This window comes from Parabacteroides sp. AM58-2XD (genome assembly GCF_003463685.1).
In the GTDB taxonomy this organism is placed as follows: domain Bacteria; phylum Bacteroidota; class Bacteroidia; order Bacteroidales; family Tannerellaceae; genus Parabacteroides; species Parabacteroides segnis.
This window is the reverse complement of sequence record NZ_QSDP01000045.1, coordinates 1-50385: the sequence shown is the minus strand read 5'-3', so window position 1 is coordinate 50385 and position 50385 is coordinate 1. Positions and strand designations below refer to the sequence as shown.

41 protein-coding genes and 6 pseudogenes are annotated in these 50385 nt (G+C 43.2%); 18 read left to right on the top strand and 29 right to left on the bottom strand.

The features are described 5' to 3' along the window. The first annotated feature begins 130 nt into the window (after positions 1–130). The 4 genes from DXA15_RS12415 to DXA15_RS12400 all read left to right on the top strand — a co-directional run bounded on the left by DXA15_RS12415 (position 131) and on the right by DXA15_RS12400 (position 2045). Positions 131–664 carry a hypothetical protein gene (locus DXA15_RS12415; RefSeq protein ID WP_128134232.1) on the top strand — a complete coding sequence of 178 codons (534 nt, stop codon included), beginning with the start codon at positions 131–133 and terminating at the stop codon, positions 662–664. 67 nt (positions 665–731) lie between these two features. Next, positions 732–1070, top strand: a complete 339-nt coding sequence (locus DXA15_RS12410; protein ID WP_128134231.1) for a hypothetical protein — start codon at positions 732–734, stop codon at positions 1068–1070. A 38-nt stretch (positions 1071–1108) separates the two neighbouring features. Continuing rightward, entirely contained in the window at positions 1109–1621 is a 513-nt protein-coding gene (locus tag DXA15_RS12405; protein ID WP_128134230.1) for a BACON domain-containing carbohydrate-binding protein, read from the top strand. A gap of 112 nt (positions 1622–1733) precedes the next feature. Further along, a complete protein-coding gene (locus DXA15_RS12400) occupies positions 1734–2045 on the top strand; it encodes a HigA family addiction module antitoxin (RefSeq protein ID WP_128134229.1) in 312 nt (103 codons plus the stop codon). 91 nt (positions 2046–2136) lie between these two features. On the opposite strand, the gene DXA15_RS12395 is transcribed toward DXA15_RS12400, so the two are convergent. Beyond that, on the bottom strand, positions 2137–3630 hold the full coding sequence (locus DXA15_RS12395; RefSeq protein ID WP_128134228.1) for an IMP dehydrogenase: 1494 nt from the start codon (positions 3628–3630) through the stop codon (positions 2137–2139). A 178-nt stretch (positions 3631–3808) separates the two neighbouring features. Here DXA15_RS12395 and DXA15_RS12390 point away from each other — a divergent pair. Then, positions 3809–4515: pseudogene (locus tag DXA15_RS12390) on the top strand (pirin family protein). Between the two features lie 82 nt (positions 4516–4597). Here DXA15_RS12390 and DXA15_RS12385 read toward each other — a convergent pair. Beyond that, the gene (locus DXA15_RS12385; protein ID WP_128134227.1) at positions 4598–5884 is read right to left on the bottom strand and encodes a M64 family metallopeptidase; all 1287 of its coding nucleotides are present in this window, start codon (positions 5882–5884) and stop codon (positions 4598–4600) included. A gap of 80 nt (positions 5885–5964) precedes the next feature. On the opposite strand from DXA15_RS12385, the gene DXA15_RS12380 reads away from it, so the two are divergent. Continuing rightward, on the top strand, positions 5965–6441 hold the full coding sequence (locus DXA15_RS12380; RefSeq protein ID WP_122327294.1) for a pyridoxamine 5'-phosphate oxidase family protein: 477 nt from the start codon (positions 5965–5967) through the stop codon (positions 6439–6441). Positions 6442–6782: 341 nt separating this feature from the next. Beyond that, positions 6783–8636: a PAS domain-containing sensor histidine kinase gene (locus tag DXA15_RS12375; RefSeq protein WP_128134226.1), complete on the top strand. Its 1854-nt coding sequence runs from the start codon at positions 6783–6785 to the stop codon at positions 8634–8636. Here the strand turns inward: DXA15_RS12375 and DXA15_RS26445 are convergent. After that, the gene (locus DXA15_RS26445) at positions 8620–8937 is read right to left on the bottom strand and encodes an AraC family transcriptional regulator (RefSeq protein ID WP_233567237.1); all 318 of its coding nucleotides are present in this window, start codon (positions 8935–8937) and stop codon (positions 8620–8622) included. The genes DXA15_RS12375 and DXA15_RS26445 overlap by 17 nt on opposite strands. Beyond that, positions 8888–12562, bottom strand: a complete 3675-nt coding sequence (locus tag DXA15_RS12370; RefSeq protein ID WP_233567236.1) for a two-component regulator propeller domain-containing protein — start codon at positions 12560–12562, stop codon at positions 8888–8890. Before DXA15_RS12370 ends, DXA15_RS26445 begins: the two co-directional genes overlap by 50 nt. Before the next feature lie 178 nt (positions 12563–12740). On the opposite strand from DXA15_RS12370, the pseudogene DXA15_RS12365 reads away from it, so the two are divergent. The 8 genes and pseudogenes from DXA15_RS12365 to rseP all read left to right on the top strand — a co-directional run bounded on the left by DXA15_RS12365 (position 12741) and on the right by rseP (position 21151). After that, positions 12741–14550, top strand: a pseudogene (locus tag DXA15_RS12365) (glycoside hydrolase family 2 protein). A gap of 80 nt (positions 14551–14630) precedes the next feature. Further along, the gene (locus DXA15_RS25205) at positions 14631–14825 is read left to right on the top strand and encodes a hypothetical protein (protein WP_147349096.1); all 195 of its coding nucleotides are present in this window, start codon (positions 14631–14633) and stop codon (positions 14823–14825) included. A gap of 390 nt (positions 14826–15215) precedes the next feature. Beyond that, positions 15216–15815 (top strand): DUF4290 domain-containing protein, encoded by a 600-nt coding sequence (locus DXA15_RS12355; RefSeq protein ID WP_007658975.1) that lies wholly within the window; start codon positions 15216–15218, stop codon positions 15813–15815. After that, the gene (gene murA / locus DXA15_RS12350; protein WP_128134224.1) at positions 15812–17116 is read left to right on the top strand and encodes a UDP-N-acetylglucosamine 1-carboxyvinyltransferase; all 1305 of its coding nucleotides are present in this window, start codon (positions 15812–15814) and stop codon (positions 17114–17116) included. The genes DXA15_RS12355 and murA overlap by 4 nt, the downstream gene beginning before the upstream one ends. Before the next feature lie 11 nt (positions 17117–17127). Beyond that, complete coding sequence (rimM, locus tag DXA15_RS12345) at positions 17128–17649, top strand: ribosome maturation factor RimM (protein WP_128134223.1); 522 nt, start codon at positions 17128–17130, stop codon at positions 17647–17649. A 71-nt stretch (positions 17650–17720) separates the two neighbouring features. Next, positions 17721–18593: a M23 family metallopeptidase gene (locus DXA15_RS12340; protein ID WP_128134222.1), complete on the top strand. Its 873-nt coding sequence runs from the start codon at positions 17721–17723 to the stop codon at positions 18591–18593. A gap of 4 nt (positions 18594–18597) precedes the next feature. After that, positions 18598–19764 (top strand): 1-deoxy-D-xylulose-5-phosphate reductoisomerase, encoded by a 1167-nt coding sequence (locus DXA15_RS12335; RefSeq protein WP_128134221.1) that lies wholly within the window; start codon positions 18598–18600, stop codon positions 19762–19764. A 55-nt stretch (positions 19765–19819) separates the two neighbouring features. Continuing rightward, complete coding sequence (gene rseP, locus DXA15_RS12330; RefSeq protein ID WP_128134220.1) at positions 19820–21151, top strand: RIP metalloprotease RseP; 1332 nt, start codon at positions 19820–19822, stop codon at positions 21149–21151. Positions 21152–21504: 353 nt separating this feature from the next. Here the strand turns inward: rseP and DXA15_RS12325 are convergent, their stop codons facing one another. The 5 genes and pseudogenes from DXA15_RS12325 to DXA15_RS12305 all read right to left on the bottom strand — a co-directional run bounded on the left by DXA15_RS12325 (position 21505) and on the right by DXA15_RS12305 (position 27612). After that, a complete protein-coding gene (locus DXA15_RS12325) occupies positions 21505–22224 on the bottom strand; it encodes a hypothetical protein (protein ID WP_128134219.1) in 720 nt (239 codons plus the stop codon). A gap of 159 nt (positions 22225–22383) precedes the next feature. Continuing rightward, positions 22384–23488 (bottom strand): annotated as a pseudogene (gene ald / locus DXA15_RS12320) (alanine dehydrogenase). Positions 23489–24640: 1152 nt separating this feature from the next. Next, entirely contained in the window at positions 24641–25498 is an 858-nt protein-coding gene (locus DXA15_RS12315; protein ID WP_128134218.1) for a TIGR01777 family oxidoreductase, read from the bottom strand. A 320-nt stretch (positions 25499–25818) separates the two neighbouring features. After that, positions 25819–26802 (bottom strand): TlpA disulfide reductase family protein, encoded by a 984-nt coding sequence (locus tag DXA15_RS12310; protein WP_128134217.1) that lies wholly within the window; start codon positions 26800–26802, stop codon positions 25819–25821. A 36-nt stretch (positions 26803–26838) separates the two neighbouring features. Beyond that, positions 26839–27612, bottom strand: coding sequence for an EFR1 family ferrodoxin (locus DXA15_RS12305; RefSeq protein ID WP_128134216.1), 774 nt, complete (start codon positions 27610–27612; stop codon positions 26839–26841). 99 nt (positions 27613–27711) lie between these two features. Here DXA15_RS12305 and DXA15_RS12300 point away from each other — a divergent pair, with 99 nt between their 5' ends. The 3 genes from DXA15_RS12300 to DXA15_RS12290 are packed head-to-tail and all read left to right on the top strand — an operon-like array spanning position 27712 to position 29797. Beyond that, the gene (locus DXA15_RS12300) at positions 27712–27963 is read left to right on the top strand and encodes a hypothetical protein (protein ID WP_233567234.1); all 252 of its coding nucleotides are present in this window, start codon (positions 27712–27714) and stop codon (positions 27961–27963) included. Beyond that, positions 27960–28217: a type II toxin-antitoxin system RelE/ParE family toxin gene (locus DXA15_RS27975; protein ID WP_128134214.1), complete on the top strand. Its 258-nt coding sequence runs from the start codon at positions 27960–27962 to the stop codon at positions 28215–28217. Before DXA15_RS12300 ends, DXA15_RS27975 begins: the two co-directional genes overlap by 4 nt. A gap of 26 nt (positions 28218–28243) precedes the next feature. Then, on the top strand, positions 28244–29797 hold the full coding sequence (locus DXA15_RS12290; RefSeq protein WP_128134213.1) for a M28 family metallopeptidase: 1554 nt from the start codon (positions 28244–28246) through the stop codon (positions 29795–29797). Between the two features lie 239 nt (positions 29798–30036). On the opposite strand, the gene DXA15_RS12280 is transcribed toward DXA15_RS12290, so the two are convergent. The 20 genes and pseudogenes from DXA15_RS12280 to DXA15_RS12185 form a co-directional block, all read right to left on the bottom strand. Further along, positions 30037–30342, bottom strand: coding sequence for a DUF4491 family protein (locus DXA15_RS12280; protein ID WP_010802445.1), 306 nt, complete (start codon positions 30340–30342; stop codon positions 30037–30039). Between the two features lie 802 nt (positions 30343–31144). Then, complete coding sequence (secG, locus tag DXA15_RS12275) at positions 31145–31525, bottom strand: preprotein translocase subunit SecG (RefSeq protein ID WP_128134212.1); 381 nt, start codon at positions 31523–31525, stop codon at positions 31145–31147. Between the two features lie 7 nt (positions 31526–31532). Then, a complete protein-coding gene (locus DXA15_RS12270) occupies positions 31533–32300 on the bottom strand; it encodes a hypothetical protein (RefSeq protein ID WP_128134211.1) in 768 nt (255 codons plus the stop codon). 3 nt (positions 32301–32303) lie between these two features. After that, positions 32304–32816, bottom strand: a complete 513-nt coding sequence (locus tag DXA15_RS12265; RefSeq protein ID WP_007658893.1) for an LptE family protein — start codon at positions 32814–32816, stop codon at positions 32304–32306. A gap of 1 nt (position 32817) precedes the next feature. Then, positions 32818–34000: pseudogene (locus DXA15_RS12260) on the bottom strand (sigma-54 interaction domain-containing protein). Between the two features lie 103 nt (positions 34001–34103). Beyond that, positions 34104–34931, bottom strand: coding sequence for a lysophospholipid acyltransferase family protein (locus DXA15_RS12255; protein WP_128134210.1), 828 nt, complete (start codon positions 34929–34931; stop codon positions 34104–34106). Between the two features lie 9 nt (positions 34932–34940). Further along, positions 34941–35828, bottom strand: coding sequence for a CDP-alcohol phosphatidyltransferase family protein (locus tag DXA15_RS12250; RefSeq protein ID WP_128134209.1), 888 nt, complete (start codon positions 35826–35828; stop codon positions 34941–34943). A 6-nt stretch (positions 35829–35834) separates the two neighbouring features. Continuing rightward, positions 35835–36563 carry an SDR family NAD(P)-dependent oxidoreductase gene (locus DXA15_RS12245; protein ID WP_128134208.1) on the bottom strand — a complete coding sequence of 243 codons (729 nt, stop codon included), beginning with the start codon at positions 36561–36563 and terminating at the stop codon, positions 35835–35837. Positions 36564–36572: 9 nt separating this feature from the next. Beyond that, the gene (locus DXA15_RS12240) at positions 36573–37040 is read right to left on the bottom strand and encodes an adenylyltransferase/cytidyltransferase family protein (protein ID WP_007658908.1); all 468 of its coding nucleotides are present in this window, start codon (positions 37038–37040) and stop codon (positions 36573–36575) included. Positions 37041–37219: 179 nt separating this feature from the next. Next, the gene (pdxA, locus tag DXA15_RS12235; protein WP_007658914.1) at positions 37220–38335 is read right to left on the bottom strand and encodes a 4-hydroxythreonine-4-phosphate dehydrogenase PdxA; all 1116 of its coding nucleotides are present in this window, start codon (positions 38333–38335) and stop codon (positions 37220–37222) included. Positions 38336–38348: 13 nt separating this feature from the next. After that, a pseudogene (locus tag DXA15_RS12230) lies at positions 38349–39385 on the bottom strand (DUF4837 family protein). A 55-nt stretch (positions 39386–39440) separates the two neighbouring features. Continuing rightward, positions 39441–40472 carry a 23S rRNA (adenine(2503)-C(2))-methyltransferase RlmN gene (rlmN, locus tag DXA15_RS12225; RefSeq protein ID WP_046144999.1) on the bottom strand — a complete coding sequence of 344 codons (1032 nt, stop codon included), beginning with the start codon at positions 40470–40472 and terminating at the stop codon, positions 39441–39443. A 121-nt stretch (positions 40473–40593) separates the two neighbouring features. Beyond that, positions 40594–42729 (bottom strand): SurA N-terminal domain-containing protein, encoded by a 2136-nt coding sequence (locus DXA15_RS12220; RefSeq protein ID WP_128134207.1) that lies wholly within the window; start codon positions 42727–42729, stop codon positions 40594–40596. A 97-nt stretch (positions 42730–42826) separates the two neighbouring features. Then, positions 42827–44083 (bottom strand): hemolysin family protein, encoded by a 1257-nt coding sequence (locus DXA15_RS12215; protein WP_128134206.1) that lies wholly within the window; start codon positions 44081–44083, stop codon positions 42827–42829. A gap of 7 nt (positions 44084–44090) precedes the next feature. Beyond that, positions 44091–44756 (bottom strand): LPS export ABC transporter periplasmic protein LptC, encoded by a 666-nt coding sequence (gene lptC, locus DXA15_RS12210; RefSeq protein ID WP_128134205.1) that lies wholly within the window; start codon positions 44754–44756, stop codon positions 44091–44093. Positions 44757–44758: 2 nt separating this feature from the next. Beyond that, positions 44759–46123 (bottom strand): lipopolysaccharide assembly protein LapB, encoded by a 1365-nt coding sequence (locus tag DXA15_RS12205; RefSeq protein ID WP_128134204.1) that lies wholly within the window; start codon positions 46121–46123, stop codon positions 44759–44761. A 30-nt stretch (positions 46124–46153) separates the two neighbouring features. Continuing rightward, on the bottom strand, positions 46154–47437 hold the full coding sequence (locus DXA15_RS12200; RefSeq protein WP_128134203.1) for a hypothetical protein: 1284 nt from the start codon (positions 47435–47437) through the stop codon (positions 46154–46156). Beyond that, complete coding sequence (locus DXA15_RS12195) at positions 47424–48143, bottom strand: type III pantothenate kinase (protein WP_233567238.1); 720 nt, start codon at positions 48141–48143, stop codon at positions 47424–47426. The genes DXA15_RS12200 and DXA15_RS12195 overlap by 14 nt, the downstream gene beginning before the upstream one ends. A gap of 205 nt (positions 48144–48348) precedes the next feature. Next, positions 48349–48777, bottom strand: a pseudogene (lepB, locus tag DXA15_RS12190) (signal peptidase I); the annotation flags it as partial. A 141-nt stretch (positions 48778–48918) separates the two neighbouring features. Beyond that, complete coding sequence (locus tag DXA15_RS12185; RefSeq protein ID WP_233567232.1) at positions 48919–49998, bottom strand: transglutaminase-like domain-containing protein; 1080 nt, start codon at positions 49996–49998, stop codon at positions 48919–48921. Positions 49999–50385 lie beyond the last annotated feature (387 nt).

The window sequence follows — 50385 nt, the reverse complement described above, 5'->3', positions numbered from 1 at the left end:
GTCCGGTCTGAAACCGAACAGAACTTTTAATACTAAACTTATCAAAGAACTCTTTGGCATAGTGGCAGAAGCCGCTTAGCCGATATGTTGAATTTTTAACGGACTATTAAAGAAAAAGAAGTATTATTTAATGGCACTGGCGAGCTTGCTGATGGCCGTTTGCAGTGAAGATATGGAAACGTCCGGTCCGGACGAGGGAAACGGCGGGAAAGACGGCAGGGAACTGACCTTCCTGTTTTCGGGAACAGCACGGGGTTACGTCCCTTACACAAAAGCTGAGGGAGGCATTGCCTCGAATGCGGAAAACGAATTGAGTACGCTTGATATATATGTGTTCGGTGAGGACTCGCTGAGTAGCGCGGATCCCAAACCGGTTGTATTGGAAGAAATCCTGCGAAGTGGTGCGGACGCTGCTGTTGCAGCCAATACATTTGCGCTGACGACTTCGGGGAAAGATAACCTGGTGACTATTTCCGTCGGGGAGGAAAAGAAAAAGAAATTTTATTTTGTAGCGAATGCACGCGGCCAACTGTCTTTGGCTGATGTGCAACTGCATAAGACAGACACGGCTTCGTTTAAGGAAAAACTCGGTAACTCGCAGAAAGACCTGATAGCCTGCCCGATGTTGATGAGCGGAAGTTGCTCAACAGATCGCATTGAGTAATGCTCCCGGACAGGGCCCATTGTTTGCCGGTAGTGAGTGGGACGCTGCCGAGCGGGTATAATTGCCGTTGATCGACTTCTCGACAGTGAGTGGTTCGAATGCCGGGGTTGCTCCGGGTGTGTTCTATCTGTATCCTACGAATAAGACAACGGAAGAGATTAAATTCAATCTGATCGGTCATAGTTCGAGTAGTGAGGATACACAGGTTGTTCCGGTTAAGTTCTTTGATATACAGGGTGCTTCGGTCAGTATTCAGGCCAATCACCGGTATACGGTGCAGGTCGACCCGGCAGGTCGGGGCAGTTTGACTGCCACATTGAAAGTCGAAGACTGGCTTGTGGGCGATACGATGGATGTTCAGACGGATTGGGGAACGATTGGGCTGAGTTGTGAGGATGCCCTTTAAAGATAATAGGCTTACATTCGAGGCGGAAAAGGCGGCGGATGCGGACATTCCAATTACATTGTCTGTCGCTTGTGATGGTGTGGGAATTGGAAAAGGACGGAACTCAGGATTGGCTGGAAGCAAAAGTCGTTACAGGTGAGGGCGGAGTCACTAATTCATTTACCGTTCAAATACTTACAACTAATTATTCAGCCGAACAGCGTCAGGGTGTTATAACCGTTGTAAATAAAAACCAACCGTCTGTTCGTCAGTCGTTAATTGTCGTTCAGAAAGGAAATGAACAGGCTGCAATCACATTCTCAGCCGACCTTTCGTCGATTGGGGGAGCCTCGCTGATTGGGAATGTCTTGAAGATGCCGGCAAGCCAAAAGGAAGCTATAACGGTTCAGGTTGCGACCGGTATTTCCGATTGGAAGCTAAAGGGCGGTTCATATACGGGACTGGCTGTAAGTAAAACCGAAGTTGGACTTTCTATTACTCCAACGGAAAACAAAAGTACAAACAGCCGTACAAATACAATTACGCTAACAGACGGGAGGAGTTGTATTTAAAAGGGGAGACTTCCGATAAAAAACATCGCTTTCAACGAAAGTGGTTTCTGAAGTAGTGGTCACCGTATGTAATATCATCGAATTGTCTAATCATTATAAATAAGAAGCAGATATGGCTACAGTAAAATTGGGATATACACCAACCCATTCCGGAGAAGTGCTTAAGGATGAAATAGAATACCGTAAAATTTCACAGCGGCAACTGGCACAACAGATAGGTATACCCTACAAAGCTCTAAATGACCTGTTGAATGGGCGACGTTCGTTGACCACTGCGACAGCTATGATGCTAGAAGTGGCGCTGGACATCCCTGCTGATTCACTGATGCGCTTGCAACTGAAATATAATATGCAGCAAGCTAGTAACGATCAAACGTTTATGGAGCGTCTAAACCAAATACGTAAGTTTGTCGCTTTGTTGTAAGGCGGTATTTGTATGAGAGAAATATAAATAAAACAGCCGCAAATTTCAGGATAAGAGATTTGCGGCTGTTTTATATATTGATCAGAAATGATTAATTCTGTTCTTTCAGGATCACATCGTGTGCACCACCTTCTACGATACTTGTAGAAGAGACCAGTGTGATCTTTGCATTTTTCTGTAAATCAGGAATTGTGATGGCTCCGCAGCTACACATAGTAGCTTTGATTTTACCTAATGTCAGATTGAGGTTGTCTTTCATTTTTCCTGCATAAGGCACGTAGCTGTCTACTCCTTCTTCAAACTTCAGTGAAGCGGTGCCTCCCATATCGTAGCGTTGCCAGTTCTGGGCACGGTTTGAACCTTCACCCCAGTATTCTTTTACGAAGTTATTGCCGATGCGCAGTTTCTTTGTAGGAGACTCGTCGAAACGGGCGAAGTAACGTCCCATCATCAGGAAGTCGGCACCCATTGCCAGGGCAAGTACCATATGGTAGTCATGTACCAGGCCGCCGTCGCTACAGATAGGAACATAAATACCGGTCTGTTCTTTATATTCGTCACGCGCCTGGGCGACATCGATCAGGGCAGTAGCTTGTCCGCGTCCGATACCTTTCTGTTCACGGGTAATACAGATAGAACCGCCACCGATACCTACTTTGATGAAATCGGCTCCGGCTTTTACCAGATATAAGAAACCTTCTCTGTCTACCACGTTTCCGGCACCAACCTTAACTTTATCGCCATATTCTTTTTTGATCCATTGCAATGTTTCGCATTGCCATTCGGAGTAACCGTCGGAAGAGTCGATACATAATACATCTACACCGGCTTCGACCAATGCGGGAACACGCTCCATATAGTCACGGCTATTGATACCGGCACCAACCAGCAACTTCTTATCTGCACCGGAAAGTTCGTTCGGGTTTTCGCGGTGGTTGTCATAATCCTTGCGGAATACGAAATAGGCCAGATTTTGATCCTTGTCTATGATAGGAAGTGTATTCAGTTTATGATCCCAGATGATCTGGTTGGCTTCTTTCAACGAGATGCCGACTTCGCCGACGATCAGTTTGGAGAAAGGAGTCATGAACTCTTTTACTTTGGTGGAAAGATCGTCTTTTTCGGCCCGATAGTCTCGGCTGGTAACCAATCCCAGCAGTTTACCGTTAGGAGTTCCGTCGTCGGTAATACCGATGGTGGAATGTTCTGTCTGATTAACCAGGTCGATAACGTCGGCCAATGTGTTTTCGGGAGTCAGGTTAGAGTCGCTGGTGACAAAACCTGCTTTGAACTTTTTCACTCTTCTGACCATCTCTGCCTGGCTGGCGATTGGCTGTGAACCGAAAATGAATGAAAGACCACCGTTACGGGCCAGTTCGATAGCCAGCTCAGGACCGGATACCGATTGCATGATTGCCGAAACAAACGGGATATTTAATTCAATAGGAGACTTCTCGCCGACATTGTGTTTGACAAGTGATGTTTTCAGTGAAACATTTGTGGGCACACATTGTTTGGTGGTCAAACCGGGAATAAGCAGGTATTCTCCGAAGGTTCTAGATACATCGTTTAAGTAAACTGCCATATGATTAATATTTACAGGATGAATTTTTGTGCAAAAGTACTGAATTCTGTTCAGATATGTTTTCATTTAGGTGCATTTTTCATACTAATTAAAGGACTATTGTCTGAGGAAGGGAGGCATCGGAACTTTTTCAGCGGATGGAATGTTATATATGTGAATTAAGGAGGAGGAATATTTTATGAAAATGGTAGTAGATAAGGCGAACTCTCGTGGATATGCAAATCATGGTTGGCTAAAACATATCATACATTTAGTTTTGCAAATTATTACAATCCCAAAAGGGTACATTTCGGGATGTTGCGTGTGTTGAACGATGACACGGTTGCTCCGAGCGAAGGCTTTGACACACATCCGCATAAGAATATGGAAGTGATATCCATACCGCTGAATGGCTATCTGCGTCATGGCGACAGTATACAGAACAGTGAGACCATTACCCCGGGTGATATCCAAGTGATGAGTGCCGGTACAGGTATTTTCCACAGTGAATTTAATGACAGTGCCGAACAGCAGCTTGAATTTTTGCAGATATGGGTTTTCCCTCGTGAGGAAAATACAAAACCGAAGTATAATAATTATGATGTACGTTCTTTACTGAAGAAGAATGAGTTGTCGTTGATCCTTTCGCCTGACGGTGAAACACCGGCTGCGATCAACCAGGATGCCTGGTTCTCGATAGGTGAACTGGATGCGGGGCAGATTAAGGAGTATAAACTTCATAAGAAGGGTACAGGCATTTATCTTTTCGTTATCGAAGGAGAAGTGGAAGTGAATAACACAGTGCTTTCCAAACGGGATGGTGCCGGTTTTTATGAAACTGACAGTATTACGATAGAAGTGCTGAAAAATTCCCGGATCTTATTGATGGAAGTTCCGATGAATTGATAGTATCTGATCTTTTGGGTGAATATAAATCTGAAAGAGTCTGAAGGAGGTATGTCAGGAATGGCACACCTCCTTCTATTTTTTAGTAGTCCCTGTCAGACAGGAAATCGATCATCCGCAGGATGGCCCGGCTACAGGCCGGACAGAAGGGGGCATAATCACGCATCATACAATGGTCCATCGGGCGATAGATACCTTTGGATATGTAACCGCCTCCTTCAAATACACCGGGGTTGTCTTTATGCGCATCGTCCAGTGGGGTGGGTACCGGAGTTTTGGCAGGCAAAAGGTCTTTCCATTTGCTGTCGAAATCGACCAATGTGGTGATATTGGGCTCCCAGGGTTCGTATTTCAGATTGTAGAAATCCTGATAGGCGACTTCGGAGGAAAAATACTCGTCGGCCAGTCCGGCAAAGCTGTGTCCGAATTCATGAACGAAAACATGCTGTGTCCGCTCATTATCGGCTGTTCCCACGGCGTAGAAGTTGTACATGCCGCCCCCTCCGTAGGTGTCGGTGTTGACCAACAGGAATATAGCATCGCAGGGAACATTCCAGACTGCGTCGCGGATGGATTTCATATCCGGTGTTGTCAGGTAACGGTCTACGCCGAACGTATAATATCCTGAATTTAAGGCGGTGTTCTTATAGATGCCTTTTCCGGAGATGTCTGTTCCCCGGTCTTCCGAAATCAGGTTGACGGCCCATACATTAAAATCTTCCCGTTGTGTTGTGTACGGAGGTGTCTGGAACAACGATTCCGTGAATTTTTTAGCATCGGCAACGAATTTTTCCTGATCGTCAGCCGTATATCCTTCTGCAATAAAAACCAGGTCGACCTTCTCACTGGAGTCTCCCTTGTATTGGATTTGTGTGACTTTGTTGTCCTTGAGTTTTCCGCGATCGATAAAAATGCTGGCCGGATCGATATCCATTTTCAACAGGGGATGGAATTGCATGTCCGCCTTGTCGTGGGCTGTGATCTCAACTGTTACGGTTGCTTTCGGATAGGGAACCGAGATGCTGTTTGTCCATGCCTGTGTTTCGGTCTTGGCTTGTTCTGTGCTGCGCCACTCTTCAAAAAGCGTATTGAATCCGCGTGAATAGATTAGTTCGTTATTTGATTTGTCGTATATGTTGACGTAGTAACCTCCGTAATTGAATTTGTCAATCAGGTTTTTTACCGGGCCTCCCCATACGGGTTCTTCCCGCAACTGTTGGATAGCGGCTGCCTGAAATTGGGAATTGCCGCTTAAAGCAAAGTCGATCCGTAAACTTTTTTTGGTGAAGTGTTTGTCAAAGTCGCTTTGCGCCAGGCAAGCAAGGCTGCAAAGGCATGTTATCAGAAGCAAGGAAATTTTTGTTTTCATCTTTTGGTGCTTTATTCGGTGTGATTTATACGCGCAAATATACTATTTTTGTAGATTTGCCACTCTAAAATGTGAAAGATATGTTTACGGAAATAAGAAGAAAAGACAGAATACTCGAGAACGAACCCGCCGTCCGGTTACTGGAAGGCGGAGAGTATGGATTTCTAGCTATGGCGGGTGTGAATGGGTTCGGTTACGGCATACCGATCAGTTATGTGCTGGATAACGACGGGCATATCTATTTTCATTGTGCGCAGGAAGGATATAAACTGGAATGTTTGAAACTGAATCCGAAAGTGAGCTTTTGCGTGGTGGGGGAAACGCGGGTTATTCCGCAGCAATTCTCTACAGCCTATGAGTCGGCGATAGCTTTCGGTACAATCCGGATGGATCTGCCGGAAGAAGAGAGGTTGTTGGCTTTGCGCCTGCTGACAAAGAAATATTCTCCCGATTTTGAAGAATTAGGAGAGAAATATATTGCAAAGTCTTTTCACCGGACCAACATCCTGCGGTTGGATATTGAACATATTTCCGGAAAATGTAAACGGATTAAATAAGAAACGTATATAAATAATTAATCCCGGGAAAAAATCCCGGGATTAACCCTCTCTTAGTTATGACGGGACTTTCTTGTGCCATTTCTCTTGGCAAATCCCTTATCGCCTTTTTCCTTTTGACTAATTATATCCCTATATTTTATAACATTACCATGATCATGTAACAAAGTTCGTTTATTCGTTTTACCTTGCCAAACTTATCTGATGGATAATATTTATGAGCTGATAGACTTTGTTTATAACAGGTGGTATTTTGTTTTTAATAAATTATTTTGGTTTAATATAGTCTTTGATTTATAAAGTTTGCTTTTCTTTGTAAAATGATTCAAATCTAAATTGTGATGGGAAACTCATTAGTCGAACAGCAGCTGATAACAAATTTCTTTGTTTACTATCCCAAGGGAGGAGCCTTATACGATAGTGATGGTTTGTTGATTGCTTTAAATAAGGCAATGTGTGAAAAGTTTGCTATAACAGATTTATCAGACTTCCTTTTGAGTAATTTGTTTGAAACGACTTTTCTTTCAGATATGCAAAAGACTTATTTGCGGAATGGGAGTGTGGTCAGCCATAACCTGCCGGTCGGGTTTTCTATTATTCCCGGATTCAGTGAGGATGGAAAGATTATAGGTTACACCTTATTGCTGACCGATCCGAGTCCTAAAGAATGGGATGTTACGATGTATGACCAGAAGATGCGGGAGTTGACCGATATTTCAGAGAAGGTCGCAGAAGCTGTTCCCGACACCATCCTGTTGGTGAATGACAAACTCATTGTAGAGCGGATCATTGCCTATGCTGCCGAAACCTGCATTATCCCCGAAGCTGCCAATCGACGGATTGACGATTTACCCGGTTTTATCTATCCGGATGAAACAAAGAGGAATATGGCGATAGTTGTACAGAAATGCCTGGATACATCGGTAGTTATTAATCTGGATATGTCGATACCCGGTCACAATGCTCCTATTGTCTATTTTAAGTTACGGATGGTACCGTTGCATCATAAATATGTGGTGATTTATATCCGTAACGTATCTGAAGAAGTGGAACGGGAAAAGGAGAACAAAACATTGAGCGGTAAATTGTCAGAGAGCCGGACCATGATGGAACTGGCTTTGAAGAATAGCCATATCACGACTTATTCTTTTAACTTCCATCGTTTTCAGACTTGCGACAAGGAGCATTGTAACCATTGTTTCCAGTTTTACGGAGCCAACAATTACCTGTTGGAAAGAAACAAATACATCTGCCGTGCCTTGTCTAATCTGCGTCACCCGGATGACAGGGAAGACTTTTTCTTGTTATTCAATGAGATAAGGAATAAAAAGCTGCCTGAGTTTGCCGTTAATTTCCGTTTGAAAAATGATGAGGGCGAATATCGGAGCTATGAGGTAATAGGGAGGGCCCTGGAGTATAATGATGACGGTCAGGTTAATCTTATTGTGGGATGCATGGTGGATAACCAGAAATATATAGAATATGAGCGTACCCTGATAGATGCAAAGGAGAAGGCAGAGAATGCCGATCAGCTGAAATCTGCCTTTCTGGCAAATATGACACATGAAATCCGCACTCCGCTGAATGCCATAGTCGGTTTTTCGGACCTGTTATCTATAGAGACGGACCCGGAACTGAGAGAAACGTACATAAGCCTTATAAAATCGAACAATGAGTTGTTGCTGCGGCTGATAAATGATGTGCTGGATATTTCAAAGATAGAATCAGGCATGGTGTCTTTCGCTTATACAGACGTATATTTGCCTTCTGCTATGCGAGATATGTACAATGTCATGCAACTCAGAATGCCGGAAAATGTGGAATTGGTCCTGGATCCGTGTCCTGATATTATGATCCGGACGGATAATAACAGAATGGTGCAGATTCTTAGTAATTTACTGACGAATGCTATAAAGCATACCTCTTGCGGCTCTATCCGTTTTGGGTATACCTTGGAAGGGGATCGTGTTCATTTTTATGTATCAGATACCGGTAAAGGTATTCCGGAGAAGGAGCTGGATCATATTTTCGGCCGTTTCGTACAACTAAAAGGGGCTTATAACGGTATAGGACTGGGACTGGCTATCAGTAAAGGACTGGTGAATAAGATGGGGGGCGAAATTTCCGTTTCATCCAAAGTCGGGGAAGGATCTACTTTCCGTTTCACACTGCCTTTGGCTAACATTCTTTCATAAACTCCGTCGGTGTTTTTCCGTACTGTTTCTGGAAGCAGGTGGAGAAATAGGCCGGAGAGGAGAAACCTGTCCGGAATGCAATTTCGTTGATTCGGTTTTCCCCGTTTTTCATTAGCAGGACCGCTTGTTTCAGCCGTGCGATCTTAATGAATTCGACTGGAGATAAACCTGACAGACCTTTTACTTTCCTGTACAGGCTGGAGGTACTCATGCCCATTTCTGTTGCCAGCATTTCAACGTTCAGCGCATCGTTAGTGATATGTTCTTCCAGGTATGCGTTGAGTTCCGGAGGAAAGATCATCGACTGTAGAAACGGCCAGGCTGGTTGCCGGCGTGGAAGGTGTTTCCTTGTATGTTCTGGTCAGTACTTCCCGGCTTTTCAGCAGGTTTGCGACCTGGGCAACAAGCAACTCTATCGAAAACGGCTTTTCCATATAAGCATCGGCTCCGTTGTTCAGTCCTTTTAACCGGGATTGCAGATTATGCTGGGCTGTCAGCAGGATAAAAGGAATATGGCTGTAATTGACATCATTCTTTACTACGTTGCATAGTTCGAAACCATCCATAACAGGCATCATGACATCGCTGAGGATCAGGCTTACCGACTGGTCTTTCAGGATACAGATTGCTTCTTTTCCGTTGGCGGCTTCCCGGATGCGGTATGTTTCTGCCAGTTCTCTGGCGATAAATCGCCGCATATCTTCCTGGTCTTCTACGATCAGGATCATAGGCTTATCATCATTCTGATCGTCGTTGCTTTCCGTAATGGCGTCTTCCGTATTCTTTCCGGTTGTCAGCAGGTAGCAGTCTTCCTGTTCTTTGGGCAGAGTCAGGATAAACCGGTTCATTCTTTCCGGAGTCTGTGTGTAGTTCAGGGAACCTTTATGAAATTCGGCTAACGAACGTGCCAGAGAGAGGCCGATGCCGCTTCCCTGCTGGTGTTCTGTCTCTTTCAGGCGGTAGAAAGGGGTGAAGATGTTTTCTATTTCGCTGTCAGGGATCAGCATACCGTCGTTGGTAACGGATATGATAAATTCATTCCCGTCTTCCTGTCTCTGTAATTGCAGGGAGATATATTTGTCCGAGTATTTTATAGCATTGGTCAGCAAGTTGTTCATGATCTTGGAAAAAGCCTCCCGGTCGATGAAAGCATAGAATGATTCGTCGGGAATATCACAGGTGAATCTTTTATTCTCCTGTTCTATGACTGGCAGGAACGGTTGCAGAATAGTATGGAGCCAGAGCGTTACGTCTGTGTGTACATAATTCAGTCTGAATCCCCGGCTTTCCGTTTTCCGGAAATCGAGCAACTGGTTACTCAGGTTCAATAACTGCTGTGTGTTTTTCTCTATGATTTGCAGGTTCTCCCTGGTAGACGGATTGCCGTCTTTCGATTTGATGATCTTTTCCAAAGGGGCCTTGATTAGGGTTAGCGGGGTACGTATCTCATGGGTGATAAAGGTGAAGAACTGTATTTTTGCATCATATAGTTCTTTTTCTTTTTTGCTTTCAAACAAGTCCTGGTTTATACGGTGTTTTTCCTCCAGTTTGGCCTTTTTATAATTGTAGAAGAGGACTATGCAAATACAAATAATCACGATATAGACAAAAAATGCCCATCCGGTAGCCCAGAAGGGAGGTGTGATAATGATCTGTAACGATTGTTCGTTGTCCTGCCATAAGCCGCTGCTGTTGGTTGATTTCACTTTGAATGTGTATTCCCCCGGGGAAAGATTGGCAAAAGTTACATTTTTATTCTGGTCCATATAGTTCCAGTCTTTATCCACCCCTTCCAGCTTGTACGCATACCGGATGGCATCCGGAGAGGTATAGCTGAGAGCTACATACGACAAGGTAAATGTGGAGGCATTATAGGGCAACTTTAAAACTTTCGTGTCTTCGATGGAGGAAGTAGGAAGGTTATATTTGTTTTCTTCATTGTCCGGGAGATTGATCCCGGTGATATACATGGGAGGCATAAATGTGTCTTCTTTGAATTGGGACGGGTTGAATGACAGCATTCCGTTGATGGTTCCCATATAGATTGTCCCGTCGGGTGCCTGATAGGAAGAGCTGTAGTTGAATTGTGTTTCATGCAGCCCGTCGGTATACGTATAAGTCCGCATCGCATAGGTCTCCGGATTGAATCTGACCAGGCCGTTTGCCGTAGATAACCAGAAATTATGTGAATCGTCTTCAACAATCCTGTAAACGATATTGCTGGGCAGTCCGTTGTCGGTGGTGATCCGGTTAAAAGACTGTGTCTCTTCGTTGAAAAGGGAGAGGCCGCTTACTGTGGTAACCCAAATCCGGCCTTTTGAATCTTCGAATACGGAGGTCGTATTGTTGTTGCCGATGCTTTCGGATTTATTACTGTTGGACCGGTATTGCTCTACTTTGTTTTCTTTGCGGAGGTAATGGTAAATACCGTTGGAGGTTGCCACCCATATATCGCCCCGGCTGTCCTGGTATATTTGCCTGATAAGAGCATAAATATTATTCCAGGGGCTGAAACTTTCCGTTTGTTTATTGTAAATCATTAAGCCGTTGGATGTACCCACCAGAAACTCATTTTCGCGTGTCTTATAGAAACAAAGGATAAAATTACTGTTGAGGTTTGTTTGGCTGTTTTCCCGTGAATAATGTTTGATGATCTTGCCGGAGGGAATGTCCAGCACATCGATCCCTTTGTTGAATGTCCCGACCCATAGCTGGTTATCGACAGCCAGTAACCCGTGAATATTGGTTGCCGATAGCGGATGGCCGGGATTATTATATGAATAATTGGTGATCTCTCCGGTCCGGGGATTGTAGCAGTTGATCCCGTTATCCTCTGTTCCCAGCCATAGGTTGCCGTACCGGTCGGGCGTGATTTCGCGGATTGCGTTTCCGAGTAGCTGGGGATGTGTTTTGCCTCCGATAAAATAACTGAACCGGGTATACTCCTTTGGCAGGTAACTGATCCCTCCGAAAAAAGAGCCGGCCCATACACCTCCCTCACGGTCTTTGGTGAGCGAATAAACGGCGTTGTCGGCAATGGCGTATTCGTTTGTCAGAGATTTTCGTAGGTTTGTAATTGTTTGGTCCTGTGTGTTGTAAATGTAGATGCCAGATTCCGAAGCAATCCAGTAGATGGTAGTATTGTATGGGATGATGGCACGGACCTGTATTTCCGGGATTATTGTCACGACACGCTGATCCTGATATTTGTAAAGCAGAAGTCCGGCCTGGTTGGTGCCGCCCAGAATACCCAGGCCGGGAATCTGGCATACCGCTTGCAGGGCGATCTGGTTGCTGATCTGCGTTTCATTCAGGAATGGGATCTTCTGAAAGTTATCTGTCTCGGCCTTGTAGGTATATATAGATTGCCTGTCAGAAAAAAGAGGTTTCCCGTCATTTGTCAGGGTAATAATAGCCGGATGGAAAAAATCTTCTGCCGGATAAGTTCGTGAACTGCTGTCTGCCGGATTATAGCGGATAATCCGGTTATAGTCGATAAACCAGTGATTCCGGTCTTTGTCTTCCGTACCGGCAAAAAATGATTCGGACTCATTTTGTCCGGACGATAACCGGAACGGATGGAATGTATCCGTCCTGTAATCGTAGTAACAGGTTCCTCTGGCTGTAAAAATCCATATCTTTTCGTCGGAACTTTCAAAAAGGTTGACGATACAATCGTTGGGCAGGCTGTTCGGGTTGTATGAATTGTGCCTGTATATTTTAAATGTATGTCCATCGAAACGGTTCAATCCGTCTTCGGTACCAAACCACATGAATCCCCGCTGGTCCTGTAGGGAGCAATAAACCGTGTTATGCGATAATCCCTGCTTATTGTTGTAATGCCTGAAATGCGGATCGTTGGCATATCCGGGCAGGCAGAGCAACAATATAAATAAACAGGCGGCCAGCAGCGGTATTTTCTTCATATCGATTGATAATAGTGTTTCTCGAAGGCAAAGCTAATAAATAAATAAGAAAAATAAGCCAATTATGGTTGTTCTGAATGATATTTGAAAGCATATGCCCGAAAATTGAAAGCCTTTATGCTTGAGAAAGAGTTTCTTTGCTCAAAAATAACGAATGGTAACTTTAATATCCGAGAACATGAAGAAAGCAGTATTGGTATGTTGTGCTTTGGCACTTACTGTATGTGCGCAGGCTCAGTGGAAGCCGGCAGGTGATAAGATCAAAACTAAATGGGCGGAACAGATCGACCCCCAAAACGTATTACCGGAATATCCCCGTCCGCAACTGGAACGTACGGACTGGGTAAATCTGAACGGTGAATGGGAATATGCCATTAAACCGAAAGGGGAGGTGGAACCGAACTCGTTTGACGGGAATATCCTGGTTCCCTTTGCAGTGGAATCTTCCTTGTCCGGTGTTCAGAAAGAAGTAGGAGAAAATAATGAATTGTGGTATAAGCGTTCATCACTGTTCCGGCGAACTGGAAGAATAAAGATGTGGTACTTAATTTCGGTGCCGTAGACTGGAAAGCAGATGTGTTTATCAATGACATTCTGATTGGCTCTCATCAGGGTGGTTTTACTCCTTTTTCATTTAATATCACTCCTTATCTGACCGGAAAAAGTAATCAGAAACTGGTTGTACGTGTGTGGGATCCGAGCGATAGAGGCTATCAGCCACGCGGGAAACAGACCTCTAATCCGGAAGGCATCTGGTATACCCCTGTTACCGGAATCTGGCAGACTGTGTGGTTGGAGCCGGTAGCCACCAATCATATTACTTCGGTAAAGTCGATCCCGAATATTGATAACGGGACGATGAATGTAACGGTAGGTACTTCGCAGCCCTGCAATACGGCTGTTGTCGAAGTCAAGTTGCTGGATAAAGGACAGGTTGTTGCTTCGGCAAAAGGTATCCAGGGAAAAGAACTTCGCCTGGCTGTGCAGAACCCGACTCTTTGGGATACCTCCAATCCGTATCTGTATGATATGAAAGTATCGTTGACGAAAGATGGAAAAGTAGTGGATGACGTGAAGTCATATACGGCTTTCCGTAAAATATCATCCAAAAGGGATGCGAACGGGATTATGCGTATGCAGTTGAATAATAAAAATCTTTTCCAGTATGGTCCGTTGGATCAGGCTGGTGGCCGGACGGATTATATACGGCTCCGACGGATGAGGCTTTGCTGTATGATATCGTTAAAACAAAAGACTGGGGTTTCAATATGATCCGTAAGCATGTGAAAGTGGAACCGGCCCGTTGGTATTATCATTGCGATAAGGAGGGTATGCTGGTTTGGCAGGATATGCCGAGCGGTGATATGGGGAATCAGTGGGCACCTCATACTTATAATGGCGGAACGGATAAAGAACGTTCTTCCGCATCGATTGCGAACTACTATCAGGAATGGAAAGAAATTATGGACTTATGTGTATCCCATCCGTCCGTTGTCGTATGGGTTCCTTTTAATGAGGCATGGGGACAGTTTGATACCGAAAAAGTGGCTGAATGGACAAAGAACTATGATCCTTCCCGCCTGGTAAATCCGGCCAGCGGAGGAAACCACCGGGCTTGTGGCGACATTCTCGACCTGCATAATTATCCGGGGCCGAGCATGTTCCTGTTTGACCCGCAACGGGTAACAGTGTTGGGTGAGTACGGTGGAATAGGTCTGCCATTGGAAAACCATTTGTGGTGGAATAAACGCAACTGGGGATATGTCCAGTTCAAGAACAGCGATGAAGTAACAGCCGAATATGTAAAATATGCCAACGAACTGAAAGAGATGGTTGACCGTGGTTTCTCCGCAGCCGTTTACACCCAAACGACAGATGTGGAAGGCGAAGTGAACGGCCTGATGACATACGACCGTAAAGAAATCAAGATAAACGAAGCTGCCGTGAAGAATGCCAACCAGGCGGTGATTAACCAATTGTCAAAGTAACCAGATAAATAATTATTTGTCCCTATATCTGTAAAATCGGGTATAGGGACATTTGTTATTATGTATTTATAATTATCTTTGTGGAAAATCAGATATATGATATGACACAAGCTAAACAGTACCCAAAACCGGAAGAGAAGTCAAAGAAGGTCTCTGAACCAGTTATTTCTCTTTATGAGTCAGTTTCTACGCAAAAGAATTTGACTTCAGCCATTACTGGCGAAGAATTGTTGAACCGTCTTCGCCCCAGGATAAAAGCCTTGTTTGATAAATGAAAGTCTTGTTCTTACCAGATGTGGAAGAATATTTGTTTGAGTTGATGGATATTCTTTATCAGAAGCAATATTTCAGTTATTATGATTCAGCGATATCTTATGTCGAAGATTTGGTAAATAATATACAGGATAGTTTATGTGTAGAATTAAAGAAAAAGGCTCCGGAGTACTTTTCCCGATATGGAAAGGATATGTATTATGTGAAATATAAAAAGAATCACAACACGCAGTGGTATGTATTTTTTACAATTCATGACGATGTCTGTTTAGTTCGTTATATTACTAATAATCATGTATGTTCCCAACACTTATAGAACCTTTATACAGTTTGAGAGTATCTTGTGTAAATCAATTAAAATAAGTACATTTGCCGGATAAATGAATATGATAATGAAATATAATACAGAAGAAAAGAAATTGGTTATGCCCGAATACGGACGCAATATCCAGAACATGGTTGATTATTGCGTTGCAATAGAGGACAGAGAAGAACGTAAACGTTGTGCCAATACGATAATCAACATCATGGGAAATATGTTTCCCCACCTGCGTGATGTAAACGATTTCAAGCACATTTTGTGGGATCACTTGGCTATCATGGCAGATTTTAAGCTGGATATCGACTATCCTTACGAAATCGTGAAGAAGGAAAATTTATATGCCCGTCCTCCCCGTATCCCTTACAATAACAACCGTATCCGCTACCGCCATTACGGAAAGACATTGGAACTGATGATCCGTAAAGCAACGGAACTGGAAGCGGGAGTGGAGAAAGATCAGCTTATCAAACTGTTGGCTACCCAGATGAAGAAATCTTTCCTTACCTGGAATAAAGAGTCGGTAGATGACCGTAAGATATTCAAAGACCTGGACGAACTGTCAAGCGGTAAGATCGTTTTGGATGAAGAAGTTCATAAATTAGCAGAAAGCCGCGATATCCTGGCTCGGAATAATACTAACAAAAAGAATTATCCCCGTAAAAGCCGATGAGTTCGTTTGTTATAGAAGGTGGTTATAAATTATCCGGTGAGATCACTCCGCAAGGAGCCAAGAACGAGGCGCTGGAAGTGATCTGTGCCGTATTATTGACTTCGGAGAAAGTAACGATCCACAATGTCCCCGATATCCTGGACGTGAATAATCTTATCCAGCTATTTCGTGACATGCAGGTGAAAGTGGAACATCCTGCTGCCGACACCTATACCTTTCAGGCTGATGCCATCGACCTGGATTATCTGAATACGGAAGACTTCCTGCGTAAAAGCGGGTCGTTGCGCGGTTCGGTGATGATCGTCGGTCCGCTGGTAGCCCGTTTCGGAAAGGCACTGATCCCGAAGCCGGGAGGTGATAAGATCGGACGCCGCCGCCTGGATACGCACTTTGTCGGTATCCAGAAGTTGGGCGCTTGTTTCAGCTATGATGCCGAACGCCAACTGTATGAAATCGAAGCCAAACGTTTGAAAGGTGCTTATATGCTCCTGGATGAGGCTTCAGTGACCGGTACTGCCAATATCCTGATGGCAGCTGTGCTGGCCGAGGGGAAAACTACCATTTATAACGCAGCCTGCGAACCCTATTTGCAGCAATTATCGTCTATGCTCAACCAGATGGGTGCCCGCATATCGGGGGTAGGTTCTAATCTGCTCACCATCGAAGGTGTCGAGTCCCTGGGAGGAACTACCCATACCATTTTGCCGGATATGATCGAAGTCGGCAGCTTTATCGGTATGGCAGCCATGACAGCATCGGACATCACCATAAAAAATACCGGATATGACAAGCTGGGAATAATCCCCGAGTCGTTTCGCCGCCTGGGTATCACTGTCGAACAGATAGGCGATGACATCCATATTCCTACACACGATTCTTACGAAATAGATACCTTTATCGACGGTTCTATCATGACAATAGCCGATGCTCCCTGGCCGGGACTTACGCCTGACTTGCTGAGTGTCTTCCTGGTGGTTGCCACCCAGGCTGTCGGTAGCGTGCTGATCCATCAGAAGATGTTCGAGAGCCGCCTGTTCTTTGTGGATAAGCTGATCGATATGGGGGCGCAGATCATCCTTTGTGACCCGCATCGGGCTACGGTGATCGGTTTGAGTAACCGTTTCAAACTACGCGGTTCCAATATGGTATCTCCGGATATCCGTGCCGGTATCGCCCTGCTGATTGCAGCGATGAGTGCCGAAGGAACCAGCCATATCCATAACATCGACCAGATCGACCGTGGATATCAGAATATCGATAAACGTTTGAATAACATAGGAGCCCGTATTACCCGGCTCTGACATTCTCTGTTATGATAAGAAAAGAAGAAGTTTTTAAGATAGGGCAGTTTGCCAAGCCTCACGGGATAAAGGGAGAAATCTCGTTGGTGACCAACTGTGACCTGTTTGATGATGTCGAAGATCCTTGTATTATCTGTGAAATGGATGGTATCCTGGTGCCCTTTTTTATTGAGGAATACCGTTACAAGACCGATACTGTCATGCTGGTGAAGCTGGAGAATGTAGACGACGAGAAAGCCGCCCGTGAGTTTACGAACCGTGAAGTCTTTTTCCCGTTGGAAGATGCAAATGAAGAAGATTTGGTGGGCGACATGTCATGGGACAGCTTTATCGGATATACTGTGATCGACGAGCGTCACGGGGAACTGGGCAAGATCACCGACGTGGATGAAACGACGATCAATGTACTTTTGCAGATCGACCATCACGGCAATGACCTGCTGCTTCCGGCTGCCGAAGAGTTGATAACGGCTGCGGATCATGAAAACAAAACACTGCGGGTATCCGTTCCCGAAGGTCTGCTTGATTTATAATAACGTTAATTAGAGTAAACAATGCCTGTGTAGATACGGTTTTTGTTACTTTTGCGTTTTAACATAAAAACATGGCACGAAAACAACGAAAGAACAATAAGAAATCATTCTGGCACCGGATAAGGTTTAAGTACAAGCTGTCTTTTTTCAATGAAACGACGCTCGAAGAAGTATGGTCTTTTCGTTTGTCGCAATTGACGGCATTTCTTACCCTTGCTTTGTTTGCTTTCATACTGATCGCTTTCACTGCGTTGATTATCATTAAGACACCGATACGAAATTATTTGCCGGGTTATCTGGACGTGGAAATACGTAAGGAGATTGTGGACAATGCGTTGCGTGCCGATTCGCTGGAGAGAATGATCTCTATCCAGTCGCTTTATCTGGAAAATGTAGCCGGTATCCTGTCCGGTACGATCGAACTCGATTCTATCCGTCAGATAGACTCCCTGGCCCATGTGGATGCCAATTATGAGATTCCCCGCAGTAAATCGGAAGAGAAGTTTGTAAAGAGTTTTGAGGAAGAAGAAAAGTATAACCTGACGGTGCTGAATCCGAATCCGGTTCCTACCGACGGTATCTTTTTCTATAAGCCGGTAAACGGTGTGGTCTCTTCGCATTACGAGGCGGATGCCCGTCATTTCGGGGTAGACCTGGTGGCTGCTCCGAAAGAAAGCGTACTGGCAACTCTGGACGGAACGGTGGTATTCACTGGCTTTGATCCCAATTTCGGAAATGTGATCCAGTTGCAACACAAGAACGGATTCCTGTCCGTTTATAAACATAATGAATTATTGCTGAAAGAGATTGGCGACCACGTTGTTGCCGGCGAAGCGATAGCTTTGGTGGGAAACACGGGGAAACTGTCTACCGGTCCGCATCTCCATTTCGAGTTGTGGTATAAGGGTATTCCGGTCAATCCTGAAGAATATATAGCTTTTTAAATCGATGAAAAGAAGTTTAGCCATATTAGGTTCTACCGGTTCAATCGGGACACAGGCTTTGGAGGTGGTCAGCGAACATGCCGACCTGTTTGAAGTATATGCTCTGACCGCTAACAACCAGGTAGATTTACTGATTAACCAGGCACGAAAATATATGCCCGAAGTGGTCGTTATCGCCAACGAACAGAAATATCCCGAATTGAAAGAGGCTTTGGAAGATCTGCCGATCAAGGTGTGGGCTGGTTCGGACGCTATCGCCCAGGTGGTACAGTCGGAACCAATCGATATGGTGCTGACAGCCATGGTCGGATATTCCGGCCTGAAACCGACGATTGCCGCTATCAAGGCAGGCAAAGCCATAGCGTTGGCAAATAAGGAAACATTGGTGGTGGCCGGTGAACTGATTACCTCGCTTGCCACGGAACATAAAGTGCCGGTGTTGCCGGTCGATTCTGAACATTCCGCCATTTTCCAGTGTTTAGCGGGAGAATGGGAGAATCAGGTGGAAAAGATCCTGCTTACCGCATCCGGTGGTCCGTTCCGCACGAAGACGATGGAGGAACTGGCAGTGGTCACCAAGGCACAGGCGTTGAAGCATCCGAACTGGAGCATGGGAGCAAAGATTACGATCGATTCGGCTTCTATGATGAACAAAGGCTTTGAGATGATCGAAGCGAAATGGTTGTTCGGTGTAACACCTGAACAGATACAGATCGTAGTGCATCCGCAGTCGGTTATTCATTCGATGGTTCAGTTTGAAGACGGTGCCGTGATGGCTCAGTTGGGTATTCCGGATATGAAGTTGCCGATCAGTTATGCGTTTTCTTATCCGAAGCGCCTGACGAGTAAGGCTCCCCGGTTGGATTTTAACCTCTATTCCACGTTGACGTTCGAGGAACCCGATATGACACGTTTCCGTAACCTGGTTTTTGCGTTCGATGCCATTCGTACGGGAGGAAATATGCCGTGTATCCTGAATGCTGCCAACGAAGTAGTGGTAGCTGCTTTCCTGCGCGACGAAATAGGTTTCCTTCAAATGAGCGATGTGATTGAAAAGACGATGGCAACCTCTTCTTTTATCGCAACGCCTACCTATGAAGATTATGTTGCGACAGATGCCGAGGCACGTAGGGTAGCGGCTTCGGTCATGAATACGATAGCCGGGAAATAAACCGGGAAAGGTTATATGAGTAAAAAGAAATAAATTAATACAGACAAACAAATAGATGGAGACATTTTTAATTAGGGCGTTACAGCTCATCCTGAGCTTATCGATATTGGTCCTTGTACATGAGTTCGGACATTTTCTTTTTGCCCGTATTTTTAAGGTGCGGGTAGAGAAGTTTTATCTTTTCTTTGATGCCTGGTTCTCACTGTTCAAATTCAAGCCGAAGAACAGTGATACGGAATATGGCATCGGTTGGTTGCCTCTAGGCGGTTATTGCAAGATATCCGGTATGATCGACGAAAGTATGGACAAGGAAGCGATGGCACAGCCTGCCAAACCGTACGAGTTCCGTTCCAAGCCGGCCGGTCAGCGTTTGATGATCATGATCGCAGGGGTTTTGTTTAACTTCCTGTTGGCGTTGTTTATTTATTCGATGGTGCTTTATACCTGGGGCGAAACTTATTTGCCTCTGAAAAATATGAAGCATGGCATGTATTACAGCGAAGCATTTCAGGAGGTAGGTTTCCGTGACGGTGATATTCTGTTGAAGGCCAATAATGAGGAATTGGATCGCCTGGATCAGGCCAGCTTCCGTAAGGTAGTGGAAGCAAGTAATGTAACAGTCTTGCGTGATGGTGTGGAAACGGTTATTCCTATACCGGAAGATATGATGCAGCGTTTTATGCGCGAAGGAAAAGGATTTGCCAGTCCGGATCGTGTACCGATGGTTGTAAAGAAACTTTCCGAGAAAGATTCGCCTGCTGCTACTGCCGGTTTGCAACCGGGAGACAGTATTGTCTCGATTAACGGCCAGGCAACCCCTCTGTTTGAAGATGTGGCTAAAATGCTGGATCAGAATAAAGGAAAGGATATTACTTTGGGATTTTACCGTAACGGAATGGAACAGTCGGTCGTTATCCAACCGGATACGGCGGGTAAGATCGGTGTTTATCTGATGAGCAAAACGGATTTATACCCGACGGTAACCCGTACTTACGGCTTTTTCGAATCATTCCCTGCCGGTGTCAGACTGGGTATCAATACCTTGAAAGGCTATGTGAACGACATGAAGTATGTATTCACCAAGGAAGGCGCTTCGAGCCTGGGCGGCTTTGGTACGATCGGCAGCATTTTCCCGACAGTTTGGGACTGGCAGGTGTTCTGGATGCAGACAGCCTTCCTGTCAATCATCCTGGCCTTTATGAATATATTGCCTATTCCGGCATTGGATGGCGGTCATGTGATGTTCCTCTTGTATGAGGTGATTGCCCGTCGCAAGCCAAGCGACAAGTTCCTTGAATATGCCCAGATAACTGGTATGTTCCTGCTTTTCGCTTTGCTGATCTATGCAAACGGTAATGATATATTCCGCTTCTTCTTCAAGTCCTGAAAGGGATAGGTTACAAGCGGTCGATATTTTCGAATAAATATCCGGAAACTATTCCGGTGAACAGGCAGGCATCCTTCAATGAGTAAGCACTCGTTAAAGGATGCCTGCTTATTTATTTATTATTTTAGCACTATAGTGTCGGGTAGGATAGGACTATAGTGTTAAAGGTTGTGGTACTATAGTATGATGAAAACTAGCACTATTGTGCTACTATGGTTTTAAAACGGATCGTTAAACAGGATAGTCAGGGGGAAGGGAATACAATAGAATGGAGGTTATGAAACCAAAATAAAACCCCGAACTAAAAGAAGTCCGGGGTCTATGAATGTTTTAGTATTTACTTTTGTAATTAATTATTTAGCTAATGTTTCGTTGATGGAATCAAGGATTTTCTTGGCGTTAGCATTCGCTGCATTAAGAGCTACTGCCTGTTCCATATATTCTTTTGCCTTTTTCATCTGAACGTCTGCCTTATCTTTTTCAGCTTCATATTTAGCTGGGTCGGTAGCGGCTGCAAGAATCTTGGCTCCTTCGTTGTAATACATGGCACCTAAGCTATACAAAGCATTTTCTTTGTATTTGGGATTGCTCACGATCAGCACGTCTTTGTATAATTCTTCAGCATCAGCAATCTTTCCACTTTTTTGTACAGCCTGGCCTTGTTTCATGCAATATACATAAAGCAGTTTTTCCAGATTTGCATCACCCGGTTTAGCTTTCAGGCCGGCTTCAACGGTTGCAGTAAATTCGGGAGCTTTATTCAGGTTGCGCAATGCCATTGCTTTACCTGTATAAGCGTCATCAATGTTTTTGTTCTTTTGAATAGCCAGATCGTAGTACTTTACAGCATCTTCATACTTTTTTGCCTGGAAAGCGGCAAATGCACAGTTGAAAACACGGTCTGCATCTTCATTGTTTGTTTGTTTCAGGAACCCGTCATACTTTGTAAAAGCTTCTGCATAGTTCTTTGCTTTCAAGGCAGCATCACCTTCATCACGCAGTTTATCAGCGTCTTGTGCAAATACGTTTCCAATACTCAGGCAAAAAGCCAATAACAAAACAATTTTCTTCATGGTTGTTAAACGATTTAATTTTTATTATTAGTTGCGCTAAGGTAGTAACCTCAATAAAAGTATCAAAGCGATTTTACATTTTTTTGTAATTATAAAGGAAAGAGAGGGAGTAATTGATTTATCAAAGTTGGATGAAACCAGGGGAGAAGAGGTGGTAGATTATAATACCACCGGATAACAAGGTAATCCGAACGCTTCGGCAACGGCGGGATAGACAATCTGTCCCTCAATGATGTTCAATCCGGGATAGAGTGTCTTATCTTCTTTGCAGGCTTCTTTCCAACCTTTGTCTGCCAGTTCCAGCACGTAGGGGAGGGTAGCGTTGGTCAATGCCAGCGTGGAAGTCTGGGGCACGGCACCCGGGATATTGGCTACGCAATAATGTACGATACCGTCGACTGTGTAAACGGGATCGGCATGGGTTGTCGGATGCGAAGTTTCGAAACAACCGCCCTGGTCGATCGCTACGTCTACCAATACACTGCCGGGTTTCATCAGTCCCAGCATCTCTTTTGTGATCAGATGAGGTGCCTTGGCTCCGGGAATCAGGACGGCACCGATCACCAGGTCGGTCGCCGGAAGTTCCGTTTCGATGTTATGCGTAGAAGAATATAAGGTCCTGACATTGGCGGGCATGACCTCTTCCAGATGGCGCAGGCGTGGAAGTGAGATGTCGCTATTGTCACGTCGCACCCATTCCGGCTGCCATCAGCGCGGCATTATAGCCAACGATACCGCCGCCGAGTACCAGTACGCGGGCAGGTTTCACTCCCGGTACGCCACCCAACAGGATGCCTTTGCCTCCCTGGGGTTTCTCAAGGAAACGTGCGCCTTCCTGTATCGACATGCGGCCGGCGACTTCGCTCATAGGGATTAATAAAGGAAGTGTACCGTCCGGATTTTCAACCGTTTCGTAGGCCAGGCAGACGGAGCCGCTGTCCATCATGGCAAGCGTCAGCTTTTCGTCCGAGGCAAAATGAAAATAAGTAAAGACCAGTTGTCCTTTCCGTACTAAAGGATATTCTACGGCAATCGGCTCTTTTACTTTCACGATCATTTCAGCAGTCTGGTAGACGTCGTTGATCGACGGGAGAATCTTTGCTCCGACTGTCTCATAGGCTGAATCTGGAAAACCGCTGTTCTCACCCGCAGTATGCTGCACATATACGGTGTGTCCTCTTTTTACCAACTCTTTTGCTCCGGCAGGCGTAAGCGCTACCCGGTTCTCATTGTTCTTGATTTCTTTAGGAATTCCGATGATCATAATGTTAGTCTTTAATAGTTATTATGCTGCAATGTACAGAAAAATATGACATTATGCTGTTATAAATCTCTTTTTATTACTTATTGACAAAAATAATAAGATGGTAAGAGATGGCTGAAGTATAGAAATAATTGAACTGTCTGTTTATAGTGACAGGTTGTACCTGTCTCCCCTCTTGAGAGGGGGTAGGGGGTGTGTTAAAGCCAGTCAATAAAACAGGCTTTGTTACAGGTTCATTTGCCGTCTGCTTCAGCTGACGGATTAGTAAAGGATCTATCTTATTGGACTTTAGTCCCATTTCTTACAGTTTTCTATCTAAGAGAAATGTGGCTGAAGCCAAAAAAGAGAAACAGCTTTTAAACCGTCAGCTGAAGCAGACGGCAAATGAACCTGCAATAGTCAAGTGACTCTGACTATGGTGGTTGTATAGGCGGGAATATGACACACCCCCTTCCCCCTCTCAAGAGGGGAGCCAGTTACAACCAGTTGCTATAAACAAACACTCATATCTGATAATAACTGAAACAAATTAATTCCGCGAACAGGTAAATAAACAGAATAGAAAGATACTACACAAAGTTTTGTATATTTATCTACCATCTGCAACCAATCCATATAACACACTGTATATATGTCATATAGATGGTGACAGATACCTGATTTTATCTGCAACCACATCTGTCATCTACCACTCTTTAATTAATATTATTCTGAAGCGTTTACTATGTATGCAGGTGACAGATGGCAGATACAGTGGCAGATAAATACACTGCATCTGCAACCCCTAATTTATTGGTAATTAATAATATATCCGAGACAGTAACAGATGGCAGATGTTTTTGTAAAACATTATGTATTATATTTGTATCAGCTTGGTGAAATTGTCACTGAATATTATCTCTAAAGTTACTACTTATTATCACTAAAGTCACTGCTAACTAATGCATAAGTCGTTAGTAAGTATTACTACCCTGTACAGGATAGCCGATTACGGTGTACAGGTTGTCAGACTAAGGTGTACACCGTAATTCACCAGGGTGTACAGGATAATTTTACTGAGTCAGGACTTTAGAGATAGAAGTTAAGGAGATATCTAATAGTTTATCCTTTACTTCTTTATAATAGATGAAAGAAGTAATCTTTCCGTGCCTACTACATCATGAAACTAAGTAACGCCAGCCGTATATCCGAATAACGGAATACATACCCTGCTGAAAGTAACCGGGCCGGATAAGCCTGTTGTCCTTTGGTGATTAATTCTTCTCCTTCTCCATAAAGATACCTGAATACTCTCCGGGGAAGGGGTAACCAAGCCGGGCGGTGCATCACTTCGGCAACCACCTTTGTAAAAGCCCGGTTCGTCAGTGGTTGGGGAGCAACCAGGTTGACAACTCCCGATAAATCCTTATGTTCGATAATAAACTGCATGGCATGCAGCACATCTTCTATATGTATCCAGGAGAATCCCTGTTTGCCGGAAGCAATCTTTCCTCCGACAAAAAAGCGGAATGGCAGCAACATCTTAGGTAATGCCCCTCCATCCTTTGACAATACAACTCCAAAACGGGCTACTACCAACCGGATGTCTCTCGACAACTTCTGCGCCTCATCTTCCCAACGGATACAGACATCAGACAGGAAACCCGTTCCCACAGACGTACTGCTTTCTGAATAAATACCGTTATCCGGATAAATGCCGACGGCTGATGCGGAGATAAATACCTTCGGCTTCACCTCCATCTCATTGATGATAGATACCAGCCGCCTGGTAGTATAAATACGGCTGTTCATTATTTTACGTTTGGCTTTCCTTGTCCAACGCTGGTTTATCGTAGCTCCGGCCAGATTGATTACAACATCACATCCGGTCAATGCCTGTTTCAGCTTTTCGTCCGACCTCGAACGGAACATCGCATGTTTCAAAGGGACAACGACATCTCCGCCAACAGATAGAAACTCTGTCAGATGCTGTCCTATAAAACCTGAATTACCGCTGATTGCAATTCTCATCTCCTTCTTCTTCAATATTATTCTTCAATAATAAAACAAGAAGGGTTTATAGTTTGTTGTAACTAGTTGGATGACAATTGTATTAAAGGTTGTAATTCTTGTTCAAAAATTTCTTTACTGATGATACGGTAATGCGGAGAGTAACTGTCGACTCTGTAATCTCCCCTTCCGTTTCCGTATAGGAAGCCATTTCGCGGCGAAGATAATTACCGGCGGCTGTTGTGTCGCTGACGATATGCCCCGGACCGAACTTATCCTGGAAAAAGTTCTTGTACGGCAGAGAAGACTGAAAAAAGAGATAAGCAGATTGCGCTTCATGCTTATTTGATTACTTCTTTTAATGTATTAGGCAAATCTTCGCCAGTGATATTCTTGGCGATGATTACACCGTCAGGATCGAGCAATACGTTTGCCGGAATGCCGCGGACACCATACAAGGCAGGTATCTCTGAATCCCAATATTTCAAATCGGAGACGTGTGTCCAGGTCAGGTTGTCATCGGCGATGGCCTTCAACCATTTGTCTTTGTTGTTATCCAGGGAGATACCGATAATCGTAAAGTTCTTATCCTTGTAATCCTGGAAAGCCTTCACTACATTCGGATTCTCACGACGGCAGGGAGGACACCAGGAAGCCCAGAAATCAAGTAATACATATTTACCACGGAAATCGGACAGAGAGACAGCCACACCGGCTGTATCCGGCAAAGAAAATTCGGGAGCCGTCTTGCCAATCTGCACATTCTCCAACTGGCCGATGATGCCATCCAGATCTTTTACATAAGGACAGTCAGCCAGTGCCGGAGCTATCTTGGCACGGGTCGCCTTCAACTGATCCAACGGAAGCTGATAGGTAAAATAACGATACAGGTAGAAAGCCGCAGCCGGCGAATCCGGGTACTTGCTTATCAGGCTATCTATATCGAAACCTTTCTCAAAGACCTTACTCTGGTTTTCCTGGAAAATCGTATTGACCGGAGAGTTCTGAACGATAATCGTCTCGCCGTCATTTCCGAGCGTCACGTCCATATTCGTATTCTCCACAAAGAGTTGCGCCGGATAATTCATATCCTCGGTAGCCAGGCCATACAGCAGGGGCTGGCTCACTTCTCCCTTGAATGTGAATTTACCGTCCTTAATCTCGGCGGTATCCACATCGAAGAACATTTTATTACGGAACGTTTTCAGGTAAATCTTACCGTCAGGCATATTCTCCACGACTCCGTTTATCACATAACCTTTAGGCGTTTCCTGGCAACTTGCCAACAGGAACACAGCCATAACCATCATTACTAGTTGTTTCATTTTGCTTTACTTGTTTTTATAGTTGACAGGCGCAACTTATTTAACATCGGGATGATGATACCTTCCTTTCTTCAGGGTAATCTTGCCATATTCTATGGCACGTACCGGACAACGGTGGATACAGGCAACACATTGCACGCAGGTATCCGACCAGACAGGCTTTCCTTCGGACAGCGTTATGGTCCCGGTCGGACAAACTTTCTCACACAAACCGCATGAGATGCAGGCTTCCGTTACCCGAAAGGAGTTCTTCCCTATGGCAAAATTAGCAAAAAGAGGATATATCCAGTAGCTTTTGAGTCCCGGCAGGCTTCCTTTATTGTATAAATTAACGTTTTTACTTTCGCGGATAGCAGCAGCGATAGCAGCGACGGCAGCGGGCGCATCTTCCAGTTTCTGTCTTTCGACTTCCTTGCTGTCTACATCAAAACCAGGCAGGAGGATATAGTTATTCGGCATAATGACCGAGTAACCAGCCGTAAGCGTAATCCCCCGTTTAGACAAGGCTTTCTGCATCCTGTCAGCGGTATAACCGCATTCGTCGCCACAGGTGGATACAGAATATACGGGTTGCTTATCGTAGCCGGTCAGCTTCAGCTTCGAGATAAAACGGGTAACAGGGACAGCCGGTCCCCACGAATGTACGGGATAGACAAACAGCACTTTCTCATCTTCCCTGAGCGGGCAGACAATTTCCTTTTTATTGGTTTTTAACTCCTCCGCTATCGAAACGACAGGTTCTCCCAACGCGATACTCAAAGCATTCGCCACCCAACGGGAGTTTCCGGTACCTGAAAAGTAAAATATCATACGCTTATCTCTGTTTTGCCCACAAATGTAAATATAATTCAGAACTAATATCTTATCTTTGTCAAATAAGAAAACCAAAGAAGAGATATTATGACAACAATGGAATTAAATTTACGGAAACAACACTTTACCGAGTTCATCCTTTCGATGGATGAAGAGGAGTTCACTGAATTGGAGAAATACGCTAAAGCATTATCTCTAAAAAAGGCTGCATCTAAAAGTAAGCCCTATCCCTGGGTACCTACTTCCGATGAGTTCAGAGCGGTTGTTGCTGAATCTGAAGAAAATTACCGTTCCGGTAAATTTATCGAAGAGGATGATATGGACAACTATCTGGATTCACTCAGATGAAAAAGTTAAGATGGGACCCCATCGCAAAAGAACAAATCACAGAAATATTCCACTTTTATAAAACGCTATGCGGATTACGTACTGCAAAGAAGATTACCGATGCAATCAGACAAAGCAGTAAGAGACTGAAAGAACAACCTTTATTAGGATTCAGAGAACCTTTGTTACTCAATCGGCACTACTTTTACAAAAAGGTAACGATTCTGTTATTATTTCCTGCTTTTCATTTGGTATACGTTATTTTTATCCATTAATTTGCAAGACTTAAACAAACACTGATATGAAAAGGACTATACTTCTCTTCGCAACCATGGCCTGTATGACCATAACTTCCCTTCCGGCACAGGAGGCCGCCGTAAATAAAATCATTGAAACCGGACGTTCCGACAATCAGGTCATGAACCATCTGGACATACTGACCAACCGTTTCGGCGGACGCCCTATCGGTTCGGATGCCTATGACAACGCCACCGAATGGGTAGCCTCCAAGTTCAAAGAATGGGGGCTGGAAGTGGAGTTACAGGAAGCCGGAACTTTACCCGTCGGATTCAACCGGGGCCCGTGGTTCGGCAAGCTGCTTGGTGAAAACGGGATGGAGTTGCATTTCGTCACCCCTTCCTATACCTCCGGTACGAAAGGACTTCAACGGGGACACGTGCTGCTAGAGCCCCTGACACAAGATGAGTTCGACCGGATGAAAGGACAGTTGAAAGGCGCCTGGATACTGGTAAACGGCAAAAACACAGGCTGGCCAATCGATTGGTCGGCAACAGCAGACTATGACCGTGCAGGTGTTATTGCAGAAAACAACACAATCGCTCAAAAAAACCGTGAGATAATGAGGGATAACTGGGTAAATAAAAAGAATACCCCCTTACTGCCTTTAAATGAAGAAAAACCGGCTCTCTTTTACAAGGAAATGTGCGAAGCCGGTGTCTTAGGTTTTATCCAGTCGGCTTCTGTCCCACTGCGTGCACTTTATGATAAGAATGTCGTATTCGATAAGGATATGACCATCGAAAAACTACCGACCGTACCCGATATCAAACTGGATGAACATCAATACGCCATCATCAAACAGATGGTAAAAGAACGCCGTTCCTTTATGCTGGAGTTCGATATACGTAACCATTTCCGCCTGGGACCGGTCAAATATTATAATGTAATCGGTTCCATAAAGGGAAGTAAACATCCGGGGGAATATGTTATGCTGAGTGGCCACCTCGATTCTTTTGATGTAGGAACCGGCGGGGTCGATGATGGTTCAGGCGTTACCCCTGTTATGGAAGCCGCCCGTCTGATTGCCACTTCGGGAGCAAAGCCTAAACGCACGATGCTTTTCTGTGCTTTTGCAGGTGAAGAATTCGGTCTGCTCGGTGCACAGGCCTGGGTTAAGGGGAATCCAAAGAAGATGGATAAAATATCGAATCTGTTCAACCGTGACGGCGGCCCTACTCCTCCGGTGGGTATTAGTGTACCGCAAGCCATGTATGATGATTTTGTGAAGATATGCGAACCGGTAAAGAAGATTAATACCGAATATCCGTTCGAAGTCAAAGTAGCCGAACCGCGTAAACAGCCGACCACCATGGGCGGTACGGATGCTTCCGTCTTTGCACTGGATGGCGTACCGACCATCGGTTTTATGGAGAAAGACATCAAAGGCTATAACTTCAGCTACGATGAGATATGGCATACGGAGCGTGACTTATACACCAAGAGCATTCCTGAATATCAACAACATGCTGCAACGGTCATGGCTATTGTCGGTCTGGGAGTAGCCAACCTCGACCATCAGCTATCACGCGAAGGATTATATCTGAAAGAAGAATAAGAGTAAATCAGGCTACCTGACGACACAAATAAGGCAGACGCCCCTGGGCATCTGCCTTATCTCTTTTACGGTTGTAAACCTTTTTCGATACATGCACCCGATTATGACTGACCGGACGTCCGTGATTCTCTATTTCCGCTTCTCGGCTTCCCTTGCGGTTTGCTTGATGTACTCGTCCAGCGGAGAGACTTTCTTTTTCTTCTTCATAGCTGTATTCTTTTACGGCTACAAAGATACAATTATTTTTCCGGATATTGTCTTTTTGGATTTTTAGGGAACCATCCTTTCAATACGCGTTCTTCCTGCTCGAATACTTCCTTGATTGTCCAGAACGAAGAAAAGGCAAACACACCGCAGATAGCGGAGACAAAAACACTCTCTATCAGCAAAGAAGCAACCGTTCCGGCAATCCCCAGAAGAAGGAATATCCACCAGCATTTAGTCCCCCAATAATATTCAGCCTTAACAACTATCGGATGAAACAACCCGATTATCAGAAAAGTAACGATACCAATCAGTAGCCCGTCAAAATTTATCATCTCCATATTTGTATTGTTTAATATAAAACAGTTTAATCTGTCTCAACAAAGATACAAAAATCAACTGTCATTCCTCATAAAATATATCTATCCGGATATAAACATCCACAAACCGTTCACCCCTACCTGCACCACCCTATATCTATATAACTATCCTTTATCAGTATTGCCTAAAAGCCATTCGGACATATATCCAACGATTCTTTTGTCAGAGGTAGGTGTAAATAAATTTAGAGGTAGGTCTATTTTCATTTAGAGGTAGGTCTAAATCGATTTACACCTACCTCTAAATAAAAAAACATTAGTACTATCCTTTCTTTTCATTCTAGACGAAAAGGAATCATTGTAGAGAGTTTCCTTATATGATTCCTTTCTTGACAGAGGTAAGTGTTTCAATAATTATCAGATGTGAATGTTGCGTCGTTGGTAGGGGCGGTTCGCGAACCACCTTTACGGTGTCAATATAAGCCTGTAAGGCTTTAACAAACCAGCCCAGGGTTGGAACCCTGGGATTATAAAACTCGCTCCTGCCTTTCCGCCCTGTAAGGGCGGAACAAGATAAATATCAACCCTTTCTACCTTGTCGCACCCCTACAGGGTGCCTCAGAAAGAGAAGGATTCAAGGGGACCCAGGGTTAGAACCCTGGGCTAGTTTGTTACAGACCTACAGCCTGAAGACACCGTCGCCAACTAGCTCATCCTATAATTAGCAGATAGCTCAAATCTTTCTAAATTTAATATGAAGCCTAATATAAAAAAAGGCATCCCGAAATGGAATGCCTTTAGTATATGCAATAAAATCTAAATCTTATTCAGCCTGAGCAGGAGCTTCTGCCGGCGTTTCTTCTTCAACCGGAGCATTTGCTGACGGCTGAGCAGTTCCAAAGTTAGGAGCTACCGTATTCGGGTCGATTGTTACAGCTTCGTTTACCTGTTTTTTGATTTCAGATTGTGTAGTAGTTGTTGCTCTTGGGATAAATGCTGTAATAACGATACTACAAACAATAACAAAACCAGCCAGGCCCCATGTTGCTTTTTCCAAAAAGTCTGTGGTTTTACGTACACCCATAATTTGGTTAGATGAAGAGAATCCCGAAGCCAGACCTCCCCCCTTTGAGTTCTGGATCAATACTATCAAGATCAGAAGTATTGAAGCGATCAGGATTAGAATAGAAATAAATACGTACATTTTAGTTTTATTTTTTAGTGTTAATAATCAATTTTTCCAAAAATCTAATTTGGTCTGCAAAGTAAGCATTTTTTTCTGGATAATTCAAATATAAGTTTTTAATAATTTGCAATGCCTTCTCATACCGTTTCTGTTTAACATAAATATGAGCCAATGTCTCGGTAAAATAAGAATCATCGTCCAACGATCGGGGTTGTTCGTTCTCCCCTTCTTTCAATGGTCCCTGGGAAACTGGCTCATCCGGTTGCAAGGATAAGACTAATCCGCTGCCCGGTGCCCGCTGTTCGTCATTTTTAATGAAAGAATCGATCAGGTCATGATGCTGAAGCTTAGCTTCCGGCTCCTCTTCCGCCGATATATCATCCTTTGACAACGACCAATATATATAATCAGATGAAACGGAAGGCTGAAACAATATGGTAGGATCAGCCGCCTGTTGTTCTCCCTCACTTTCACGATCAGCCAAAAAAGCATCGATCAGGGAGAAAGAGTCTGTTGCCGGTTCATTTTCTTCCGCTGATGCCGCAAACGGCATCCCGTAACGTTCTCCCTCGATCAGTGCGAATAGTTTTCTTCTGTCCGGTATGTAAACTGCCATTCTTTTCAGTTCTGCGGCAAAGCGTATATCATTCAATACAGCCAGATTCTTCAGATAAAGCATCCGGGCTATATGGAAATACGGATATTCAGCCACTACCTGCTGTAACGGGGAAAGTGTTTCCTTCGTCAGCAAAGAGGGGTCTTCCATCAGTAGATATAAGTCTGCAGCTTTCATATATTACCAATTGGCTACGGTTGCATTATAAATCTGATCCGTCAACTCGTCAATGATCTCCGTACAGAGTTCGGCCTGTACGTCCTGCAACATCCGGGTAGCATCAAACTCACGATATGCAGAGAAACTCTGTTCGAAATCTTCATCCGGATTCGTACGATTGGAATAACGTACACGCACAGTAATCGTCAGCTTTGTCTGCGAAGACCAGGCATCTTCCTTTACGGCCATTGGTGTCAGTTCATATCCGGTAATCTCACCTTCCAGCTCCAGGTCACCATTATTGTTGACCATCTGAAGGCGTGTCTGACGGATATAAATATCCTTCAATGCTTCGGTAAACTCCTGTGATAGCGGAGGATAAACCAAAGGTGCCTGATTAGGAAAATCCTTGATAGATATTGTTTTTACCTTTGTATAGTCAATCGAAGCTCCGTTGAACTTGTAGGAAATGGAACAGGCCGTCACCATGACTCCTATCAGTAAACAAAACCAGATTATATTCTTTCTCAACATATTATTCCAAATTATATTCTTTAATCTTTCTATAAAGAGTACGTTCTGATATTTTCAGATCAGCCGCCGCATTTTTCCTCCGTCCGTTATGTTTCTCCAATGCTTTACGGATCATTTCTTTCTCCACTTCTTCCAAAGAAAGTGTTTCTTCTTCCTCTACGGCTTCCGCTTCCTGAATCGGAGCAGAATGTACCGGACGAATCGGATGGGCATAGGGTGTCTCATCGGCAACCGGCATAGGCATCTTACCTCCCATTATATCATGAACCAGCTTTTTCAGATCATTGACATCTTTCTTCATATCGAAAAGAACCTGGTAAAGTATCTCGCGTTCACTATTGAAAAACTTCTGGTCGTTATCCTGCTTTTTGACCAGCACCGGATATTTTTCCACATTCAGATCAGGAAGATACAAACGCAGAACGTCTGCTGTAATATCACGGTTCTCTTCGATAACGAGATACGTTCCGTTATATTCTTCAACTCACGGACGTTGCCCGGCCAACGGTAGGAGGTCAGCAGCTGGCGTGCTTCATCATCCAAGCGAACCGGCGGCATACGATATTTCTCCGCACAGTCTCCGGCAAATTTACGAAACAACAAAATGATGTCATCCGGACGTTCACGCAACGGAGGGATCTGGATAGGTACGGTATTCAAACGATAATACAGATCTTCACGGAATTTTCCGTCGGCTACCGCCTGTATCAGATTAACGTTGGTTGCAGCAACAATCCTCACGTTCGTTTTCAGCACCTTTGAAGAACCGACTTTTATAAACTCACCGGTCTCAAGCACACGCAGCAGACGGGCTTGTGTCGGAATAGGCAGTTCCCCTACTTCATCCAGAAAAATAGTTCCGCCATCGGCTACTTCAAAATATCCTTTACGGTCGGCCAAAGCTCCGGTAAAGGAACCTTTTTCATGTCCGAACAACTCTGAGTCAATCGTCCTTCCGGAATGGCACCACAGTTTACGGCTATATACTGTCCGTGTTTACGCGGACTGTTCTGATGTATAATCTGTGGAAAAGTTTCTTTACCGACACCACTCTCCCCGGTAATAAGCACAGACAAATCTGTCGGAGCCACCTGCAGAGCGACATCGATTGCCCTGTTCAGGCCAGGGCTGTTTCCTATTATTCCAAAACGCTGTTTTATTTGCTGGACATCAACCTTAATCATCATATCTTCTATTGAATATCTGTAATTATTTCAGTTTGTCTGCCAAAATTACAAATCTTAATTCAAATTCCAGCTATCAGGAGTAGAATCTATCAGCGGTTTCTTATTTTTTTGCACCATAGGTACGATTAAATAAGAATTCAGCCAATGCCGTATCATCCGTAAAATCCTTCATTTCTTCCGGAGAGATAGGTTTCCCCACATACACATCGACTGTTTTACCGCGTTTGTTGAAGGCTTCGGCTGGAATACGCAAGGTACGTATTTTCCAACTGATACTTCCCAACCAGTAAAAGAAACGGGAATTAAGGAAATCAAAGTAAACAGGGTATACCGGCACATTCGCCTTCCGAATCAGACGGATCACACTATGGGTCCAGGGCAAGTCATGGATCTCTTTATCATCCTTATTATAAAAGGAGATCGCCCCTGCCGGAAAGAATCCCATCGGATGCCCTTCTTTCAGTCGCTGCAAAGAATAACGCACCCCGTTTATGTTGGCCGGATTCGGACCATTACCGGTTGAATCGGGCAACACCGAAACAAAATTATCCTTCATGGCACCGATCTTTACCAGAATCTCGTTCACCATCACTTTAAAGTCCGGACGACGAGCAGCCATAATGTCGATCAGTATAATACCGTCGATCGAACCGATCGGATGATTGGATATGGTTATAAATGCCCCTTCGGGCAGGTTATCCAGTATTTCCGCATGATGCAGATTATACTTGATATCGATCAGTGGATCACTCAGTAATGCTGTAGTAAACGCTGAACCGCGCAGATGGCAGTTATTGGCATGTACTTTGTTTACTTTGTCAACACTCAACCACTTAATCAATAATTTGCCAAGGAAGGTGCCTATACGGCTTTTGAAGAACGGGGCAGCTTCCTGCAAATCATTAATGTCTACTACGCTCTTTTTCATACTTTTTACTTATTCTATAAACGATGCGCACATTTTTTCGTGCTTGCGCATCGACAATAGCAGCACGATATTCAATACGATTATTTCATACAGGAAATAAACCCATACTTCTCCGATCAATACAACTATAAACATAACGATTGTACGTCCGTTAAATGTCAAGAGATCAATATAACGCATTAACTCACGACTTTGTTTACGAAAAGCAATACGCACATTTTCCGGAATATCATCTCCATATTTGGCATGGAGGCTCTGCAACATACGCTGCAAGGCTGGAGTGGCTTTCACCTGAAGTAATGTGTATCCCCTATAAAGGAAATAAAAAGTTTTATTGATACCCAGCTTCATCTCCTTATGACGGGCAATGACCTGTTCCAGCGACTGGAACTCAGCTCCTTTGTCCTTACTGATAAAATAGAGATGCAATGTTTTATAATAATCGGTTATATTAGCCTGCACCAGATGGGATAAACCGGACACAACGGCCAAAGCAAAAAACCAATAAGTACCATACTCATGAGACAGACGAAGGGCAAAACCTACATAGATAGAGGCAAACCAGATATCACCGGCAAATCCGTCCAATATACGTCCGATAGCGGACTTGATACCTGTCAGACGAGCCAGCTGTCCGTCTACGCAATCCAGTATATTGGCAAAGACCAACAATAAAATACCACAAATATTATAAACTAGATTATCATGATAAAACATGAAGCCGACAGCAGCTCCCACAAATATAGAAATAACCGTTACCATATTCGGGGTAATCCCCGTGCCGCGCAACATACGAGCGATACGAAAACCTATCGGACGGTAAAACGCCCGGTCGACAACATTTTCTGTTTCTATTGATTTTAGTGATGCTTCGTATTCTTTATCCAAATTACTCATGATCTATTATTTATACGAATATCCGCCGTCTACAACGACCACTTCGCCATTAAAATAACTATTTTCTATTAACATCTTATACACTTCGGCCAACTCTTCCGGATCACAGAAACGGCCTAAAGAAACTTTATTTTCTATATTCCGCCGTATTTCTGCCGGTTTAGTCTTCTGCCATTCGGTGTCGACAAACCCGGGAGCAACTGCGTTCACACGCAATTCATAAGGAACCAGGAATTTAACCATATTCTTCACTAAGGCATGTACAGCACTCTTAGTCACTCCGTAAGCCAGAGATACCGAATGAGGCTGGATCCCCATCAGGGAACCGGTAAAGACCACACTACCACCTTTATTTATCCGTCCGACAATACGTTGCAATAAGAACACCGGAAAATGAACATTGGCAAAGAATACACGTTCCCAATCAGTAAGTGACAAGTCCTCGAACGAATCGCGGCAAGTCAACCCCGCATTAAAGACCAGTGCATCTAAAAGCAAATTCTTCTCCTGCAAATAAGCATCTATTTTATCAATGGACTCTTTCTTTGTAATATCAGCCTGTAGCACAGACACATTGATTCCGAATTGCTGTTGCAACCCTTCGCGGGTTTGTTCGGCCATCCCGGGATCGGAAGCATAAGTAAGCACAAGGTTATACCCGGCTTTCCCCAAACAGAGAGCCACCGCTTTACCTATACCCTTTGTACCACCGGTAATTAAAGCACACTTTTCCATGAGTAATCTTTATTCCTCCCCTTTTCCCTTTACAGTGGCAGGTTTAGCATGTCGTTGATATTTCAGATTTTCTTCGTAAGAATCATGAATCGTTTTCTTCAGATTAGAGGAAGAAACACCGGTTCCATAAGGGAAATAAAAAACCTGTACGCCTAAATCTTTTAAATAATCATATTTACCAAACCAGTCATCCCCCACAACAAAAGCATCGATATTCAGTTTCTTTACGATCTCCGTATGATCCAATGTATGCTGCGGTATTACAATATCCGGAGTTTTCAACGCTTCAATAATTTGAAGGCGTTCATTGAACGGGATAATAGGATTCGCTTTATAAGAAGAAACCAGTTCGTCCGTGCTCACTCCTACAATCAGGATATCAGCCAGGCTACGGGCATAATTGATCATCCGGAGATGATTATAATGAAACATATCAAATGTTCCGGAGGTATATACGATCGTTTTATCTTTAAACATAATTCATGTTGCAATTTTGAACCACAAACTTACACAAACTTTTCCTATCAAAAAAAGTTTGAAGTCAAAAAGCGCAATACAGACCATATTATTATAAAATACAACAGATATGGACTGTTAGTCTTTATAACAAATATCCCCTGAAAAAGTGTATTTCCAGGGGATCTGTTTTTTATTATTTACTGAGGACAAACCTCTGCATCGTCATCTTTGGTAAGATCCAGCTTTTCATTATCGCCTCCCTTATCAAAATATTGCTTGCGGAGAGGGTTTGCAGTAGCTTCCCGATAATTCAACCTGTTCCGGTAAATATCCAGCGCAGTATATAACGCCTGGCGGAACGACTCTTCGGAAGCCACATTCTGTCCGGCTATATCGTAAGCTGTTCCGTGAGCCGGCGAAGTACGGACAATCGACAGACCGGCCGTATAGTTAACCCCGTCATCCATGGCCAGCGTTTTAAACGGCGCCAAACCCTGATCATGGTACATCGCTAATACGCCATCAAATTTATCGTACATCTGAGAGCCGAAAAATCCGTCTGCCGCATAAGGGCCAAAAGACATGACACCTCTTTTTTCCGCCTCTTCCATGGCCGGAATAATGATCGTTTCTTCTTCTTTTCCCAGTAAGCCATCATCACCTGCATGAGGATTCAATGAAAGCACGGCAATACGTGGTTTTACAATCCCGAAGTCCTGCTTGAGCGACTGATTGAATATGCGCAATTTCGACACGATATCCTCTACGGTTATTCTGGAAGGAACTTCTGCCAATGGGATATGTCCGGTCACCAAAGCAACACGCAGACCATCCTTCATCAAAATCATCAATGCCTTCCGGCCCACTCCGCCAAAACGCTCTTCCAGGTATTCGGTATGTCCCGGAAAATGGAACTGGTCATTCTGGATATTGTGCTTATTGATCGGTGCTGTCAGCAATACATCTACAGCACCCCGTTTCAGGTCTGTAACAGCAGCTTCCAAAGCTAAAAATGCAGCTTCTCCGGCTATCGATGTCGACTGCGATAATTCTACTTTTGTTTCATCGTCCACACAGTTGATGATATTCACCCGGTTTATACCGGCATCTTCTGCCTGGGAAATGATGTTCATATTCACAGGAGGCAATTCCAACGCTTTCCGGTGATAAGCTGCTATTTTTGATGATCCGTATATAACCGGAGTACAAAGTTCGGCAACTCTGGCATCCGAGAATGTTTTCAGTATCACCTCATATCCGATGCCATTTATATCTCCGTGGGTAATGCCCACCTTAATCAATCGTTCTTCCATGTATTATGTTTGTTTATTTCTTACTTTCCGGTATGTCCAGCTTCCCTTCCACCGATTTATCAAATTCACCCGGCAAGCGAAGTGTATATAAAGCAGCTTCGATACGACGGATAAAGTTACGTTTATCTGTTTCAGGAGCAAAAACAAAGCCTTCGGCTACAACGACCCGGTTATTCTTTTCATCCAGACGGACATGGCTGACAAACGGTCCGCCCATCATATCACCGACCATTTTCCACAAACCGCGCAGCACACCGCAATACTGCCCGTTTACTGTGATCGGCGTATATTCTACCCCAAAACGGGACTCAGTCGTCATATACGATTCAGGGAAAGCTCCCGGCAGATTTTCCTTCAACACCGAGTCGCGCTTTGCTACCAGATATTCTGCCGTGAAGGTATTCGGATCGGTATAAGGGAAAGTATATACAATCAGATCTGTACGACCAGTATTAGCATTATTAGACGCCCAGAAGAAATCTGTCGTATCACGATAATAGGTCATATTAGACGGAGCATTCAGCATCAGGTCATGATTATTTTTCAGATTATCCATGACAACAGTACTGTAATCTTTCTCCAACTGGCCAATCGCCCGGTTCATTTCGACTTTCACAAAGAAATCAACCAGCGCTTTCGGATGAGCCTGTGAATATTCAATAATAGCTTCAGGAGAAGGAGCATTCAGTGTCACAACTACCTGCCCTTTAGCCCAACGGTCGTCTCATAACTTACCGAAGCCTTCGTGTAAATAGACGGATCAATATTTACAATCAGTATATTGCGGACATAAGTCAATAATCCGTCGAATTGTGAAGGATCTACATAAGTAATCTTCAATGCAGGTTCAGATTGAGGAAGACCTGGGACATCAGATGTCAGCTCTTGTTTAATAGCCTTTCCCGAAGGGCCATCCCAATCAGCTTTTTTCATTACAACTACAACCTCATAAGCAAGGCCTGTGGCGCGTTTTCCAACCGGTCCTGAGCTACATGCTCCCAGCAATACCAGAAACATGAGTAAGCTAATCTGTAAAGAAATCTTTTTCATACCCATTCGTTTTTATAACACAAATATAATTCTTTTCTATCAAATGACTTGTCTTCTATCCGTTTTGTTGTTTTTTTGCTGTCGACAGCATTCCACAGGCAGCAAATATATCCTCTCCTCTCGAAGCACGGATTGTACAAACAATCCCTGCATTGTTCAATGTATCACGAAAGACTTCCATCTTCGCCAAATCCGAACTTTCCAACGGGACGTTAGGGATAGCATGAAAACGAATCAGGTTAACCCTGCAATCTACATCATTTAATAAACAAATCAGGGCTTTAGCATGTTTCAGACTATCATTTAAATTTTTAAAAACTATATATTCAAAAGAAACACGACGTTGATGGGAGAAATCATATTGCCTGATGAGATCAATGACGCCCTGCGCCGGATAAGCTTTTTCTACAGGCATTAAAGACAAACGTTCTTCATGAAAAGGAGAATGCAGACTGACTGCCAAATGGCAGTCGCTTTCTTCCAGAAAACGCTTCAAGCCTTTTGCCACCCCGATAGTGGAAACTGTTATCCGCTTGGGACTCCACCCATATCCATAGGTAGAAGTAAGGATTTCAAGCACCTTAAACAACTCATCCACATTATCCAAAGGTTCCCCCATTCCCATAAAGACCAGATTTGTCAATGATTCTGATTCCGGAACAGACTGGATCTGGTTCAATATTTGATTTGCCGTAAGATTGGCAGTAAAACCTTGTTTACCCGTCATACAAAACAGGCAGTTCATCTTGCATCCGACCTGCGAAGACACACATAATGTAGCCCTGTCGTCGGTCGGGATATAAACAGCCTCCACAAAATTACCGTTCCCTGCAGCAAATAAATATTTAATCGTTCCATCGACCGATTTCATACAATCAACCGGAGGGAGTGCCCCTACCTCAAAAGACTCTTCCAAAAGAGTACGTTTGGCAACAGCAATATTAGTCATTTCCGCAATAGAGGTAACTTTCTTCTTATACAGCCAATCGGCCATCTGTTTTGCAGCGTATCCCGGTAAACCGACCTGTGCCGCCACTTCCTTCAGTTCGTCCAGCGTCATGCCTAACAATTGTCTCTTTTCTTGCATTGTATATTGTTATATAACGATTAATCCGGCACAAAGATAAAAAAAGCTGCCGGACTTTTCTGAATAAGTCCGGCAGCTTTCCTTAAAAAGGATTATGTAATACCTTTTGAGCTTTATTTGTTTAGAAGAAACGTATACGGTTGTCTTCTACATCTGCTTTGTTAACCAGTGACTGGATAGCCTGGAATCCGAAGCGATATGCGTTTGATGCATCCAACGTTTTAATTTCTTCTGCTTCGTTGTATTCTTTTGCATCCTTGTTTCTGTCGTATACTTTAAATACATATACGCCATTGTTACCGGCAACCGGAGCACTTACCTGACCAACCTCAGCAAGAGAAACCATTGCATTCAGTTTCGGTTCTACACCGATACCGGAGATACGACGTGTTCCGAAGTTGATAAACTTCACTGAATCAACTTTTGAACCCATTGCATCAGCATAAGCTTCAACTGATGTCAGATTTTTAGCCTTCAGATCAGCAGCGATCTTCTCACCTTTCTTCTGAGCAGCGATTTCAGCTTTCAAAGCAGGAGTTAAAGAGGCAACCGAGCGGTAACCTTCTTTTATAGTACCTTCTACGCCTGCAATTACAAACTTATCGTCACATTCAAAGATTTCAGAGATTTTACCCTTATCATTCTGGAATGCCCAACGGATTACCGGACGAGAATTTTTAATGCTACCCAACGTCTGGTTATCAGCAGTAACATTTACACCTGCAATCAGATTATATCCAGCTTCTTTAGCAGCTTCATCCAACTTAGCTAAATCGTTGTTCTGTGAAATGAACTGGTTCAACTCGTTATAGATATTGCTATAAGTTTTAGAGCTCGGAGATACTGTCATGTCAATATCCGCTACTTTATACTTATTTACATTAGCTGTTTTTTCTGTTACTTTCACCAGGTGAGTTCCATACAAAGATTTTACTTTGGCAATTTCGTTTACCGGAGTAGAGAAAACAGCATTCTTAAAGTCTTCATTTACACCTCTCAGTGCAGTAATTTCTGTGAACCATCCCAGTTCACCGCCATTTTCAGCAGCCTGGTCAGCAGAGAATTCTTTTGCCAATGCAGCAAAGTCTCCACCGTTCTTCAATACATTCATCAAGCTGTCAGCCAAAGCTGTCGTACGGGCTTCGTCTCCATTTGCCAACATAATATGGCTTACCTTAACAGAGTCCGGAGCAACTTTCTTGTCCACCAACTTGAACATTCTGTATTTGTTGTTATCGAATACCGGGCCATACACAGAACCAACTTCCGAAGTCGTTGCGAATTGTTTCATTTCCGGATCAAAGGCATTTTCTGTAAAGAAAGCATCCATGTAAGGAACTTCTGAATTTTCATTTACAATATCAGCCACCTTTTCAGAAGTAGTGAATTCTTCTTTCAAAGATTCGATATCAGCACTTGCTTTGTCATAATCTTCCTGGCTGGGACGAATGTCAACAGCGATATACTTGATCACTTTACCTTCTTTTTGTTTGTAAAGTTCCTTACGCTGGTTGTACAGCTTTTCGATTTCACTCTTGCTTACTTCGATTGTTGAGTCAGGAATGCTTGCATATGACTGCATAGCATAAACAATGTCAGAGTTTTCAGCTGCGTCATTGAATGCTTCTTTTGCATCCAGCACGTTTGCTGAAACAGCCTTACTTAACAATGTTGTATATTTTTGTTCCAGACGCTGACGTTTAATGTTCTTTTCCCAGAACAACCAGAAATTGCGAGCCTGGAGCAACTGAGCCTGCTGATCTGCAGGGTAGCTTGCGATATTGTCGTCGTCAATTGTTTTCAGGAAATTCAACAGAGCTGTTTTGTCGAATTGTCCGGTCTGCGGATTAACAAACATCTGCATCTGCTGAATCATCGGTGAAATATTCTCACCCTGAACCATGTCAAACAATTCTTCCGGACTTACAGCCATACCTAATTTATCAGTTGCTTCGTCAAGTACAATTTCCTGTACCATAGCATCGAATACCGACTGACGGATCTGATTCATGTATTCTTCGGGCAGATTGGTCTGACCGGATTGCATCTTGTACATCTCAGTCATTTCATCAATACGTCCTTGATAATCCTGAATTTTAATTACTTCCCCGTCAACCTTAGCAACTCTCTCCTGAGTTTGTCTGAAATAAGTAGAACCGGAGTTCAAAAAGTCTCCAATGATAAAAGCGAACAATGCCAAACCCACAACGAGTACGAGCAGTCCTGCTTTGCTTCTGATTTTTTCCAGCGTAGCCATTTATCGTTATTTATTTTTAAAGTTTATATTTTACAGTTTAAGGGCACGAAGATACGAAAAAAAGAATTTGTTACATCTTTTATTCCACTTTTTTTCATCAATTGCCTACTTTCATTCGCACAAGTTCTATTTTCGTTGCCGTTACTTTTATGATTTTAAAAGTATATTTATCAATTACGATTGATTCATTCAATTTAGGAAATTTTTGGTAGAAATGCAGGATATATCCGGCAATCGTTACGTAATCGTCTGATTCCGGGAGCTCAAGGTTGAACTTTTCATTGAGAGTATCTATCTCCATACGACCGGATATCAGGTATTCATCGTCCGAAACTTTCCGGGCTACGTATGATTTCATATCATGCTCATCCTCTATCTCTCCAAAGATCTCCTCTACCAGATCCTCCAGCGTCACAATCCCCGCTGTACCGCCAAATTCATCCACAACCACAGCCAGACTCTTTTTGTCCTGCATCAGAACCTTCATCAGCTTATTGGCTGCCATCGTTTCCGGGACAATGGAAACAGTCTTTATACTCTGTGTCCAATCTTCCGGATTTTTAAATAATTCCGATGAATGGATATATCCGATAATATCATCTATATTTTCGTTATAGATCAATATCTTCGACAACCCCGTTTCAATAAACTTAGAACGAAGTTCTTCCATACTGACAGTCTTATCACAGGCGACAATCTCCGTACGGGGAACAATACAATCGCGCAAACGGACATTGGAAAAATCAAGCGCATTTTGAAATATTTTCACTTCCGTATCCATATCTGAATTCAGAGGAGCATCTTCGATACTTTGCTGAATAAAAAAGTCAAGATCCACTTTACCTAAAGTACGCCTGCTCGATTGAGTAATATTCTTTACTCCCACTAATTTCAGTATCAGATAAGAAATCAGTGCTGAAAACTTCGAGATAGGATATAATATAATGTATATGATCAACAAAGGGACCGAAAACAAATTCAAAGAAAAGTTAGGATTCAATTTGAAAATCGTCTTCGGGATAAACTCGCCTGTAAACAATATCAGGAGTGTCGAGATAACAGACTGAATAAGAACAATCAGAGCCTCATTATCAATGAAACGGGCGATAAACGGTTCCAGGACAACTGCCATCTGTAAACCATAGACAACCAGTGCGATATTATTACCCACCAGCATCGTTGATATAAACTGGTTTGGATTCCGGTAAAAAATATCCAATATTTTACCGGCTATATTCTTATTTTTTTTATCCAGTTCATGCCGCAACTTATTAGAAGAAATAAATGCGATCTCCATACCGGAAAAAAAAGCGGAAAAGGCTAATGAAATCAATATGTACGTTAATGCATTCACATCAGTTCTATTTTATTGAATCCGGCTTTGCTATATTCACAACCACAGAATCGCCGGTTGCAGTATTCACACGCGAAGTATCACGTGCTGTATCGCTGACAGGGAATGTTCCCTGCGAATTAAATATCTTATATTTCGTCATGTTCTGGTTCGACTTAAATCCGATGCCGGTGATAATCTTATCCCCTTCTTCCAGCTCAAAGTATTCATCTGTGTAAATTTGGTCTTCTTTCTGGTCGAAATACAGTATTGAAGTATTCAACTTTTTACCTTCCTGGCTCAAAATACCCACATGACCAATCAGCTTATACAGCCCTTTCTTATCCCAATAATAAGCGGTATCTGCTTTTACACTTGCTTCTACATTAAACAAGGAATCAAATTTCTCCACGTAAACCCCCTGGGGAAAATAGCTGTAAGGCTCCTTGGCTTTTCCGAACACCAACCACTCTTTCGCGTTCATCCGGTAACGGGTGATACCGGAATCAGAGATAAGACTGGAAACATCGGTCGTTCTCAGCGTATAGGTATTTTCCGGATCGAAGGTAACTTCCACCACTTCTTTATTCTCCTTGCCACAGGAAGCCATAAATAAAAGAAGCATAACAACTACCGCGAAAGTAGTTGTTATGCCATATTTGTTCGTTTTACAAAGAAAACGCGTTTCCGTCATAATTATCTGATTCTTGTTGTCTCACCGATCCAACCACCTACAGTAAATGATTTACCCTTTTCCAGATCCGGATGCATGAAAACTTCCTCTGTAGAAGGCAAATGAGCACGGTAAGTAGAAATCAACTTGTTAGCTTCGTCTACACAGCTTTCATCAACCTGTTTTGCTTTTTCCCACTGGTCGATTGCCACATTGTAGGCAGCTCTTGCCAAAACACCGTCATTCGGAAATACATTCTTAACTGTAGCAGCATACATCTGGCCAATCAGGATGTACGGCTGACCATAGCTAGTATTTGTAGCTGCAGCTTTCTTTGCATATTCCCTTGCTTTTGAATAATTTTTCTGATCCAGATTAATCACTGCGATCATATAATAATCTTCAGCTTTTGAAGAAGGGTCTGTTTCCATATTGGCTGCTTCTTCAAAATATTTGACAGCTGTGTCATATTCTTTATTCTTTACAGCACGTTTAGCAATACCAATAGCGGCATCTGCACTCGGCTCAAGTTCATAAGCATATGCTGCTGCAGCAAAGAATGCATCGATTTCCTGGCAACGAACACGTCTCAGCAGAGAAACGATTTCTTTTAAAGCAGCCAGATCACTCTTGCTTTCTTCAACTTTCGGAGCATACAGGTTCTGCAATGTTTCGCAATCGGCAGCACCACTGTTTGCAAATGCACCGTTCACACTTGTTTTGAATGTTGTCAGGTTGTTAACTTCTTTTTCGTTGTTGGCAGCTTGTGCAGCCTGCAACTGAGTATCCAGGATTTTAGATGCTTTCAGATAATCTTCAACGTATTGTCCTTTGTGATTAGGATCATCAGCCATCTTCTGATAAGAAGCAAACATATACAAAGAAACCCCTAATGCTTCCGTTTTGTCTCCATATTCGTTGATGATTTCACCCAACCAGTTATACAGTTTATTATAATCGGCTTTATCTCCCATCTGCTGGATATAATCCTGTGCTTTACGGGAAACGATCCAGTCTTTGCCGTAGCGTCTGTCATCACCGAAATATTTCACACGTTTGTCATATACTCCCATCAGATCATCGATCAAAGCAGCTTTCTTCGCCGGATCTTTTTCATTGGCAATCTTCCATGCCATGATCTTTACACCATGCAAATAAATATCCTTTGTTGCAGCAGGACATTCTTCGTAAACAATTTTCCAAAAATCATATGCATCCTTAAAATTCCCTGCCTTAGCATAAGGAACGAACAAGCTGATATTGGTTATACAACGGATACTGTCTTCGCCAGACCCAAATTGTGTTCCATTATCTACTCCTTTCTGTGCATATGCGCCTAGTGCTCCCATAGAGCATGCAGCCGCAATTAATAATACCTTTATTTTCATATCTGTTTTAATTTAAGTTAGCAATTTAAATTAATCTACCTTTTTCTTCCAGAACCACATTTCATTAAATGTGTAATTAACAGTAAAACGGAAATACTGTTCATCAATCATGTTTTTACCACTTGGGTTAATCTTCGTGTATTCAAAAGACACATTTACCAACGAACGGTTATCAACCAACGGTAATCCGAAACCGACGCTCACACCATATTCATTATAGCCATTTCCTTTATATGCTGCATCATCTGTATTATTTATCATCAGATAGGAATTGCTATAATGGGCACCGGCACGGTATCTTACCCGGCCGAAAAAATTACGATTCTGATAATTTGGAATAAACTCGCCTCCGGCTGCAACCCGAACACGGTTCTTAAAACTATCTTTTGAATCATCATAATACGCTTTATCCCATGTTTCATACAGTACATCCGCAGCTAATGTCATCTTATTATTTTTCACATATGATGCACCAAAACCGATCGAGTTCGGTATATCAAATGCTTTACTCTTTGTCGTATCCGAAGCTACGATCTCGGCAGAACCGGAACTGGTTGCCGCATAAGTCATATTAATATAAGTCGCATTCAAACGGTTTTTTGGAGAAAAGGCCAACCCGAATGTAACATTTTCTGTTTTACTGATCGGGTGGGTATATTGAACTCCAAAGTCCAGTTTTATATCCCGTACTTCCAGATTCTGATTACGAATCGTGTTCCGTTCTGAGCCCTGTCCTACAATAGAACTCTGCTCATGCTTGATGTTTCCAAAAAGATATCCGACATTCGCTCCGACTGAAAGACGCTTCTTCCATATATCTATAGACAAACCTGCATACAAATCGTTTAATCCGCCGGAACCATTAAATGTTTCCACATAATTAAATCCACCTTCAGATGTTCTCCGGGCACCAAAGCTATATCCGACATACGAGTAAGGTAAAATACCCACACTCATCGCAATACGTTTATGTATCGGGAACTGCATTGCAATATACTCCACATTCCCATTAATATTGTGCTGTTTATTGACTCCGTCATCAAACCATGAAAGCTGGCCCGATGCTCCAAAATCAAAAAGGAATGTCAATGAATCCATGCTTGTATACGATGCCGGGTTCATCGGGTTGATCTGTTTCGACGATCTTAATCCGAAACCAACGCCCCCCATTGCCCGTCCGGCTCCGAATGAACGATCCGCTAATTCACCATACCCAAAACGGGTATAGGGCGAGTTAGTGTTATTTTGTGCCGCTAGCGACAACTGTGTCAATATAAGAATGCTTACTATTAGTAGCTTATTAATCTTCAACATTATACTCTAAGATTCTGTTTAATCCTGTCAACACTAAATTAATGTCTGCAAAGATGGAGTTTTTTAGTCGGCTTTCAAAATAAAACGAATGACCGCCTGTTAAAAAAACCAAAAGGTTAGGATATTTTATCCGTAACTTCTCGATATACCCGTCCATCTCGTAGACTATCCCATTCACTACTCCTGCCTGGATAGCACTCTCGGTATTGGTACCCAATAAAGGGACTTCCTCCTGTTCCGTCACCAAAGGTAGTTTTTTTGTATAAAAGTTCAAAGCCTTGAAACGGGTAGTCATTCCCGGAGAGATATTCCCTCCCAGATAAGAACCCGAGGCCTCAATCAATTCGTAAGTAATTGCTGTGCCAGCATCAATGACAAGCAGGTCTTTTCCCGGTTCCAGGTAATTGGCACCGACAGCCGCAGCCAACCGGTCTTTTCCCAAAGTTTCGGGCGTTTCATATTGAACCGTTATAGGCAACTTTACAGTTTCATCCAAAAAGATAAAGCGCCGGAGCCTACCACGCAGGTAATCATTCAGCACTTCATTTTTGCCTATCACAGTCGACAATATTCCATGTTTAAAATCGTATTTCCCAAAGAGAGACTCCAATTCATCAACATCGAATTTCTTATATACAAAAGAGGCTTCCATGTGCTTCTTATTGTATACTGCAACTTTTGAAGAGGTGTTTCCTTGTTCTATAATTAAATTCACGTGACTGAAATTTTCCGCAAAGAAAAGCAAAATTGGTGAAATAATACCTATACAGGCAGCACAAACTGAAAAAAAGAGTTATCCAAGCAATTGTATTTCTACCTGTGACCAAAACGATGCACAGCCGAAAAATCCCGCTAACAGCGAGTTGTGACCAGTTTGTATCAGAAATCTGTCCCATCTGAATATAACCGGAAGTTTGTACGCCTTCCACATGAAAGAATCCGTTTCGGATGGATAAGGTATCTCCCGGTATTCCGACACACCGTTTGATATAATATTTGAGTATATGCATTTCAATTTTATCCCAACTGTTTGGATGCGGAAAATTGAAAACCAGAATATCATTGCGTTTTATCTTTTTGAAACCGGGAATGCGATAAATCTCTGTTTGCTCGTTTCTCATGGAGGCAAACAGGTTGAATAAGCGAGGTCCAACGGTCGGTTTCCAGACAAGTATATTGTCTCCTGTAATTAATCCCGGTTCCATCGAATCGCTGGGGATTTTGAAAGAGGCAAAGACAAATACCTGTAAAACAAACCATAGAGTCACTGTCATACATAGCCAGAAGACTATATTGATGGCTTTGTTGATCAGGTTATGTATTTTTCTATGCTCTTCCATCGAATTAATAGCTTTTTATACTGTCGTTTTCAATAAAAAATATCCGTTGGTTAACGATCCTTTCCGGAATAGTGAACCATAATAATGCATTAGCGGGTATTTGATCGTATGTTTGTGTTGTATCAGTTGAACTTGCATATTCTAACGGGATAAAACGTTCTTTCTCTGTATCCCAAAAGTGTAGTGTATGTTCCTGATCCAGTTTTTCTTACGCTTATTCAATGTGAATGTTTGTTTATGTTCTTTTTGAGGGATAAATTTACGAATGTTTCCATCTTTATCCGTATAAAAGGGGGCAGTAATATTTCGTAATTTATTCCCATCCGGTGAATCGGCAACCATAAATATATTATCTCCAACAACGTTTTCGAAATAACAAACAGTATCTTTTCTATGTCCGATCGCTATCGGGCACCATTCATAATAGTTATAAGTACATAAATAGACTTGATTTGATTTTCCTTTTTTTCTGTTGTTTTTGTCGACAGAAACCTTTATTGATGTCGTTTTATCCAGATATTCATTGGTAACATCATAGATTAGAGGACTTTTTAGAGTCGTAACATATCCGTCGTCTTTTTTATCCATAATAGAAAAGTCCGGATCAAAACGTGAACGATATACTTTAGCCGGTCGTCTATGTCTGACTTCTGAGAAAGAGCGGGCGTGTGTGTCGGGTTGATCTTCTCCCGGTCCGAAGCTGTAGAATTTTCCATTGTCTAAAACTACGCACCAGCTATGGCCCAGGTCCATTTTAGTCCAGGTCGTCTGTTCTACTGTAACCGGAATGCCACAAGCTCTCATTATAAAAGTACCCAGATTGCATAATCCTTCGCATTGGCTGATTCCGGAACGGTAGGTTTCGTCAATGGTTGGATAAAAGGGAAGACCGGTATGTCCATATTTCATAATGCCTTTCAGATGTTCATTAAGTACGAAGCATGCCTCTAAAGGAGTTTTTACTTTAGCAGAATCCAGTATGGGAACGAAGCGCTCCATAATTTCTCTTCTCAAATGAGATACCTCTTCACATTGTGCGCGGTAGGGGAGGATGTATTTACAGAAATCATTGAATGAAACATTTTTTGCCCATGGCTTTTGCCAGACAGTAAAAGCCAGTTCTATATTGTCAATAAGAAAGCGGCTGTCAAGTGTCAATATATCATCTACTTTTTGTTCTTTTATTCTGTAACCCAATTTAAATAAAAAATCACAATGCATTTTGATTGCTTTTTCTCCGTTGAATTGACTTATGTCTGGCCTGTATTTTTCTTTTTTAGTAGACATGAAGTATGCCTCTCGTGAAAAATGATAGGGCATGTTTTCAATAAGGAATTTAGTTGCTTTTAATTTTTGAGGATTTTTTTTGAAATGATTCAGTACGGTTTTTAATTCAGTTTCGTTTTCTCCGGCTACTTGAAGAGCATAATCGAGTGGTTTGTTCCGGTTACAGGAACAACCATGATAATTATCATAAACCAACTATAAATCCTACGTTTCATATTCTTATGTTTTTAGCAAAAATTTTCCGATAAAATAGGAGAATAAAATTCATCCCTTTTGATAACGGCGAACATTCTCGCCACAAGTTTTGCCCGTAAAGCATTG

Coding starts and splice junctions, on each gene's coding strand:
- DXA15_RS12415 (WP_128134232.1), top strand. CDS start 131: ATGGCACTGGCGAGCTTGCTGATGGCCGTTTGCAGTGAAGATATGGAA.
- DXA15_RS12405 (WP_128134230.1), top strand. CDS start 1,109: ATGCGGACATTCCAATTACATTGTCTGTCGCTTGTGATGGTGTGGGAA.
- DXA15_RS12400 (WP_128134229.1), top strand. CDS start 1,734: ATGGCTACAGTAAAATTGGGATATACACCAACCCATTCCGGAGAAGTG.
- DXA15_RS12395 (WP_128134228.1), bottom strand. CDS start 3,630: ATGGCAGTTTACTTAAACGATGTATCTAGAACCTTCGGAGAATACCTG.
- DXA15_RS12385 (WP_128134227.1), bottom strand. CDS start 5,884: ATGAAAACAAAAATTTCCTTGCTTCTGATAACATGCCTTTGCAGCCTT.
- DXA15_RS12380 (WP_122327294.1), top strand. CDS start 5,965: ATGTTTACGGAAATAAGAAGAAAAGACAGAATACTCGAGAACGAACCC.
- DXA15_RS12375 (WP_128134226.1), top strand. CDS start 6,783: ATGGGAAACTCATTAGTCGAACAGCAGCTGATAACAAATTTCTTTGTT.
- DXA15_RS26445 (WP_233567237.1), bottom strand. CDS start 8,937: ATGATCTTTCCTCCGGAACTCAACGCATACCTGGAAGAACATATCACT.
- DXA15_RS12370 (WP_233567236.1), bottom strand. CDS start 12,562: ATGAAGAAAATACCGCTGCTGGCCGCCTGTTTATTTATATTGTTGCTC.
- DXA15_RS12355 (WP_007658975.1), top strand. CDS start 15,216: ATGAAATATAATACAGAAGAAAAGAAATTGGTTATGCCCGAATACGGA.
- murA (WP_128134224.1), top strand. CDS start 15,812: ATGAGTTCGTTTGTTATAGAAGGTGGTTATAAATTATCCGGTGAGATC.
- rimM (WP_128134223.1), top strand. CDS start 17,128: ATGATAAGAAAAGAAGAAGTTTTTAAGATAGGGCAGTTTGCCAAGCCT.
- DXA15_RS12340 (WP_128134222.1), top strand. CDS start 17,721: ATGGCACGAAAACAACGAAAGAACAATAAGAAATCATTCTGGCACCGG.
- DXA15_RS12335 (WP_128134221.1), top strand. CDS start 18,598: ATGAAAAGAAGTTTAGCCATATTAGGTTCTACCGGTTCAATCGGGACA.
- rseP (WP_128134220.1), top strand. CDS start 19,820: ATGGAGACATTTTTAATTAGGGCGTTACAGCTCATCCTGAGCTTATCG.
- DXA15_RS12325 (WP_128134219.1), bottom strand. CDS start 22,224: ATGAAGAAAATTGTTTTGTTATTGGCTTTTTGCCTGAGTATTGGAAAC.
- DXA15_RS12315 (WP_128134218.1), bottom strand. CDS start 25,498: ATGAGAATTGCAATCAGCGGTAATTCAGGTTTTATAGGACAGCATCTG.
- DXA15_RS12310 (WP_128134217.1), bottom strand. CDS start 26,802: ATGAAACAACTAGTAATGATGGTTATGGCTGTGTTCCTGTTGGCAAGT.
- DXA15_RS12305 (WP_128134216.1), bottom strand. CDS start 27,612: ATGATATTTTACTTTTCAGGTACCGGAAACTCCCGTTGGGTGGCGAAT.
- DXA15_RS12300 (WP_233567234.1), top strand. CDS start 27,712: ATGGAATTAAATTTACGGAAACAACACTTTACCGAGTTCATCCTTTCG.
- DXA15_RS27975 (WP_128134214.1), top strand. CDS start 27,960: ATGAAAAAGTTAAGATGGGACCCCATCGCAAAAGAACAAATCACAGAA.
- DXA15_RS12290 (WP_128134213.1), top strand. CDS start 28,244: ATGAAAAGGACTATACTTCTCTTCGCAACCATGGCCTGTATGACCATA.
- DXA15_RS12280 (WP_010802445.1), bottom strand. CDS start 30,342: ATGGAGATGATAAATTTTGACGGGCTACTGATTGGTATCGTTACTTTT.
- secG (WP_128134212.1), bottom strand. CDS start 31,525: ATGTACGTATTTATTTCTATTCTAATCCTGATCGCTTCAATACTTCTG.
- DXA15_RS12270 (WP_128134211.1), bottom strand. CDS start 32,300: ATGAAAGCTGCAGACTTATATCTACTGATGGAAGACCCCTCTTTGCTG.
- DXA15_RS12265 (WP_007658893.1), bottom strand. CDS start 32,816: ATGTTGAGAAAGAATATAATCTGGTTTTGTTTACTGATAGGAGTCATG.
- DXA15_RS12255 (WP_128134210.1), bottom strand. CDS start 34,931: ATGAAAAAGAGCGTAGTAGACATTAATGATTTGCAGGAAGCTGCCCCG.
- DXA15_RS12250 (WP_128134209.1), bottom strand. CDS start 35,828: ATGAGTAATTTGGATAAAGAATACGAAGCATCACTAAAATCAATAGAA.
- DXA15_RS12245 (WP_128134208.1), bottom strand. CDS start 36,563: ATGGAAAAGTGTGCTTTAATTACCGGTGGTACAAAGGGTATAGGTAAA.
- DXA15_RS12240 (WP_007658908.1), bottom strand. CDS start 37,040: ATGTTTAAAGATAAAACGATCGTATATACCTCCGGAACATTTGATATG.
- pdxA (WP_007658914.1), bottom strand. CDS start 38,335: ATGGAAGAACGATTGATTAAGGTGGGCATTACCCACGGAGATATAAAT.
- rlmN (WP_046144999.1), bottom strand. CDS start 40,472: ATGCAAGAAAAGAGACAATTGTTAGGCATGACGCTGGACGAACTGAAG.
- DXA15_RS12220 (WP_128134207.1), bottom strand. CDS start 42,729: ATGGCTACGCTGGAAAAAATCAGAAGCAAAGCAGGACTGCTCGTACTC.
- lptC (WP_128134205.1), bottom strand. CDS start 44,756: ATGACGGAAACGCGTTTTCTTTGTAAAACGAACAAATATGGCATAACA.
- DXA15_RS12205 (WP_128134204.1), bottom strand. CDS start 46,123: ATGAAAATAAAGGTATTATTAATTGCGGCTGCATGCTCTATGGGAGCA.
- DXA15_RS12200 (WP_128134203.1), bottom strand. CDS start 47,437: ATGTTGAAGATTAATAAGCTACTAATAGTAAGCATTCTTATATTGACA.
- DXA15_RS12185 (WP_233567232.1), bottom strand. CDS start 49,998: ATGCATTGTGATTTTTTATTTAAATTGGGTTACAGAATAAAAGAACAA.